Raw genomic sequence first — 56,666 nt, forward strand, 5'->3', positions numbered from 1 at the left:
CCCTCCGGGATGTCGATGATCATGCCGGTCTCCTTCCCAGCCTGCCGACGGCAGGCCGCAGCGGAACGTCCAGTGCGTCGTGCAGCGCCCGGGCCGGTGGAGGCGCGGGGGGCGGTGCGGGGACCCGGGCGCCGGCACCGGCCCCGGTGGAGACGGCCCGGCCCCGTCCCGACCGGTTTATGAGCAGGGGCGCCGATCCATGTACGCTGTTGCCTCATCCACGGGTGCGTAGCTCAGGGGTAGAGCGCTGCTCTTACAAAGCAGATGTCGGCGGTTCGAAACCGTCCGCGCCCACCAGCCCGAAGACCCCCAGCCGATCATGGCTGGGGGTCTTTGACATCCACTTCCACATCAACGGGCGCGGTCACCCACGGTCGGGCCGCTGCCGCTTCAACATGCGGTCGAGGTGACTCACGGCCTCGCGCTGCGTGTCCTGCACGACGTGGGCACGGATAGGCCCGTGGGGCATGAGTCGAGAACCAAGCCCGCGGCTTCAAGACGATGCCTCCGGCGGGGGCGCTCGGACTCCGGGATGGGGGCCGGAATGGGAGCCGGGATGAGCGGAGGGCTGAGGCGGGAGTCGACCAGTACGCTACGCTCTGGCGCAAATTTTTAGGCAGAGATACAGAAGCACCGTTCGGGCGAATGCCTTGACAGAGAACAGGTAAGGGTGAGAGTCATGCTGACAAGGACGCTTCCCCCTGAGCAGTGGTGGATAGGCGCCATCATCTCAGGCGTTGTCTTAGTGATAGCCATACACCCCATAGCGACCACCGCGAAGAAAAAGCTGCTCCTGCCCTTGATACCCCTTGCCGGCGCTGCCTTCATCTACCTTGATGCGAACGGAGACGAAGGCGCCTACCCAGTGATCTGGTTCACGGTCATCATGCTCACCTTTGCGGCGATGAGGATGATTTTCGCTTCGCATCTCCGCCGTCAGTTCTCCTTGGTGCAGTCCGGACAGCAGATGCAACCACTGACGGGCCGACAGAACGCAGTCTTCTGGTGCACCTTCGTGGTTGTCATGGTTTCCCTGTTTATCGTCATCTGAGTTCCCACGACTATAGAGAGCGACGACCGCCTCTTGCGGTACGGGGAGCGCGGCGTAGTCCGTCCGCTGCCCGAGTGTGACAGGCAAGGAGCGGTTTGTTGTCTTCGCAGCCTTCGGTGTTGGCGTCATCATGGCTCTCGTCGATGCATCAACGACGGCGTACGACAGCAGAATCGGACGGCCATCAGCAGCGCCGAGGGTGGCCGTGCGAGTAGGGGCGGCAGTCGTCCGGCCGAACTTACAAGGCAGATGTCGGCGGTTCGAAACCGTCCGCGCCCATTCGTACGAAGGCCCCCGACCGGTCATGGTCGGGGGCCTTCGGCGTCTCCCTCACGTCCACGATCAACGCGCGCGGTCGCTCACCGCCTCCGCGATCGACAGGCTGTTCTCGTAGAGGTGGTGCCGGGTGACCCGGCCGTTCTCCACGGTGAGGCGCAGCGCGAACGGCCCCTCGAAGGGTCTGCCCGTCGCCCGCACCGTCCCCGACAGGTGCCCCGTCAGGACGGCGTCGGGGCCGTCCACGAGGAAGGCGTCGACGGAGGCGCGTGCGTCCTCGGGCACGGTGTGTTCCATCAACTCCGTGAACCGGGCCGCGCATTCGGCGGCCGTGGACCGGGGGCGGGGCCTGTCAGGGCTTCCCGTCGATGGGCCGGTCCGATCCTGCCGGGGCGGGCGTACGTGGTCGATTACGCAGGAGGTAATGCCGGAAGCGATGAGAGGGCGGGAGCGTCGGGGCTCCTCCCTGGGCACGTGTACGGGGGCATCCGGATGTCTGCCGCGCGACGGACCGGCCTACCCTGGGCCGGTGCGCCGCGAGAGCAGCGGATGAACGTCTCGTCGTCCATCGGCCCCCGTGCGGTGACGCAGGATGCGGCGAGACGACGGTTCGGCCGAACGACGAGGTGCGAGGGGGCAGTTCATGGGGCAGACGCTGGCCGAGATCCTGGGCGGGGCGGCGCACGGGCGGTTTCCGGAGACCGACGGGAGGACGACCGTGGTCGCCGCGCCGAGTGGCCGCGACACGGGGGTGATCGCCTTCACCGCGCACTCCGTCGTGTTCACCGATGAGGACCCCGAGTGGGTCCATGCGACGCTGGCCGCCCTGGAATGCGATGCGCTGGCCGCCACGATGCACCCCCGCTTCCTGACGGCCTTCCTGGAGCGCACCGGGCGGGTCACCGACACGATCGACCTCCTGACCGTGGCGGCCCCGCTGCCCGGTGAACCCGCGCTGGAGCTGCGGGAGGTCACCGATCCCGTACACCCGCGGGTGATGAGTGCCCGTCGACGCCGGGACGGGGTGCGGATGTGGGAGGCCGACGGGGGAGTGCTGGTGCTCGGGCGCGGGGTGGCGGGGCGGTGGGAGGTCGCCGTCGAACTGGACGAGGACGCCCGGCACCGGGGCCTCGGCCGCGCCCTCGCCACCGCCGCACGGCACCTCGTACCCACGGGCGAACCGCTCTGGTCGCAGCAGGCCGCGGGCAACGCGCGCAGCATCCGGGCGTTCCAGGCCGCCGGATTCCGCCCGGTCGGCTCGGAGGCGTTGCTGTTCGGCCGCGGTCAGCGGCAGGACGCCGGGGGAGTGTGAGGGCTGTGCCGCGTTCCCCGTACGGCGGCTGTGGCCTCCCGCTACTCTGCTCGCCATGATCGACTCACCCGCGAGCCCGACGGACACCGAGGTGGCGGCAGTCGCGGCCCCAGGCCCTGTCGTCGAACTCCCGTCTGCCCCGCGGCGCCATGCACGCACTCTCGCCGCACCGGGCCCACGCCCGAGTACGTCCAGTACGAGGACGTGAGCCCGGCACGCCGAGAGCACGCACCTGACCCCGCAGGGCCGCCCTCCGGGCGACGACGGGAGTTCGACGACAGGGCCTGGCCGGGGCGGAGGTCGTGCGCGCCAGGTACGGGCGCCGGCACTCCCGTATCGACAAGGGCGCCGGGGACTTCGCCACCGACGCGGATGTGGCCGCCGAGGAGGCGATCCTCGCCATCATCCGTGCCGCCCGGCCCGGGGACGCCGTGCACGGCGAGGAGGGCGGCCGGCGAGGCGCGGTCGACGCGGTGCGCGAGTGGTTGGTGGACCCGTTGTGCGGGACGCTCAACTACGCCACCGGCTCCCAACTGGTCGCCGTCAACGTAGCGCTGCGCGACGGCCCCGCCGCGGTGGCCGATCCGTTCAGCGGCGAGGTCTTCCTGACCGACGGCGAGACCGCGTGGGTCCGTTACGGTGCCTACAGTGCCTACGGGGACGCGAACAGCGGCGGTGCGGACGGGGACGGCAACGCGTACGGGTACGGGGACGGGCAGGCAGCCACCCCGACCCGGCGTGCCGCCGGCGGCTGGGCCTCCGGCTCCGTCGCGGGCCGCCGGCCGGTCGGCGAGGAGCAGTTGGCGCCGACGGCGGACACCCGGCTGGTGGACGTGAACCTCGATCCGCCCTTCCCCGGCGCGCCCACCTTCCGGGTCGTCGACCTGCTCGCCCACCCCGGGTTCGTCGAACGCTTCCGTCCCCGTGTCGTCTCCACGACGCTCGCCCTGGCCTGGGTCGCGGCCGGTCGGAGGGCCGCCTATGTCACCGACGGCGGCGACCTGAGCGGGAGCGTGCACTTCGCCGCCGGGATCGCCCTGTGCCGGGCCGCCGGCTGCGTCGTCACCGGGGTCGACGGTGCTCCCGTCGGGCCGGAGGGCCGTGGCCTCGTCGTGGCCGCGGACGCCGGAACGCACGAGCTGCTGATGTCGTTGATCCGCGGTCGCGGGCGGAGTGCCTGAGCCACCGCACCGCCTGCGCCGACCGGGGCGCCTCGGACGCATCGCGTCCCCCTCAGACGTGCAGCTCGGGAGGGAAGTCGGTCCAGCGGAGTTCGGCGGGCAGGTGGCCGGTGTCGTTGAACAGGAGGAGGGCCGGGGGGCGGCCGGGCGCGTAACGGATGACGGTCAGCGCGGCGTTGGCGTGGTTGATGCCCAGCCAGCGCCACTCCGGGGCGTCCAGGGCGGCCCGGACGAGCCAGCCGACCAGGAAGTTGTGGGTCACGAGGAGTTCGTGGCAGGGTTCGTCGCCCTCGACCGTTCCCGTGAACCGCGCGAGAGCCTGCCGGGCCAGCCCGGGCCCCTGCTCGCGCTCGGCCGCCGGGAACCCGGCCAGCCGGGCGAGCGTCTCGTCGGCCGACTCCGCCGGCAGCTCCTCCCGTCGCGGCAGGTACGGGATGTAGTCGCCGGCCGGTTCGGACCGCAGCAGAGGAACTCCCGCCAGCCGCTCGCCGACCAGCCGCGCCGTCTGCTCGGCGCGCGGGAGCGGACCGTGGTGGATCGCCGTGATGGGGGTCCCGCGGAGCCGCTCCCCGAGCAGCGCGGCCTGACGGCGGCCGGCGTCCGTCAGCGTGCTCTCGTCGGCGGAGGCCTGACCGTGCCGGGTGAGGTAAAGGTAGCGGGCGGCCGTTGCCGTCATGGGCGGTTCCTCCGTCGCGGTTCATGATCGTACGAACGTCTGCGGGGACGCCGGGCCATGATCGGGCGGTTCCGCCGAGGTGGGCGGGACAGGGGCCACGCCTCCCGGGATGCGCGGGGGCAGTGCTCGGGGCACCGTGGAGGCATGGCCGAGCACCCGCCCGTGATCGTCTATCCGCCCTCCGCGACCGGGGGGCGGCGGGTCACCGTGCACGGGCAGATCGTGGGCCTGGCGCACGGGCGGGGCGAGGTGGCCGCGCTGCTGCGGTCCGCCGGGTTCGCCCCGGGGCCCGACAAGGTCGTCGAACTGGACCGGCCGGGGCTGATCGAGTGGCGCGGCGGCGACCTCGACACGTGGGAGTGACCCCGTGCCACGCCACGTGGGAAATGACCCCGTGCCTCGACACCTGGGAGTGACCCCGTGCCACGACACCTGGGAGTGGTCCCGTGAAGCGTCGTCGAACGGTACGGGACAGCGTCTCGATCGAACCGCCGCCCGGCTATTACGTGGCTGGGGGCCGGCCCCCGGGCCCGGCGCAGCGCGCACTGATCCTGGACTGGATCGTGAGCCGGCGCATCGCGAGCGGCTGGCGCGTCGAGGCGCGTTCGGAGAGCCAGGTGGTGCTGGTGCGCGGGCAGCCGGTGAACCATGTGCTGCACGCCTTCCTCACCGTCTTCTCGTGCCTGGCGTGGGGGATCGTGTGGGCGGGCGTCGCCCTGGTCAACCGCGTCGAGCGGGTGGCGCTCACCGTCGACGCCCAGGGGCGCGTGGTCTCGGTCGGCGCGCCGTGACACCTCACCCGAACGGGCGCGTCCGGGTGGCCCCGCACCAGGGCCGGGAGGAGCGTCGGAGCTGACCTGCACGCATTACCAGGCAGGTCAGGACAGCGGGCGCCCGCCGGCGCCTGTTCCGGCTAAGGAGTCCTCATGTCGCAGCCCAGCACCCCCGCACCCGGCGCCTCGCGCCCCGCCGATCCTCGTCCGGGCGGCAACACCGGCAGTCCGTGGGCGGCCGGGGGAACCGTGTTCGCCGGTGTCCTGCTCTTTGTGGACGGCATCCTCGGCGTCCTGAAGGGCATCGCGGGGATCGCCTCGAACGATGTCTATACGAGCATCAACGACTACGTCTTCAAGTTCAGCGTGACCTCGTGGGGCTGGATCCACCTGATCCTCGGCGTGATCCTCATCCTCGTGGGCTGGGGCATCCTCAAAGGCGCGACCTGGGCCCGTGGCGCGGGTGTCGTTCTCGCCTCCCTGAACCTCATCGCCAACTTCATGTGGCTCCCTTACACCCCGGTCTGGGCCATCGTCACCATCGCGATCGACGTCTTCGTCATCTGGGCCCTGTGCACCGACCGGTCGAACCCGAGCGACCTGGTGCGGAGCAGCTGAGCGAGGAGCGGTCGGGCAGGCGAACCGGCCTGGCGGCCGCCAGGGGTGGGCGTTGTCAGTGGGGCGGTACACACTGGAGTCATGTGCCGCAGCATCAAGACGCTCCGCCCGCCCGCCCTCCCCGAAGAGGCCACCGAGGAGGACATGCGGGCCGCCGCCCTTCAGTACGTACGCAAGGTCTCCGGGTTCCGCGCGCCCGCCGCGCACAACCGGGAGGTCTTCGACCGGGCCGTCGACGAGATCACCGCAGCCACGATGAAGCTGCTCGACGGCCTGGAGATACGGGGCGCGGCCCGGGGCTGAGGCGCGCCGCCCGCAAACCGGCCGCTCCCCGGTGAGTCCCTCCGGTCAGGGGGCGGCCGGTGCGGGCGCCGAGACCGGTCCCGGCCCGCCGAGGGCGGCCGACCTGCCCGGGGGAGCGGCGCCGGGGGCGGGGGTGGGCGACGGCACGGACACGAGCGGGGACGTCCACGGCGTCACGGCCTCGGATCCGGATGCGGGGGTGGACGCGGACCCCGGGGGCCGTCCGGCTCCGGATGCCAGTGCCTCCGTAGTCGTCGGCACCATCTCCGATGCCGATGCCGATGCCGATGCCGAATCCGTGGTCGCCGCTGCCTCGGTCCTGGCTTCGGCCGCCGTCCGCGTCCCCGGGCGCTTCACCAGGAACGTGGCCAGCGCGCCCGCCACGAACAGGGCCAGTACGGAGACGGCCGTGCCGAACCACGTCGAGCCCAGCCACCGGCCGCCGAAGTAGCCGAGGCCCACGCTGTAACCCGCCCATGCCAGGCCCGCCAGCGCGGACCAGGGAAGGAAGTCCCGCTTCCTGCGGTGGGCGGCGCCCGCGCAGAGGGAGACCACGGAGCGGCCCGCGGGTGCGAACCGGGCGATGATCACCAGCGCGCCGCCGCCCCGGCTCAGCGCCGCGCCGAGAAGCTCCTGCGCGGAGGTGAGTCGCCGGGAGCGCGCGATGGCCCGGTCCAGCCGGTCGCCCCCGCGCCAGGCGAGCCGGTACGCGACGAGGTCGCCGAGCACCGAGGCGGTGGCCGCGCACAGGATCAGTACGACGAGCGAGGGGACCTGCCCGTCGGCGCCTTCACCGGCGCCGCTGACGCTCGTGGTGCCCGCTGCCGCCGCCGTGGCGGCCGTGATGACGAGAACGCCACTGGGCAGCAGGGGCAGAAAGACGTCCAGGAGAACGGAGAGGGCGACCACCGCGTAGATCCATGGGCTGCTGGTCAGCGCGGCCACACTCTCTGGCACCGTCTACTACTCCCCGCTCGTGTCAACGCCGCGACGTCGCAGGGGAGCGGCATGGGCGGCAGGTTCAGCTGTACAGCGTACGCGTGAGGATCATTCGGACGCTGCCCAGGGCGGGTGATGTTGTGCAGGTCACGTACACCTGGAGGCCTTGTGGCCGTTAGGCGGGGAGAACGACCGGCACGAGCGAGGAGCAGCGCATGACGGCATGGATGGTACGGACGGGACACGGTCCGGCGCACCCGATTTCGGGGCGGCGGGGGATGGCGGGAGGCGAGGGCGGGGCCAGGTCGCGGGGCCGGCGGGTCTCACGGGTCCCGGGCGTACTGGCAGGCACGGCGGCCCTGCTGGCGCTGGCCTGCGGTGTCGGCGTCGCCCACGGGACGGGCGGCGGCGGCGCGGCGGACGCCTCGGGCGGCCACGGCGCGCACGGGGCTCCCGCGGGCGGGGTCTCGGCGCGGGAGCCTGGCGGCGGCGGTGGAGAGCCGAGCCGCAAGGATGACGTCAGCGTCGCCGTGGGCGGCAGTTCGTGGATGCGGGCCGCGGGGGTGTTCTCCCCGCCCGGTTCCTTCGTCCCGTCCGACGCGCTGACGTACGACACCGGGCTGGTGCCGGCGGGCGCGCGGATCGAGGTCACGCAGTTCGCGGATCCGTCCGGCACCCGGGTCGGGGCCCGGCTGCGGGGGCTCGTGCCCGGCCGCGCGTACGGAATGCACGTGCACACCTCGCCCTGCGGCGCCGACCCCGCCGCTGCCGGGCCCCACTACCAGCACCGCCCGGCGGCGACGGCGGACCCGGTCAACGAGGTGTGGCTGGACTTCCGGACGGACGAGGAGGGCGACGGCCGCGCGGAGGCCCTGCACGGCTGGGGCTTCCGCGAGGGCGGGGCACGGTCGGTGATCATCCATGATCGACAGGGCGGTGCGGGGGAGCGGGCGGCCTGCTTCACAGTGCCGTTCGGGCCCCACGGGCGGGATTGACCGGCCTCCGCTCTTTCGGGCGGACGACGGCGTACGGCGGCGTCTCGCTCCTCCGCGTCACCGGAGGGTCGTGGCACCGCCGTACGCCCCGGCCGCTCCGCGCGAGGAGGCTCGGGGCAACGCCGAGACGGCAGGGTCGGCCGAGAAGGCAGGTCAGGTCGAGATGCCAGGTCCGGCCGAGATGCCAGGTCAGGCCGAGACGGCCGAGGTCTTGTCGCGCCTGGGCGTGTCCTGGGCGACGGCCGCCGTGTTCCGCGAACCGAAGAAGCGGTCCAGCGCGACGGTGCCCGGGCCGGTGAAGACCAGCAGCAGGAACGCCCAGCAGAACATCGCCGAGGCCTCGCCGCCGTTCTGGAGCGGCAGGAACGACTCGGGCTGGTGCACCTTGAAGTACGCGTAGGCCATCGACCCCGAGGCGAGGAAGGCGGCGGCGCGGGTGCCCAGTCCCAAGGCGACCAGGGACCCGCAGACCAGTTGGATCAGCGCGGCGTACCAGCCGGGCCAGGCGCCGCTCTCCGCCTGGTTGCCGCCGAGTACTCCGAAGAGCGTGGCGGCGCCGTGGAAGGCGAAGAGCAGGCCGACGACGAGGCGGAAGAGGCTGAGGACGTAGGGCTGGGCCTGGTTCAAGCGGATGAGCATGGGGGGCGGGCTCCTTCGGTCGTGGTGGGGACGTGAACCGATTGAGCGCCAAAGGTTAGGGAGACCTCAGCAATGCTTGCAACTTCAACATTCTGTCGAGTGGCTGAAAATCGCCTCCTACTCAGGGGTGAGTGAACGCTCAAGAACCGCTTCGAGCTGGGCTCCCTGCTTGCTCGCCTTGGCCTGGACCAATGTCAGCGCAGACTTCCGGCCATGCAACGTGAGCGTCATGAGCTGGTTGCCGAACCAGGGGCCGCCCGCCTTGTTCCAGTTCACCGGCGACGCGCCCGTACGGCCGTGGCGGGACAGCAGCTGGCCGATCCGCCGGCCCGCCCGGCTCCAGCCGAAACGGAAACCCGCTCGGATCGACCGGGGGATCGAGTTGTGCACGGGTGAGCAGGTCAGTTGAAGGACACGGGCGCTCGGTGCGTCCCCGGAGCCAGGCCCGGAATCGGTCCCCGGGCGGGAACCGGGTCCGGGGCCGGACTTCGGCCACCGTGGCTCGGCGACGTAGGCATGGTGCACATCGCCCGAGAGGACACATACCGTCGCCGGGGCGTCCGGGCCGCTCCCCGCCTCCCGCAGCAGCTCCGTGAACCGGTCGAAGGATTCCGGGAAGGCGGCCCAATGTTCCAGGTCGGAAGCGCGGCGGAGCTTCTCGCCGAAGCGCGCCCAGCGTGGCCCGCGTGCGCCCGCGCACAGGGCTGCGTTCCAGCGCTCCGCGTCATGGACGAGCGGGGGCAGCAGCCACGGCAGGGAGCTGCCGATGAGGAGATGATCGTATGAAGAGGGGTCGTCCAGGACCGCGTCCCGCAGCCAGTCGGCCTCCTCGGCGTCGAGCATCGCCCGCTCCTTCTCGGCCAGGACGCGGGCCGCGCGGGTGTCGACCATCACCAGCCGTACTCGGCCGAAAACACGCCGGTAGCTCCACCGGGTACGGGCGGGATCCGCGTCGGTCTCGGCGGCGAAGCGGCGCAGCGTCTCGGTACCGTCGGGCGATGCTCTGACCGCCGCGTACACGGGGTCGGCGGCCAGTTCGACGGGGGAGAGATTGCCCAGGTGCTGGTGGACCCAGTACGACATCAGCCCGCTGACGATCCGTTCGTGCCACCAGGGTGTGGCGCGCATGTCCCGCTGCCAGGCGGCGCTGGTGTTCCAGTCGTCGATGACGTCGTGATCGTCGAAGATCATGCAACTGGGGACCGTGGAGAGCAGCCAGCGGACCTCCGGATCGCGCCACGATTCGTCGTAGAGGTAGGTGTACTCCTCGTAGTCCGCGATCTCCGTGCCCGGCGCCTCGCCCAGGTCCCGGCGGGCGGCGAGTCTGCGGCGGGTCGCCCCGGAGGTCTCGTCCGCGTACACCTGGTCGCCGAGGAGCAGCAGGACGTCGGGCCGCTCGGCCGCCGGATCCGCGGCGAGGCGAGCGGCCAGGGTCACCAGGGCGTCCGGACCCACGGGGTCGTGCCCGCCGCCGGGAGCGGCCGCCCACCGGCACGACCCGAACGAGATCCGCATCCCGTCCGGCTCCGCCCCGGCGTCGCCCGCGGTCGCCGCGGACGGCGTGGTGATGGTGCTCGGCGGGAGGCGGGTGCCGCCGGGCGGCCAGACGCGCCGGGATCCGATCAGCACCTCGTAGGCCGTGGTGGAACCGGGGGTCAGCCCCTCTACGACGACCAGGGCGTAGTGGTGCCCGGCCACCGAGAAGGTGGGCGACGCCCCCGAGGCGCCGTCCGCGCACCGGACCTCCACGGTGCACGGACGGCTCGCCTCGACCCAGACGGTCGCGGTGGTCCCCGACTCCCAGTCGACGTACCGCAGCAGTGGTCCCAGGCGCAGCCCGGCCATGTGATATCTCCTCGCGACGCCGTCACGGATGGGGTCCGTAACGTACAGAACGCGGGAGGAGGGTGCACGGGTTCCGGTGGTCGGGCCGTGCGGGCGGGTCGGGCAGTCAGCGGCCGTGTGCGGTGGTCAGCGGGCCGTGCGCGGTGGTCAGCAGCCGTTCAGGGTGGACTGAAGGGCGCTCTTCTCGGCGGAGTCCACGGTCAGGTTGTAGTGCTTCTTGACGTGGACCCAGGCGCGGACGTAGGTGCACTTGTACGAGGAGCGCGGCGGCATCCATTCGGCCGGGTCCTTGTCGCCCTTGGACTGGTTCACGTTGTCGGTGACCGCGATGAGCTGGGGGCGCGTCAGGTCGTTGGCGAACGACTGGCGCTGGGCGGTGGTCCAGCCGCTCGCGCCGGAGCGCCAGGCCTCGGCGAGCGGGACCATGTGGTCGATGTCCACGTCGGACGCGGCGCTCCAGGTGGCGCCGTCGTAGGTCGAGTACCAACTGCCGCTGACCGCGGCGCAGGAGGAGTCCTGCTGGACGTTCGTGCCGTCACGCTTGAGGACGACCTCGCGGGTGTTGCAGGCTCCCGACTGGGTGAGCCAGTGCGGGAACTTGTCGCGGCTGTAGCCGCTGGACGAGCCCTCCGCGCCGACGGTGAGCTGGCCGAGGTAGGTGCGTGCGGTCGCCGCGCTGACCGGGGTGGGCATGGCGGCCTGCGCGCTCGGGGCGGTGAACAGGGCGGACGTGGCGGCGAGCGCGGCGGTTGCCGCGACGACGGAAAGGCGACGCGCGTAGACACCGGACATGCGAACTCCTTTGATGTGGGGGGTGCTTGGGCGGGCGTGCGGAGGCCCGGCCATCGTGGCGACGCCAGGTTTCCGTGGGGTGGGCGTCAGGTAACAGAGTGGCGACATGTGCACGTCACATCAAGGGGTGTGCAAGGGGAGTGCCGGATCGCGGGAGCGCGCGGAGCCGTCACGGGCGGTTCGTCCGGGTGGTGTTGGGTGTCCGTCGGGGGCTCGGGGGCGCTCGCCGTCCCGGGCGCGCCCCCCGGGGCGGTCTCGGGAGCGGCCCTATCGTTGCCGCGTGCTGCTTCCGGTCTCCCCCGCCCTCGGCGTCGTGCTCGCCGTCCTGCTGGTCCTCGCCGCCGCCGTCGCCGCGTGGGCCTCGCTGGGCCGGTCGCGCGAGATCCTCGTCGCCGGGGTGCGGGCGGCCGTCCAGCTCGCCGCCGTGTCCCTGCTCATCGGCTGGGTGGTCCGCTCCCTGGCGCCGCTTCTCGGTTTCGTGGCGCTGATGTTCGCCGTGGCCGTGTGGACCGCGGGTCGCCGGATCACCGGCAACCGCACCTGGCGGTGGGCGGCCGTGCCGATCGGGGCGGGCGTGCTGCCCGTGGTGGGGGTGCTGCTGCTGACGGGGCTCGTGCCGGTCCGGGGCCTGGCGCTCATCCCGGTGGCGGGCATCCTCATCGGCGGGGCGCTCACCGCGACGGTGCTCGGCGGGCGGCGCGCGCTGGACGAACTCGCCGGCCGGCGCGGGGAGGTGGAGGCGGGCATGGCCCTCGGGCTGCTCGACCGGGACGCCAGGCTGGAGATCGTGCGGCCCGCGGCGTCGGACGCGTTGCTGCCCGGGCTCGACCAGACCCGGACGGTCGGGCTCGTCACCTTGCCGGGGGCGTTCGTGGGCATGCTGCTGGGCGGCGCCTCACCCGTGGAGGCGGGCGCCGTGCAGCTGTTCGTCCTGGTAGCGCTGATGGCGGTGCAGGTGGTCGCCGTCGCGGCGGTCCTGGAACTGGTCGCGCGCGGGCTGTTGCATCGGGAGTGAGCCCCGCTCCGGAGTGAGCCCTGCTTCGTACTGGGCCCCGCCGGAGTGAGCCCCGCTCCGGAGTGAGCCCTGCTTCGTACTGGGCCCCGCCGGAGTGAGCCCCGCTCCGGAGTGAGCCCCGCTTCGAACTGGGCCCCGCTGCGAGATGGCCCCCCTTCGGTGTGAGGGGGCGGGCCAGGGAGGTGGCTCAGGCCTCGTCGATGTGCAGGCGGATCGAGCCGTCCTCGGCCGCCTCCACGCGCACCCGCGTCAGATCCTCGACATGGGCGTCCGGCGCGAGGGCCGCGGCGCGCGGGCCGACGCCCACGACGCGCATGCCCGCCGCCCGGCCGGCCGCGATGCCCGCCTCGGAGTCCTCGAACACGATGCACTCCGCCGCGTCGAAGCCCAGCTCCGCCGCGCCCTTGAGGAAGCCCTCGGGGTCGGGCTTGCTGGCCCCGACCTGCTCGGCGGTGACGCGGACGGCAGGCATCGGCAGCGCGGCGGCACCCATCCGGGCTGTCGCGAGCGCGGTGTCGGCGGAGGTCACCAGCGCGTGCGGCAGCCCGGCGATCGCGGCCATGAACGCGGGCGCCCCGCCGATCGGTACGACGCCCTCGACGTCGGCGGTCTCCTCGGCCAGCATCACCCGGTTGTCCGCGTAGTTCTCCTCCACCGGCCGGTCCGGGAGCAGGACGGCCATCGTGGCGTACCCCTGACGGCCGTGGACCACCTTCAGTGCGGCCTCGGGGTCCAGCCCGTGCTCGATCGCCCAGCGCCGCCAGCAGCGCTCCACCACCGCGTCGGAGTTCACGAGGGTGCCGTCCATGTCGAGCAGGAGGGCTTGTGCGGTGAGGACGGTGGGAGGCATCGGCTGCTCCAGAACGCGGGGAGGTGTGCGAACAGCCCGGGTGCGCGTGCCGCGGGGCGTAACGTACACGGGCTGCGAAGGGTGCGCGGTACGAGGTGTGCGGTACCACGTGCGGCAACCAGAGCAACCCCCGCCCGCCGGTCAGGGAGTGCGGGCGGGAGCTACTTTGTTCCATCACGATACAAAAACCGGGGCCGGAACGCCAATCCCCCGGCGCGGCGGGCGGTCCCGGTGCGCTCAGCGCCCTCAGCGAGCTCGGTGACGCCCGCCGCCGTTGGTCTCCGTCTCCAGCGCGCGCCGGGTGTTCGGCCCGTACACGCCCGCCGGATCGCCCTGGATCGCCTTGTACGACTGGTAGACCGCCACGGCGTTCCTCACCTGGTCGTTGTAGTTCCCGTCATGCTGCCCCGAGTAGAGCCACACCTCCGCGAGCCGGACCTGCAACTCGGCTACCTCCGGGCCCCGGTCGCCCGGGCGCAGCGAGGAGCCGGCCGGCCCCGGGGGCGGATCGGCGGGCGGTGCGGCCGGCGGAGCGCCGCCGTCCGGGGTGGTCGACGCGCTCGCCGTCGGTGACGCGGGCGCGGACGTGGTGGCGGTCGGCTCGGGCTCCCGGCTCTCCGTCGGCGAGGCGGACGCGGACGGTGGTGCGGACGGGACGGCCGAGGGGGACTGTGTACGGGGCGGCGTGGCCGACGCCGTGGGGGACGGGGCCACCGAAGCGGCCGGTTCGTCGTCCTCGGTGTCCGGGACGCTCGTGGTGGCCTCCGGCAGCGCCTCGTCCCCGCTGTCGTCGCCGCCGAACAGTCCGCCGGCGAAGGCCGCCGTGCCGACCACCGCGGCCACGGCCGCCCCCACGGCGAGCGCCCCGAAGGGGCGCCTGCGGCGCGGTCGCAGGGGGTCGGGGGCGAAGACGGGGGTCGCGCCCGCGGTCCGCCTCCGGCTTTCGTCCGGCACGGGGCCACTGCCGTCCGGGCCGTCCGGGCCGTCCGGCACGGAGCCCGTGCTCACGCCCAGGCGGCCGTCCGGGCCGTCGCCGCCCAGGAACAGCGGCATGGTGCGCGCCGCCGCCCCCGGATCGCTCACGGCCCCCGCGGTCCCCGTCGCGGGCCCCTCGGCGCCGGGCGCCGACGGGCCGGCCCCGGTAGCCGCGCCCTCCCGCGCGCGGGAAGCCGCGGCGTCCCGCATCCCGGAGTGCCGCGCGCCGTCCCACGTACCGGTGGCCATGCTCGCCCTCGTACCAGTGGCCGCGCCCTCCCGTGTACCGGCCCCGGAACGAGGCCCCCCGGCCTCGCCTCCGCTCGCCCCGGCGAGGTCCGTCAGCGTCACGTACGGCCGGATGCGCAGCGGGTCGAAGTCCTCGGCCGCGGCGATCTCCGCCGTACGGGCGGCGCGCTGTTCGTCCTCCGTGAGCTGCTGCGACGGCGCGCCGGCGCCGCACCGGCACGGCACCCGGTGCTGCATGCCGGGCTGCCCGGCCGTCTGTCTCCCGCACTCCGGGCATGCGTGTCCGGTCATGGTGGGTCCCCTCCCCTTGAGCTGCCTGCGATTATGCAGCCCGCTCCGGGGAAGCCCAACGGCCCGCTGGGGCTCGGCCCGCCCTCGGCAGGCCATAACGGGGCGAAACGTCCAGGATGGGGGTGTAGTGGATCAGCGCATCAGGCGATCAGCGGATTCGGCGGGTCAGTGAGTTCGGCGGGTCATCGGATTCACGGGTCAGTGAGTTCAGCCGGTCAGTGAGTTCAGCGGATCAATGAATTCAGCGGATCAATGATGCAGCGGATCAGTGGACGCAGCGGATCGAGGAGACGCCCATGGCCCAGCAGCTGAGCCCGTCACCCCCGGTGCCCGGTGAGGGACAGTCCCACCGGAGCGTCCTGGTGGCGATCGGTGCGCTGCTCCTCGGCATGCTGCTCGCGGCACTCGATCAGACCATCGTCTCCACGGCTCTCCCGACGATCGTCAGTGAGCTCGGCGGCCTCGACCATCTGTCCTGGGTGGTGACCGCCTACCTGCTGGCGGCCACCGCGGCGACCCCGCTGTGGGGCAAGCTCGGCGACCAGTACGGCCGCAAGAAGCTCTTCCAGACCGCGATCGTGATCTTCCTGATCGGCTCCGCCCTCTGCGGGGTCGCCCAGAACATGCCCCAGCTGATCGGCTTCCGGGCCCTCCAGGGACTCGGCGGCGGCGGACTCATGGTGCTGTCGATGGCCATCGTCGGCGACCTCGTCACACCGCGCGAACGCGGCAAGTACCAAGGGCTCTTCGGCGCGGTCTTCGGCGTGACGAGCGTCCTCGGGCCACTCCTCGGCGGCTTCTTCACCGAACACCTCAGCTGGCGCTGGGTCTTCTACATCAACCTGCCGATCGGCGTCGTCGCGCTGGTCGTCATCGCGGCCGTCCTGCACATCCCGGTCCGCCGCGAGAAGCACACCATCGACTACCTCGGCACCTTCCTCATCGCGGCCGTCGCCACCGCCCTGGTGCTCGTCGCCTCCCTCGGCGGCACGACCTGGGCCTGGAGCTCTCCGCGGATCATCGGGCTCGCGGTGCTCGCCGTCGTGCTGCTCGTGGCCTTCATCGCCGTCGAGCGGCGCGCGGCCGAACCCGTACTGCCCCTGAAACTCTTCCGGATCAGGACCTTCGCCCTCGTCGCCGTGATCAGCTTCGTCATCGGCTTCGCGATGTTCGGCGCGATGACCTACCTGCCGACCTTCCTCCAGGTGGTCCACGACATCACCCCGACGATGTCCGGTGTGCACATGCTGCCGATGGTGTTCGGCCTGCTGATCACCTCGACCGGCTCCGGCCAGATCGTCAGCCGCACCGGCCGCTGGAAGGTCTTCCCGGTCCTGGGCACCGCCATCACCGCCGTCGGGCTGCTGCTGCTCCACCAGCTCGACGAGAACAGCTCCACCTGGCTGATGAGCGCCTTCTTCTTCGTCTTCGGAGCCGGTCTCGGCCTGGTGATGCAGGTCCTCGTCCTGGTAGCCCAGAACTCCGTCTCCTACCAGGACCTCGGTGTCGCCACCTCCGGCGTGACGTTCTTCCGGTCCATCGGCTCCGCGTTCGGCGTGGCCATCTTCGGGACCATCTTCGCCAACCGGCTGACCGGGCAGCTCACGGACGCGCTCGCGGGCCAGTCGCTGCCGCCGGGTGTCGACGCGGGGCGGCTGGCCGCCGACCCCCGGGCCATCGGGCAGCTCCCGGCCGATCTGCGGCCCTCCGTCCTCGGCGCGTACTCCACCTCCATCACGGACGTCTTCCTGTACGCGGTCCCGGTGGTCCTCCTGGCCTTCGTCCTCGCCTGGTTCCTCCGTGAGGACAAGCTCCGGGGCTCGGTGACCGCCCCCGACACCAGCCAGACGCTCGCCTCCAACCCCGTCGAGCGCTCCTCGTACGACGAGTGCGCCCGCGCCCTGTCGGTGCTCGCGACCCGGGAGGGCCGCCGTGAGATCTACGAGAGGATCACCGCGCGGGCGGGGTACGACCTGCTGCCCGCCGCCAGCTGGCTGCTCCTGCGGATCAAGCGGCACGGCACCGTCGAACCCGCCCGGCTCGCCGAGACGGCACCCGTACCCCTGCACGTGATCACCGATGCGGCCCGGCAGGTCGAGGAACGCGGACTGGCCCGCCGGGAGGGCCTGCAGATGATCCTCACCGACACCGGGGCCGAGGCCGTCGTCCGGCTCTCACAGGCCCGCGAGGACTCCCTCGCCGAACTCCTCGGCGACTGGTGGGGCCCCGAGCGCCCCACCGACCTGGTCAGACTCGTCGGCGAACTGACCGCCGAGGTCAGCGGCTCGACCAGGGAGCGCCCCCACACCCCGCAGCCGCCCCGCGACCACGAGGCCCACCTGCGCCAGGACGAGCGCGAGGCCCACGAACGGCGCTTCGACGAGCGCGAGGGCCACGACCGGCGCCCCGACGACGACCATGAGGGCCGGTACCGGCGGCCCGACGACCGTGACGACCTCGGCCACCGCCCCCCGCCCGCCTGAGCAATTGACGCGTCCGCGCGCGTCCGCGCCTGCGCTCGGGCCCGGACACAGCCGCCGCCGTCACAGCTCCTTGGCGAACCAGTGCTCCGCGTACTGATTGCGTCGGTGGAACGCCGGCACTTCCCGGTATCCGTGCTTCGTGTACAGCCCGCGTGCCTCGACCAGGTCGTTGCGGGTGTCCAGCCGCAGCAGCCGTACGCCGTACGCCCTCGCCGCCTCCTCCACCGCGGCCAGCAGCAGCCCACCGCCGCCCGTGCCCCGGAACGCCGGGCGCACGTACACCCGCGTCAGCTCCGCCGTGCCCGGACCGGCGGACTCCGTCAGCACCAGCCCGGCGCAGCTCGCCGCCTTGCTCCCGTACCGGCCGACGACGAACTGCCCGGTCGGCGGTACGAGCAGGTCGGCTCCGTCGCCGTCGAGCCCGTCGTCGATCTCCTCGGCGGTGGCGGGCCGCCGCCAGTAGCGGCTGGCGACCTCGTCGTAGTAGTCACGGCGCAGGGCGCTCGCGTCGGGGGAGTCGAATCGTTCGGCGGCCACGGTCCAGGTCATGTGGGGCATTCTTGCTGCCGCACGGCCGAACGGCGACGCAATTTACCTGTAGGGGGCAGTAGTGACCGATGTGTCCGCGACCACGACCGGAGCCGCGACCGGAGCCGCGACCGACGCCACGACCGACGCAGCGACAGATGCCACGACCGACGCCGCGACCACGACCGGAGCCGTCCAGCGCCTCGCCGAGCGCTGGATACGGGACGGCATGGCAGCGGGGGAGGGTCCCGGCGGTACGGGGACGGGCACCGGCTTCGTGTGCTCGCCCGCCGGGCTCTGGCTCGCCCTGGCCGCCGTGGCCGCCGGTGCGCGCGGGGCGACCGCGGCCGAGCTGCGGGCGCTCCTCGGCACCGCGGACCGGGAGGCCGCGCCGGCCGTCACGGAGCTGGCCCGCGCGCTGGCCCGGACCGGGGCGCTGGGCGTGGCCACCCGGGTCTGGAGCCGGGTGGCCGTCCTCCCCGCGTTCCAGGAGGCGCTGCCGGACGTCCGCTTCGACCCGATGGACGCGGCGGCCGCCGACGCCTGGGTCCGCGATGCCACCGGAGGGCTGATCGAGCGGCTGCCGCTGGAGATCACCGACGAGACCCTGCTCGCGCTGGTCAACGTCCTGGCGCTGAAGGCCCGCTGGGAGAAGCCCTTCGAGGCCCGGCGGACCCAGGACCTGCCGTTCACCGACGCGGCGGGGACGGTCGGTCCGGTGCCGACCATGGTCAAGGACGTGCCGCCGGCCGACGCCTGGACGGCCGGCGGGGCGTACGTCGTCGAGCTGCGCTGCGCGACGGAACCGGGCGGCGGCCCCGGGGCCCGGGTCCGCCTCGTCCTGGGGGAGCCGGGGGCCGGGGCCGGCCGGGTGCTGCCCGTGGGCTGGGCGCCACGCGCCGTGGGCGTCCCGCTGGACACCGACCGGGTGACCATCGGGCTGCCCCGGCTCACCCTGCGGACGCGGGTGCCCGTCACCGGGCAGCTGGCCTCCCTCGGCGTCCGGCTGGCCCTGACGGACGCCGCGGACTTCTCCGGTCTCTCACGCGAACCCCTCGCCATCTCCGACGTGGTCCAGGAGGCCGTGCTGAAGATCGCCGAGGAGGGCGTAAAGGCCGCGGCCGTGACGGTGGTCGCGATGCGGGCGGCGGGCGCCGCCCCCCGGCCGCGGCGGGTGCGCCACATCGCCTTCGACCGCCCCTTCGGCATCGTCGTGCTGGCCGGGACCGAGGACACCCCGCTGTTCACCGCCTGGCAGGCCCAGGCCCCCGCCGACCCGGACGCCTGAGACCTGTCAGCGGTCTCCCGTCATCCCCACGGACGACATCTTCCGGACCGAAGCAGGATGACAGTCAGGCAAAGAGGGGGTTGATTGTGTCTACCTCGTAGGGCAATGCGAGGCTTCATCCGGCATGCCCCCACTCGAAGGGGAGATGCATGGAACGGTGGGAGGGTCGGCGCAGCGTGGTGAATGCGGATCACAGTGTGCGCGGTGACGCGGCGACGGACACGGGAGGGAGAGCCGGGCTGGTCCGGGCCCTGCTCTGGCTGGTCGTGGCCGTGCTGGCGGTACGGCAGGTGGCGGTGGTGCTCCGGCAGCCACCGGGGGAACGGCTCCTCGATCTGGAGACCTGGATCGGGGAGAACGGTGTCCTGCACGTGACGGGCTCGCTGTACGACAGCGGCCGGTTCACCGGCACGCCCTTCGCCGGGCTGGTCCTGAAACCTCTCACCGCGTCGGCCCAGGAGGCCCTGGGCGTGGCGTGGACGTTCGGGTCCCTGCTGCTCGTCGTCGCCCTCGGCATCGTCGCGGCCCGGGCCCTGCCCTCGCCGGTGGGCCGCCGGACGGCCCTGCTCGCGGCCCCCGTCGCGATCAGCCTGCTCATGCTGTCGCTGCCGGTCCGCAACACCCTGCACCTGGGCCAGACCAGCATCCTCCCCGTCCTCCTGGTGCTCCTGGCCTGCTTCGTCGTCCGGGAGCACCGGGCGGCGGGCGTCCTCGTCGGTCTCGCCGCCGCCTTCCAGCCGGTGCTGCTGCTCTTCGCCGCCCTGCTCTGGCTGACCGGCAGACGGCAGGCGTCGCTGAGCGCGGGCGTGACCTTCGCCCTCGCCACGGCCGCCGCCTGGGCGGCGGCGCCGAAGGACTCGTGGACGTACTGGGTGCACCATCTCGCGGGCGCCGGACTGGCGGAACGGCCGGACAGCCTCGCCAACCAGTCCCTGCACGGGGCGCTGCTCAGGCTCGGCCTCGAAGGCCCCGTGGAGATCGCCCTGTTCCTGGTGCTCTCCGCCGCCGTCGTGGTCGTCGGACTGCGCCGCGCGGTGCGGTACGCGCAGGACGGGCAGTTGCTCCTCGCGGTGGCCGTGACCGGCTGCGTCGTGGTCGCCGTCTCGCCGACCGCCTGGCAGCACCAGCTGCTCTGGGTGCTCCTCGCGGTCGTCGGCAAGGTCGGCAAACGGGCCTCCGACCGGCTGGTCTGGCCGTCCGTGGTGCTGCTGGTCGTCACCCTGCCGGGCACGATGCTGCTGCCGAACATCGAGGCGCTCTTCCCGGTCCGCGACAACGTGCTGCTCCTCGTGGCGCTCGGCGCGGCCTGCCTCGCCCCGTTCGTGCCCCGCACCTCGCCGTACTGGCAGCACCCGGTCCCCACCGACTACGCGAAACCGGTCGCGGCGCGCTGGAGACGCGTGCCGCTCCTGCCGTTCTGGCGCCGGGTCCTCACCCGCCCCAACCTGCTGCTGGAACTCCTGCTCATCCGGGTCGTCTACGACGCCTACGCCCAGGTCCGCCTCGCCGCCAGGGCGGGCCGCCCGCTCGCCGAGGAGCACGGCCGGCAGATCCACGCCATCGAGCAGTGGCTGCACATCGACATCGAGCACTGGGTCAACCACACGGTCGTGCAGATCGCCTGGCTGCGTGAGTTCTTCGACTACTACTACTCCACGTTCCACTTCATCGTCCCGCTGACGATCCTCGGTGTGCTGTACGCGCGCCGCCCCGCCGACTACCGCTGGGTCCGCTCGTCCATCGGCTTCGCCACGCTGCTCGCGCTCGTCGGCTTCTGGCTCTACCCCCTGGCCCCGCCCCGGCTCATGCCCGGCCTCGGCTTCATCGACACCGTCCACGGGGTGCAGGACTTCGCGAAGCCCGACTACGGGACCCTGACCACCGTCACCAACCAGTACGCGGCGATGCCATCGCTGCACTTCGGCTGGTCACTGTGGTGCGGGGTGGTCATCGTGATGCTGGCCCCGAAACTGTGGATGAAGGCGCTCGGCCTGCTGCACCCGCTCTTCACGATCGCCGCGATCGTGGCCACCGCCAACCACTGGGTGCTCGACGCGGCCGGCGGCGCACTCGTCGTGGCGATGGGCTTCGGGCTGACATATCTGCTGTCGGGGCCGCGGAAGCTTGTGACCGGGCAGGAGCAGGTGACCGGGACGGCGACGGAACCGGCGGAGCCACCAGCGGCCGAGGCCTCCGTGGCCTCCAAGACCTCCAAGGCCGCCGAGGCCACGGAATCCGCCGAAGCCGAAGCCGAAGCCGAAGCCGTGGAATCGCCCGGACCCGCCCTCGTACCGGAGCATGAACCCGCCGAAAGAGTCGGCGGCAAGTAGCAGCAGGCCGAAGGGGTGCCGGGACGGCTGAAATACGTCCCGGCACCCCTTCGGCATGATCGCCGCGTCCTCGCATGGTCCGCGCGCCGCGCGGCCGGTGTCAGGTGGCCGCGACCGTCGTCACCTGGAGCTGCTTGATCCCGTTGAGCCAGGCCGAACGCAGCCGCCGCGGGTCCTCCAGGAGCCGGAGGTCGGGCAGTACGTCGGCGATGGCGTTGAAGATCAGGTCGATCTCCATCACGGCCAGCGACTTGCCCAGACAGAAGTGCGGGCCGCCGCCCCCGAACCCGAGGTGCGGGTTGGGGTCGCGGGTGATGTCGAAGGCCTCCGGTCCGTCGAACACCTCGGGGTCGTTGTTGGCCGAGGAGTAGAACAGCCCCACCCGCTCGCCCTTCCTGATCCGCTGACCGCCCAGCTCCAGGTCCTCGGTGGCGGTCCGCTGGAAGGAGACGACCGGGGTCGCCCAGCGCACGATCTCCTCGGCCGTGGTCTTCGGGCGCTCCCGCTTGTAGAGCTCCCACTGTTCGGGGTGGGTGAGGAAGGCGTGCATGCCGTGACTGATCGCGTTGCGGGTCGTCTCGTTCCCGGCCACCGCGAGCAGGATCACGAAGAACCCGAACTCGTCCGAGGACAGGTTCCCCTGCCCCTCCGCCGCGACGAGCCGGCTCACGATGTCCTGGGCCGGGCACTCCTTGCGGGCAGCCGCCAGGTTCATCGAGTACGCCACGATCTCCATCGCCGCCTCGGCGCCGACCTCCTCGGTGATCGCGTACTCCGGATCGTCGTACGCGGCCATCTTGTTGGACCAGTCGAAGATCTTCGAACGGTCCTCCTGCGGTACGCCGATGAGCTCGGCGATGGCCTGGAGCGGGAGCTCCACCGCGATGTTGGTCACGAAGTCGAAGGAGCCGTCGGCGTCGGCGGAGGCCAGGGCGGTCTCGACGATGGAGCGGGCCCTGGAGCGCAGGGCGGTCTCCAGGGAGCGCACCGCGCGCGGGGTGAAGCCGCGCTGGACGATCTGGCGGACCCGGGTGTGCTCCGGCGGATCCATGTTCAGCATGATCAGCTTCTGGACGTCGATCTGGTCGCGGCTGATCGTCTCGTTGAAGCGGATGACGGCGGTGTTGGTGTTCGAGGAGAACAACTCGGGGTGCGTGGAGACGTACTTGACGTCCGCGTGACGGGTGACGGCCCAGTAGCCCTCGTCGCCGAACCCGGAGATGTTGCGGGGCTGGGTGCACCACCAGACCGGCGCGGTCTCCCGCATCATCGCGAACTCCGGGTGTGGCACGCGGGCTTGGAGGAGGTCGGGGTCGGTGAAGTCGAACCCGTCGGGCAGATGGGGGCAGCGCATGGGCACCTCTCCACTCCGGATCAGTCGGCGGACCGGCCGGCGGTCGCGACTGTCTGACGCTCCATCAGAAGTTGCCCGCAAGGTAGTAACGAGTTCTACAAGTGGCAAGAGTCGTGGCCGGATCTCTTGCCCCGGGTGTCGGTGCGGGGCGCCGCACTGCCGGAGGGGCGCGCGTGCGGTGCGTGCACGCCTCTTGCGCAGCCGGGTCGCCGTCACGAGACTGCTAGCAGAACTAGAACGCGTACTAGTTCCTTCCGTGGGCGCCGGGACGCCCCCTGCGGAAGCGCGAGGAGAGGACGAGCTCATGGCCGCGGAACCCGTCATCGTCGAAGCCGTACGCACTCCCATCGGCAGGCGCGGAGGCGCACTCGCCAATCTGCACCCCGCCTATCTGCTGGGCGAGACCTACCGTGAACTTCTGGGGCGCACCGGCATCCAGGCCGACTGCGTCGAACAGATCGTCGGCGGCACCGTCACCCACGCCGGTGAGCAGTCCATGAACCCGGCCCGCAACGCCTGGCTGACCGTGGGGCTCCCGTACGAGACCGCCGCCACCACCGTCGACTGCCAGTGCGGCTCCTCGCAGCAGGCCTCCCACATGGTCGCCAACATGGTGGCCGCCGGGGTCATCGACGTGGGCATCAGCTGCGGCGTCGAGGCGATGTCCCGGGTGCCGCTGGGCAGCGGTTCCAAGCACGGCCCGGGAAAGCCCTGGCCCGACGAGTGGAACGTCGACCTGCCCAACCAGTTCGAGGCGGCCGAACGCATCGCCCGCAAACGCGGCCTGACCCGGGAGCGGGTCGACGCGCTCGGGCTGCTCTCCCAGCAGCGGGCGGCCGCCGCCTGGGCGGAGGAGCGCTTCAAGCGCGAGACGTACGCCGTCCAGGTCCCGACCACCGAGGAGGAGCAGGCGGCCGGTCAGGGCATGTGGCGGCTCGTCGACCGGGACGAGGGTCTGCGCGACACCTCGATGGAGGCGCTCGCGGGGCTCAAGGCCGTCATGCCGAGCGCGATCCACACCGCCGGGAACTCCTCGCAGATATCGGACGGGGCCTGCGCGATCATGTGGTCCTCCAAGCGCATGGCCCGAGCCCTGAAGCTCAAGCCCCGGGCCCGGATCGTGGCCCAGGCCCTCGTCGGCTCCGACCCGCACTTCCATCTGGACGGCCCGATCGACGCGACCCGGGCGGTGCTCGGCAAGGCGGGCATGACGCTGCGGGACATCGACCTCGTCGAGATCAACGAGGCGTTCGCGTCGGTGGTGCTGAGCTGGGCGCAGGAGTTCGAGGCGGACCTCGACGGCCTGGAGAAGGTCAACGTCAACGGCGGCGCGATCGCGCTGGGTCACCCGGTCGGCGCGACGGGCGCCCGGCTGATCACCACGGCCCTGCACGAGCTGGAACGCCGCGACAAGGAGTTCGCGCTCATCACGATGTGCGCGGGAGGGGCCCTGGCGACGGGCACGATCATCCAGCGGCTGTGACCCCGTGACGGCACTTCACGGTGAGCCGGGGGCCGTCCCCTCGGGCTGCTTCCCGGACTGCTGCTTCCCAGGCTGCCTCTCGGGCTCCTCCGGCTCCCCGAACACGGCCCGCGCGTCGAACGCGGCGCGGCGGGTGGCCCGGCGCAGCGCCCTCAGCAGCGTCGGTCCGAGCGTGACCGTCAACACCACGGTCAGCACCGCCCGCCCCAGGTCCCAGCCCAGCGAGGTCGTGAGGTAGTACGCGAGGAAACGCACCAGGTTCTCGTGCAGCGGGTCGTCCCCGTCGAACGAGATCCCCGAACCGATCCCCGTGATGAGCGGCCAGCCCTGGAGGTTCATCACCACGCCGTACGCGAACGCCGCCACGCAGCCGTACACCGCGAGCATCGCCGGCTCGGCCCGCCCGCGCAGCCGGTCGGCCCCCGGCAGCAGGCCCGCGCCCATGGTGAACCAGCCCATCGACAGCATCTGGAACGGCATCCAGGGCCCGACCCCGCCCGTCAGCAGCGCCGAGGCGAACATAGTCACCGAACCGAGGACGAAACCGAACCCCGGGCCCAGCACCCGTCCGCTCAGCACCATCAGGAAGAACATCGGCTCCAGGCCCGCCGTCCCGGCGCCGAGCGGGCGCAGCGCCGCCCCGACCGCCGCCAGCACCCCGAGCATCGCGACGGCCTTCGCGTCCATGCCGGACTCGGAGATCGTCGCCACCACCACCGCGACGAGCAGCGGCAGCAGCGCCGCGAACAGCCAGGGCGCGTCCTGCGCGTGCGCCAGCCCGGACCCGGTGTCCGCCAGCAGCGGCCACCCGAAGGCGACGACGCCGACGGCGCTGGTGAGCAGCAGCACGGCGACCGACTTCGGCCCGAGCCGCACCGGCCGGGCCGCCTGTTCCCGGACGACGGCCTCCTTCTCGCTCATACGCCCGCCGCCAGCGCGCCGCGCACCTGGGACACGGTCAGCCACTCCTGCGGGGCCAGGATCTTCGCCGTCTGCGGGGCGAACGCGGGGGAGGAGACCACCACCTGTCCGGTCGGACCGTCCGCGACGACCTCCCCTTCGGCGAGGATCACCACCCGGTGCGCCAGCTCCGCCGCCAGTTCCACGTCGTGCGTCGCCAGGACGATCGCGTGCCCCTCGGCCGCCAGACCGCGCAGCACGCCGACGAGCCGGGCCTTCGCCGCGTAGTCCAGACCGCGGGTCGGCTCGTCCAGCAGCAACAGCGGCGGGCGGCCCGTCAGCACCAGCGCCAGGGCCAGGGCGAGCCGCTGGCCCTCGGAGAGGTCCCGGGGGTGGATGTCGTCCCCGACGCCCGGCAGCAGCTCCGACACCAGCGCCCGACAGGAACCCTCCGCCGCGCCCGCGTCCCGGTCGGCGGCGGCGCACTCGGCGGCCACCGTGTCCGCGTACAGCAGATCGCGCGGCTCCTGCGGTACGAGACCGACCCGGCGCACCATCGCCCGGGGGTCCGTCCGGGCCGGGGCCAGGCCGCCGACGCGCACGGTGCCCGCGGTGGGCTCGATCATGCCGACGAGCGCGCCGAGCAGCGTGGACTTGCCGGCCCCGTTGCGGCCCATCAGGGCCACCGTCTCGCCCGGGGCCACGGTGAGCGTCACCCGCCGCAGCGCCTCGACCCGGCCGCGCCGCACCCCGAGCCCGTCGACCCGGGTGACCGGATCGGCGACCGGGGCAGCCGGGGCGCCGGCCCCGCGCCCCAGGAGCCGGGCGAACCGGCCGGGCCGGGGGGCGTGCGCCACGGGCGGGGGCGCGACGGGCCGACCGGACGGCGCCTCCGGCATCCCCGGTACCTCCGGGGGTACGGGCGGCTCCTCGCCGGGGGGATCAGCCTCCGCCAGCCGCTCCCGCAGCCCGCCCGCCCCGCGCCGGGCGTCCCGTACCGACAGCGGCAGCGGGTCCCAGCCCGCGAGCAGTCCCAGCTCGGCCACCGGGGGCCGTACCGGCGACACCTTCATGATCTCGGCGGGCGGCCCCATCACGGGGGCGGCGCCCGGGGCGGGCAGCAGGACGACCTGGTCCGCGTACTGCACCACGCGCTCCAGCCGGTGCTCGGCCATCAGAACGGTCGTGCCCAGGTCGTGCACCAGCCGCTGGAGCACCGCGAGGACCTCCTCGGCCGCCGCCGGGTCCAGCGCGGAGGTCGGCTCGTCCAGCACCAGCACCCTCGGGTGCGGGGTGAGCACCGAACCGATCGCCACCCGCTGCTGCTGGCCGCCCGACAGGGTCGCGATCGGCCGGTCGCGCAGCTCGGCCAGGCCCAGCAGATCGAGCGTCTCCTCGACCCGGCGGCGCATCACGTCGGGGGCGAGACCCAGCGACTCCATGCCGTACGCCAGCTCGTCCTCGACGGTGTCCGTGACGAAGTGCGCGAGCGGGTCCTGGCCCACCGTGCCGACCAGATCGGCCAGTTCGCGGGGCTTGTGCGTACGGGTGTCGCGGCCGCCCACCGTGACCCGGCCCGAGAGCAGCCCGCCCGTGAAGTGCGGGACGAGCCCGGAGACCGTACCCAGCAGAGTCGACTTGCCGACACCGGAGGGGCCGACGAGCAGGACGAGTTCACCCTCGGGGACCGTGAGATCGACGTCGGACAGCGTGGGGCGCTCCGTGCCCTCGTACCGCACGGAGACCCGCTCGAACCTGATCACGCCTGCTCCTTGCTGGGACGAGCCTGTTTACCGGTCCCGTGCGTGGACGGCTTCCCGGCTCCGTGCGCGGACGGCTTCCCGGTCCCCTGCGCGGACGGTTTTCCGGGCCCGTGCGCGGACGGCGGCAGGGGGGCGACCAGGGCGGGCAGCAGCCCGATCAGCACCGCCGCGGCGGGCCACAGCGGCAGCACCGGCGCGACCAGCGGTACGACACCGGGGCGCATCGCGTCCGGATTCACCGCGCCCGCCCAGATCATCGCCGCCGCGACCACCGCACCCGAGCACGCCACCAGCCAGGCCCGAACGCCCCACCGGTCGGGCCGGTACCGGGTGCGCACCGAGCGCCGCCCGCCGAGCCGCAGCCCGGCCATCGCCGTGACCAGACCGGCCAGCAGCAACGGCAGCCCGTACACCGCCCCCTGCGCGGCCAGCAGCCCGTACGTGCCGGCGCACACACCGAGCAGCCCGCCCAGGGTGAGGACGTTGGTGGTGTGCCGGACGGCGGCCGGGACCTGCGCCGTACGCCCGTACCCGCGCGCGTCCATCGACGCGGCCACCGCCACCGACCGCTCCAGCGCCCCCTCCAGCACCGGCAGCCCGATCTGCGCCACGGCCCGCACACCGCCGGTCGGCCGGCCCCGCAGCCGGCGCGCGGTGCGCAGCCGGACCACGTCGGCCACCATGTTGGGCGCGAACGTCATCGCGACCACGACGGCGACCCCCGCCTCGTACAGCGCACCCGGCAGCGACTTCAGCAGCCGCGCCGGGTTGGCCAGCGCGTTCGCCGCGCCGACGCAGATCAGCAGCGCGGCCAGTTTCATCCCCTGGTACAGCGAGAAGACCAGCTGTTCGGCGGTGACCCGGCCACCGATCCGCACGCCCCGCGCCCAGTCGGGCAGCGGCAGTTCGGGGAGGACGAACATCGTGTGGGAGCCGGGGATCGACGATCCGAGGAGGACGGAGAACAGCAGCCGCACCGCTACGACGAACAGCCCGAGCTTGACGAACGCGCCGTACGAACGGGCCCACGGCGCATCCGTCCGCCGCGCCGCCACCACATAGCCCGCCACCCCGACCAGCAGCCCGAGGAGCAGCGGGTTCGTCGTCCGGGACGCGGCGGTGGCCAGACCCAGCGCCCACAGCCACCACGCCCCGGCGGGCAGCGCGTTGCCGCGGTCCGCCTCGGGGGCGTGCAGGGCGCGGCGCAGCAGCCGGGCCGGAGCCGGGGCGGGGGAGGCGGTCACCGGCGGCGGCGGGCCTGGACCACGGCGGCGACGCCCAGCAGCAGGACGGCGGCGATGCCGACGAGGAGCCCGACGGACGGACCGCCGGCGCCATCGGATGACCCGTCGTCCGAGTCGTCGGCGGGCTTCGACGTCTCGCCCGTCTCCGCGGGGGCGGACGGCTTCGCGCTGCCGTCCTCGCCGGACACCTGTTCGCCGCAGCCGGCCTTGGGGTAACCCGAGATCGCGCAGAGCATGGCGCTGCTGTCGTACCGCAGCGGCTTCGCCACCGCGGCGAGCGCCTCCGCGCTGCTGGCGTCGGGTGCGACCTGCGCGCACGCGGTGCGCGGGGCGGGCGGCTTCTCCCCGTCAGGGGCGTCCGCCGCCGTACCGGGGTCGATCACCAGCGCCACCCGCTTCTGCCCGTCCTTCGCCGGCGTGCCCGCGCAGATCGTCCCGAAGTCGGGGGCGCGGCGCGGCTGTGCGGCATCGCCCGAGTCCTCGCTCACGGCGAACCGGAAGCCCTGGACCGCGCCGTCGTCCGGGCGCAGCAGCGACGGCCCCTGGGTGGCGTACTCCCAGTTCTTGCCGTTGCCCTCCCAGAAGGACCAGTAGCGGTAACCGGAGGCCTCGGCGCTGCCCGCGCCGAGGAGGACGGCCGAGGCGGCGACCAGGGCGGCCAGCAGGGCGACGAGAGGATTCCGCAGCCGGGCGACGGCGGGATTCCTCAGCCGTACGGCGGCGGGGTTCCGAAGCCGTACGGCGGCGGGGTTCCGAAGCCGGGCGACGGCGGCGTTCCGCGGTCGCGCCGGGACCGTCGTACGGCTCACGGCTGCTGCTTCTTCCGACGCATGCTCAGCACGAAGCCGATGCCCGCCCCGGCGACGAGACCGAAGCCGATCAGCCACCCCAGACTCAGCCCGCTGTCGTCGCTGTCGGTGCCGCTGGAGGGCTGCGGGCCGGTCGGCGTGGGCGAGGGGAGGGCGGTGGCGGCCGGGGCGGGGCCCATCGTGTTGAGCTGCTTGACGAGGTTGACGCCGCCGAAGCTGCGGGCGTCCGCGCCGGTGGCGTGCGCCGCGAGGATCAGCTGTGCGGTGGCGGCCGGGCCGCTCTGCTTCGCCCAGTCGGTGGCGTTCTTCTGGAGCCAGGCGACGGAGGCCTCGGCCCTGTCCGTGTGCCCGGAGGCGGCGAGCGCGACGACCGCGTCCGCGGTGTTGCCGTAGTCGGGCTGCGGCTCGGTGTTCTCGGCGCCCGGCATCGGGGCCTGCTCCAGGTACGGCGACTTCTTCAAGGCGTCCGCGAGGAAGAAGGAGCCGTTCTGGGCGGTCTGCTCCGGGCTGAGGTCGTCGCCCTTCGTGCAGGAGGGGTCCTTGACCGCGTTGGACGTGCCGGAGGCGATGCCCTTGCCCATCAGGCCGAGCACCGAGGCCGCGGTGGCGTCCAGGTTGGCGGTCAGCTCGCCCTTCTTGCCCGGCTGGTACGCGAACGCGCCGCCGTCCTCGTCCCCGCAGGGGATGGCCAGCGACTGGAGCGCGGTGTACGGGGTGCTGCCGTCGGCGGTGGTGAGCTCGTTGACCGGGACACCGGTCCGGGCGAGCGCGCCGATCACGATGGACGTGGAGTTCGCGTCGCTCGGGCTGCCGGGGTTGTAGCCCCAGCCGCCGTCCTCGTTCTGTACGGACTTCAGCCAGTCGGCCCCGTTGTTGGCGTCGTCGCGGCGCTGGTTGATCTCGACGAGGGCCTGCACGGCGACGGCGGTGGCATTGGTGTCCATCACCGTGGAGGCGTCACAGGGCTTGGAGGCGTCGCGGTACGAGGTGAACGCGCCGCTGTCGCACTGCTGGCCCACCAGCCAGTCGACGGCGGCGGTGGACGGCGTGACGTACTCGATCTTCTGCGCGAGGAAGGCCAGCGACTGCCGCCACACCCCGTCGTACGTGGGGTCCGTGGTGCCGTAGAGCCCGGCCGGCAGCTCCGCGGACGGAGAAGGACTCGGCGCGGCGACCGCTACAGGTGCGGCCGCGCCCAGGAGCACGGCGGTGGTCGCGAGCGCGGCTGCGCTGCGGCGTACGGTCATGGCTGGCTGGGCCTCTCCTGCGAGGGCCGGACTCCCCGGGCTCACGAGATCCCCGGGCTCCGGCCCCGTATGCCTCGACGGTGCCGGCCACCGGGGTTCCGGTGGCCCGAGCCGGTCACGCTCCGCGGCGGGCGGTCCGGCTGCCGTCGGGCGGACGGGTCACGGCTGGGGCACTGCGCCGGATTCCCACCGGCTTCCCCCTGTACGGGCATGATGACGACCTGCCCACTCTACCGGTCCGCGGCCGGGGGACGGGGGCGTGGCCGGGGGCGCGCGCCACGACGGTGATCGGACGGCGGTGTACGTCACCAGGGGCGTGGGCGACGGCGGTGATCAGACGGCGACGTCAGACGGGGACGGCAGACGGCGATGTCAGACGGCGATGTACGTCACCGGGGGCCCGCCCGGCACGGCCTCCGCGCGGCCGAGCTTCACGAGCCGCCGCAGATGGGACTCGGCCTCGGAGACGGCGATGGACCGCGAGCCGTGCGGGATCTGCTCCCAGGGCCGGTTCCACTCCATCCGCTCCGCGAGCTGCCACGGAGTGAGGGGCGTGGCGAGCAGCGCGAGGAGCCCGGTCAGCCGCTCCTCGTGGTGGTCCAGCAGCTCCCGCACCCGCCCCTCCGCGTCGGTGAACGCGTACTGGTGCGCGGGCAGCACCTCGGCGACCCCGAGGCGGCCGATCCGCTCCAGCGAGGCGAGGTAGTCGCCGAGGGGATCGGTGACCGTCGTGTCGTCGGGGTCCTCGTACAGCCCGATGTGCGGACTGATCCCGGGCAGCAGATGGTCCCCGGAGAACAGCCGCCCGTGCCCCGCCAGGTCCGCCGGATGCCGCTCCTCCAGATGGAGGCAGACGTGCCCCGGGGTGTGTCCGGGGGTCCAGACGGCCCGCAGCCGCCGCCCGGCGAGGTCGAGCAGTTCGCCGGGCACGATCTCCCGGTCGGGCAGGGCGGCGCGCAGACCCGGCAGGGTCCCCAGCCGCCCTCCGCTACGGGCGGCGCGCAACGGGGCGAGGTGTTCGTCCGGCGCGCCGACTGCGGCGAGCTTGCGGGTGAGGTAGTCGAGCCAGGTGCCGGGCTCGGATTCCCGGGTGCGCCGGACGATCGCCGTGTCGGCCTCGTGCATCGCGATCCAGGCCCCGGACGCCTCGCGGACCCGGCCGGAGAGACCGTGGTGGTCGGGATGGTGGTGGGTGATGACGACGCCGTGGATGTCGGCGACGGCGGTGCCGAGGGCGGTCAGCCCGGAGACCAGGGTCTCCCAGGAGGCCGGATCGTCCCAGCCGGTGTCGATGAGGACCGGCCCCCGGTCGGTGTCGACGAGGTGGACCAGGGTGTGGCCCAGCGGGTTGTCGGGGATGGGGACCTTGATGCTGTGGACGCCCCCGCCGTGGTCGGTCACCTGCGTCGCCTGCGTCACCTGCGTCATGGGCTCCCCATCTCCGTACCGGCCTCCACTGTAACGAGAACTTGTTCCAGTGGTATCCCAGGTTTCCCAAATATTCGCCCCTGGATGCGGTCCGCGCCGTGGACTCCTCGAACGAGAACTGATATCAGTTCTGACGAACAGTCAGTCACGGTCACGGTTACGGGTGCACGGGTTCGCGGGAGGCAACAGCCATGACGGAACTTACGGAGCTTGTGGAACACGGACACCTGTTCATCGGCGGGGAGTTCACCGATCCGCTCGGCACCGAGGTCATCGAGGTGATCTCCCCGCACACCGAACAGGTCATCGGCCGCGTGCCGCACGCCTCCGAGGGCGATGTGGACCGGGCGGTCGCCGCCGCCCGCCGCGCCTTCGACGAGGGCCCCTGGCCGAGGATGGGCCTGGACGAGCGGATCGCGGTGATCACCCGGATCAAGGACGCCTTCGCCGTACGCCACGAGGAGTTCGCGCGCCTGATCAGCGCCCAGAACGGCACCCCGTACAGTTCGAGCGTCATGGTGCAGGCGCTGGCCGCGATGATGGTCTGGGACTCGGCGATCACGGTGGCGCGCGACTTCCCGTACGAGGAACGCCGCGACGGCGTCCTCGGCCCCCTCCTGGTCCGCCGCGAACCGGTCGGCGTGGTCGCCGCGGTCGTCCCGTGGAACGTCCCGCAGTTCACGGCCGCCGCCAAGCTGGCCCCGGCCTTGCTGGCGGGCTGCACGGCGGTCCTGAAGGTCTCACCGGAAACCCCCCTGGACGCCTACCTCCTGGCGGAGATAGCGGCGGAGGCGGGTCTGCCGCCCGGGGTCCTCTCCATCCTCCCGGCCGACCGTGAGGTCAGCGAATACCTGGTGGGCCACCGGGACGTGGACAAGGTCTCCTTCACCGGCTCGGTGGCGGCCGGCCGCCGCGTGATGGAGGTGGCCTCCCGCAACCTGACCCGCGTCACCCTGGAGCTCGGCGGCAAATCGGCGGCGATCGTCCTCCCCGACGCAGACCTGGAGGCGGCGGTGGCGGGCATCGTCCCCTTCGCCTGGATGATCAACGGCCAGGCGTGCGTGGCGCAGACGCGCATCCTGGTCCCGAACTCCCGCTACGACGAGATGGCGGAAGCCTTCGCGGCGGCGGCCGGAGCCCTGCGCGTGGGCGACCCCCTCGACCCCACGACCGAACTGGGCCCGCTGGTGGCCCGACGCCAGCAACAACGCTCCCTCGACTACATCCGGTTGGGCCAGGAGGAAGGCGCCAAGATCCTCACCGGCGGCAACCGCCCCCCTACCCAGGAGCGAGGCTGGTACGTCGAGCCCACCCTCTTCGGCTCGGTGGACAACTCCATGCGCATCGCCCGCGAGGAGATCTTCGGCCCGGTGATCTGCCTGATCCCGTACGAGGACGAGGCCGAGGCCGTCCGCATCGCCGACGACTCCCCGTACGGCCTCAGCGGCAGTGTCTGGACAGCCGACACGGAACGCGGCATCGACGTGGCCCGCCGGGTCCGCACGGGCACGTACAGCGTGAACACCTTCAGCCTCGACATGCTCGGCCCCTTCGGCGGCTACAAGAACTCCGGCCTGGGCCGCGAGTTCGGCCCCGAGGGCTACGGCGAGTTCTTCGAGCACAAGATGATCCACCTGCCCGCCGGCTACCGGGAGGCGTGATGGGCGACCGCTGGCACGTGGAGGTCGACCGGTCGGTCTGCATCGGCTCCGGCATGTGCGTCAACCACGCCCCGGACGCCTTCCACCTGGACTCGGCCCGCCAGTCCCACCCGACCGCCGAGGACCGGGACGCGGGCGAGGAGGTCCTCGCGGCGGCGGAGGGCTGCCCGGTGGAGGCGATCACGCTGACGCTGGCGGGGTCGGGGGAGGTGGTTTTTCCGCCGGAGGAGTGAGGGGCGGCCGGGCCGGCTCAGTCGAGCGAACGCACAATGATCCAGTACGTATCCTCTTCCTCCGTTACCGCACACAGGTGCGTCCCATCTGCGGACAACGCCACAAACTCGGGAGTTCCGGTCGCCGCAGCAATGCGCGACGGCAGGCCAGGGGGTGCGATGTCCTTGACCGATACCCATCCGACGGTAGACCCCCCACTCCCCGGCGGCACAATGAAGAACTCGCCGGAACCTGGTTCGGTGAGTGCTGACCGTGTCTTTTCGTGCCACTGCCGATCGAGCTCCTCCAGAGAATCTTGGCCTGCTGCATCGATGGATACGGTTGGCTCAATACCTATGCCCGCGACCATTTGAATAGCCTTCGTCACAGACGGTGCCGCAGTCGGGGCCTCAGTGTCCGTGATTTCCAATCCGCAGCCCTGCAGCGTTCTTTTAATTTTCTGTTCTTCGATATCGGGCACTTTGATTACTCCGTCCTATGATAGGTCGTACTGTTTAGCCTTCTTCGTAGAAGAAGTGATGATCTCCGCCAGGCTTATTTATTTTCCCATACCGCTCCATGTTCTCAGGGTAGCCGAAAGATCCGTCCCCGCGTTGAACCCTCGCGTTGTCCCAGCCGAAGTTGACCAGGCTTCGGCTGTCGTCGATTTTTGGCTTTCCTGCATGGAAATGAGGGCCGGCTGGATCGGAAACATGTTCCACTACCACGCGGGATCCTTGAGGTGTCTCGAATTGTCGAAAACTACCCCAGTGTGACATATCCTTTGAATATACATAGCCGGGGGAGTATTTCAGATTCTTGTCACCCGTGACCGTCCACTCGGCTATAGGGGTTTCTCCGTAGGGTACGCCAGCCGCTTTGAAGGCAGCCTCCTCTGCCTCGCCTCTCGTTGTGAACGGGTTAATCCTTTCCCCTTTTGGGGGGCAGGGGCCCAATCCGAGGGGATCTGTCCAGGTGTTCGGATTGGAGACGTAGGCGACCGGATTAGGGGAAGGCTCCAGACCCAGCGGATCACTCGTGAGATAGCGGGCGGTTTCCGGATCGTAGTGGCGGAAATAGTTGTAATGTAGAGCGGTTTCTGGGTCAAAGTACTGGCCCGGAAAGCGGAAGGGGACGTAGGTCGTGCCGTCCACGGCCCAGGCCGTGGCTCCCCAGAGGGTTCTGCGTGCACGCCAGGAAATATCGCCCGTCTCGTCAATTGCCTCTGTAGGGGCCCCGACGAGGTCCGTTACGATCGCGAAGAATCGTTCGTCAATGACCTCCTGCGGTTTATTCGCCGAGAATACTCGCTCCACCTGGGTGAGTGGGTGAAACCCTTCGTGATCCCAGGTAAGGGAAACCGGGTTGGGCAAGTCTTCTGCATGAGTAATCTGTTCGCACAGATTGCTTCCATCCCAGGTGAAGGAAATGTTTTCGGTGACCGTCTTGCCGTCTGCTGCCAACCGGTGCTTAGAAATTCGACGACCGATGGGATCGTAGAGGTAGCGCCAGCGAGTGCCGTCCGGGGTGGTCACGGCGGTGAGTCGATCTTCCGAGTCCCATGTGTAGCGCCATACCTCCGGCGGGCGGGACAGTCGGGTCTTCCGGCGCAGCGTGATGCGGTTCTGGGCATCGTATTCGTAACGGACGCGGCCTGCTTTTTCTATGCGCGTTCCCCTGTAAGTGCGTTCTCCCGCGGCGTCCTGACCGCCGGGGTGGCGGTGTGGCCACGATGCATACGTCTGATTGCCGGCCTCGTCGTAGGCATAGCTCTCGGACCAGCTCTCACCACTGACCCCGGTGACGCGGCCATGTACGTCGAGTTCGAACTGCTGATCACCGTCGGTGCAATCATGGATTGCGTTGAGATTTCCGTCCGCACTGTAAGCGTAGGAGCGACTGTAAAGATTCTTCTCCGACGTCACCACATGTTGGCGTACGACATGACCTAGCGCGTTGAATTCCTGGTCGATTGTTACTGTCTCGCCGAACTGCTGCCGCGTCCGTTGTCCGGCGACGTCACGTGTGAGCTCCACTTTGCGACCTGAGCTGATAATCTTGCTTCGGCGCCCGATTGCGTCATATTCCCAAGAGCTCACCAATCCTGATGGAGTTGTGCGTGTGCTACGGCGCCCCAGTTTGTCGTGCTCGAAATTGAGAGTTCGACCGTTCACTGTCTCCGACCTGAGTCGGCCGAACCGGTCGCGCAACCGGGTCAGTGTGGCGTCGGGTCCGACGGCGTGGGCAAGTTCATCGAAGATGTCGTACTCAAATGTCGTGACAGCGCCATCTGCATTCTTGCGGACAACCTGCCCCATGACATTATGTTCGTAGTGGATTCCCTGCCCGAGTCCGTTTCTGCGGAAGACTAGCCTTCCCGCAGCATCGTGGTCATAGGTGAGAGATCTGCCGTCGAAGTCGACTTCTCTGATCAGGCGTCCGGCGGCGTCATATTCGTAACTCCATTTCAGACCTTGAGGGTTGGTCACATCTGTCAATTGAAGGTTGCTGTCGTGCGTGTACTGATTACGTACGCCATCAGGGTCGATGCTGGCTGTGAGCAGATCGAAGGCGCCGTACTCGTAGCGGCTGGTCCTGCCCATCGCGTCGGTGTATGACAGGCAATTCCCTTCGCCGTCGTGGGTCCAGGACTCCTCGGCTTCATCAGGCCCGATCCGAAGGGCGAGTTGCCCTTCGATCGTCCACTGTCGATGACTCGTTCTTCCGAGTGGGTCAGTGACCACTACGGGGCGGCCGAATGGGTCGCGCTTGCACCGTGTCGTGGCACCGAGAGGGTTGGTGATCTCCAGTGGCAGACCGGCCGCATTATTGCGAACGACGGTGGTTCGGCCGAGGGCATCGGTCGCCGAGACTAGCCGGCCTGCCCCGTCATAAGTGAAGCGTGTGGTGGAGTACGGTCCTTCGGTGACGGATGTGAGATTCCCTCGCCGGTCATAACTCTGACGGAGGATGGTTCCGTCGGCGCCGGTCACCTTTACCGGCAAGCCGAGTTCGTTGTATTCGGTGGTGGAACGCCTGCTGTCTGGGCGGACAACGGCTATAGGTCGACCAAACCGGTCGTACTCGAAGCGGTGGACGTGGCCCAACGGATCGGTACGTGCAATGAGCCGGTGGTAGCGGTCGTACGCGAATCGGTTGACCGCCCCGAGGGCGTCGATCTCGGTGACGACCTGGGAGCGATCGTTGACCACGTAGTGCTTGGTGTGACCGAGACTGTCGGTCATGGACGTCATGCGCAGACCCGTTTCGGGGTCTGTGTCGTCCCAGGTGAAGCCGGCTTTGAGGTGGCCGTTCGTGCCCGACTGGTAGACGCAGCGGTCGAGATCGTCGTAGACGTACTCGTAGCGGCTGCCGTTGGTGTCGGTCCACGCGGTGATGCGGCCCAGGTCGTCGCAGTCGAAACGTATAGGCAGGCCGGAGGAGTTGGTGACCGCCGTGAGGTGGCCGTCCGTGTAGCCGTACCGCAGTATTTCCTGGTCGGCTCCATCCGGTGCGGCGCCCGCCAAATGCAGGGCGGTGACTCGTCCTTCGGCCGTCGTGAGTTTCAGGTGGTAGCCGCCGTGGTGGACGATGGACGTGGGGGCGCCCTCCTCGTCGTATTCGAAGGCGATCCAGCGGCCGTTGCGGTCGTCGATCTGGGCCAGGAGAGCCAGATCGGGGTTCTGGTCGGCGAAGTGCAGAACGTGGCCGGATTGCGGGTTCGTGATGGTGTAGCCGTCGGCCACCCGGTCAAGAGGCCATCGCCGTCCGTGTGTGGGCATGACGGGAACACCGGGCGCAGGGTGCGGATACGCCAGCAGGCTGCCTTGATCACAGCTGAACACCACACCCTGCGCGTCTATCTCAAGGCGTTGGTCGACTGTGCTCGACCAGCCGGTGCCGAACCAGCGACCACTCCGGCACGAGGAGTCGAATACCCGGGAGAAGACGAGAGGGAGAGACCCGGGGAGGGCAATGTCCGTCTGCGGCATGAGCATGCGCCCGGTCGCCACATCGATCGGATCGCCCGCGCACTTGACTTCGCCGCACTGCTTGCCGTTGGAGTCGGGCGACTTCTCGTGCCCTTCCCGCGCCGGCCCCGGCGGTTTCGGCGGCTCTTCGGGCCCGCCCCCCTTACGCAGCCCCGCCCGCAGGCCGCCCTTCAGCGCTCCGGCCCCCTTCGTTCCGACTGCCTCCGGGAGCAGGCGGCCGAAGAATTCGGTCGGGTCGCCCTTGAGCGCATCCCAGGCGCCCTCCAGGGCCCGGTCAGGGTTGGCGGCTGTCCTGGTCAGGCCGGAGAGCGTCATGTTGACGCCCTTGTACATCTCTGCGGGGTGAGTCAGGTTGTAGGGGTCGATCGGGTTCGTCTGGCGGAGGAAGCCCACCAGACCGCCGACACCCTTGAGCACGCCCCCGCCGAAGTGCGCCAACTCAACGCCCTGCGAGAGCCCGTAGTCGTACAGCTCGTTTTTGAGCCGGTCCGCTCCCTTCGGTTCCTTCGGCGCGTGCGCCATCGCCGCGGTGACCGTGCTCTCGGCCCGCCCGCCCGCTTCGTTGCGTATGCGGCGGGCGTCCTCCAGGTCCTCCTGAGCCTGCTTCCGTTTGGGCACGCCCGGGTCGGAGAAGGTGCCCGGGTGGGGGAGGGGATCGTCGCCGGTGCGGGCCGCGTTGTAGGCGTCGACCTTCTCGTTGAACGCTGAGACCGCCTCTTCGGAGGCCTGCGTGCCCTCCTTGTAGAGCGCGATCGCCGCCCGTGCCTTGCTCTGGGCGCTCGTGACAGCCGACGCGTACGTCTCCAGCGCCTTCGCAGCGTCCTCGAACGCGTCCGCCGCGCGCAGCCAGTCGGTGGGAAGCGTAGAGAACTTCGCCCGGAAGGCGTCCGCCGCCTCCCCACGCCACTGACCGGCATCGAGCTTCTTCATCCCGCCGCCGACGAGATCGAAAGCCTTCTGGAAGTCACGGAGGTTCTTCACCGTCGCGGTGATCTTCTCCGGCCTTCCATGAACCAGCTCGTTGGCTTCCTCGCTCTGCCCCAGCTGCTTCTCCCCGACCTCCGCGCCCAGCGAGGACGCGGTCTCGTCGCCCCAGTCCTCGACCTTGTCGGCCCAGTCGTTCGCGCCGACCTTGTCCAGCCCCGCGCCGACCTTGTCCGTCGCCGCGTCGACGCCCTTGCCCAGGAGTTCCTTGCCCTTGTCGAGACCCCGGAGGGTCCCGTCGACGACGCCGTCGAACCCTCCTCGCCAGTCCACCATCAGCGGTCCTGCCCCCAGCGCGGTTCCTCGGCCTGAGCCACGGTCTCCTGTGACGGATCGAGGTGCTCCTCAGCCCATGCGTCGATTCCTTCACGCTGCGCCGCGTCGGCCCCCGAAGCGTCCAGCAGCGCGTCCCCGACGTCGTATCCGGTGTCCTTCCACTGCTGCTTCACCTCGCCGTGGGCCTCGGTGAACGAGTCCACGCTCCAGTCCGGGTCGTCCCAGGCGTGCTGGTTGCTGATCGAGTCCCAGCTCATGCCCTTGACCTCGTCCTCGGACAGGTAGGGGTTCCCGTTGGTGGAGTTCACCACGATCTTGAGCGAGTCCTTGACGTACTGCTCCTGCTCCGCGAACGAGCCCACCGACAGGCCCAAGCCGGCAGCGAGGCCGTTGCCCCGCTGGGACAGCGCCCGCACTCCCCACTCCCAACGGTTGCAGAACGTCTCGAACTTCGACGTCAGCCCGCCGTGCCCCAACTCAAGCCCGGAGAGTGCGAGATCCGAGAAGCCGCGGCCCGCCGTCGCCTGCCCGGTCATGCCGAGTTCCTTCAATTCGGTGTGCGCCAGGTCGATGCCCTTCGCGATCTGCGCCAACGTCGCCGGCGGCACGTTCAGATCCGCGTTCTCCCCACTCATCCCGTCTCCCCCAGATCGACCGCGACATGGTCGGGCACGATGCCCGCGACCGGCGGAAACAACACGCCGTCCATGCTTCCGGCATCCAGCGCGACCCCCGCCGGACCCGGGAGCATCGGCACCATCACATCCAGCAGGCGCGCACCGAGAATCGTGCGGTACGTCCACTCCCGCTCGCCGTCGCCCTGTGCTTGGGCGAATCGTGCGAGGGCCTCCTCGTCCGAGAACGCACAGATCCAGCGGACGCCGTTCTGATCCGCCGTCCACAGACTCCCGTACGCGTCGAACGGAACGAGGACCGCCGCACGCCGGAACTCGCCGAGCAGAATCGCGAACTCGCGCCGGGCGGAAGACAGAGCTTCCTCGGGTTCTGGCTCCGGGCGTGCGGCTTTCGCCGGGGCCTCGGATACGGTCCAGTCGGCCAGATCGGCGAGCCTGGACCGGCGGCCGGGCTCAGGTATGTCATCCCCGTGGTCAGTCACCCACGGATGCTGTCACGGTGCTCTCACCTGGAGCAACGTCGCAAAGCAGTCAGGCGGGGAGGGCGAACGTACCGGTCATGCAGGTCTGACCGGTACGTCCCACCCGTCCCGCGAAGTCCGGCCGGTACGTCGTTCCATCGTTGGCGCGGGTCAGACCGCCGGTTCGGCCTCCGGTTTGCTCAACAGCCCCTCCGGCGCCCGCCGCAGCGCGCGGATCGCCGGGACGCTCAGCATCACCGCCAGCAGGGCGAACGACATGACCGACGAGAAGATCAGCACCTCGTTCGCGCCGAACGTGTCGGCCGCCGGGCCCGCCAGCGCGCGGCCGAGCGGGATGACCATGATGGAGCCCGCGACGTCGTACGCGGAGACGCGGCTCAGGACCGTCAGCGGGATGTGCGACTGGACGCTGGTCGCCCACATCACGCCCCAGAACGCGAAGCCGTAACCCGCGATCACGTGGGCGATCGCCGTGGCCGCGAAGGACCATTCGAGCGCCGGGGCCAGGGGGTTGAGCGCGAAGCAGAGCATGGCCAGCGCGCCGGCCACCAGCGGGCGTCTCGGGCGGACCCGCATGCCGATCAGGCCGCCGATGATCGTCCCGGCGCCGTCCGCCGAGGCGATCCAGCCGTAGCCGCTCGCCCCGTGCTGCTCGATCATCAGCGCGGCGCCGAGCGGCAGCGCGGGGCCGAACACGAACAGGCCGTAGACGGACCAGACCGCGATGACGCCCCACAGCCACTGCCGGGACCGGAACTCCTGCCAACCCGTCGCGAGCCTGCGCCACATCGGGGCGTCGCCCTCGTCGCGGACCGTGTGCAGCTTCCGCAGGGGCAGCAGGACCGCCGCGCTGAGCGTGTACGCCGCCGCGATGACCAGGTACGAGCCCGACACCTGCCAGTACGCGACGAGGATGCCCGCCAGACCGGGGCCGAGCAGCGTGCTCAGGGCCTCGGATATGCGCAGCAGCGCGTTGGCCTTCTGGATGTCCTCCGCGACCCGGGGGACCATGCTCGCCATACCGGGCTGGAACATCGCGGTCGCGGCGCCGCTGAGCGCCATCAGCGCCATGATCTGCCACAGCGGGACGCGGGCGGAGGAGAAGAGCAGCGCCGCCAGCGTGATCATGGCCAGCATCCGCACCAGGTCGGCGCAGATCATCATCAGCTGCGGGGTGAACCGGTCGGCCAGCACCCCGCCGAACAGCACCAGCAGGACGATCGGGGTCATCCAGGCGGCCAGGGCGTAGCCGACGCCGGTCGCCCCGTGGCCCGCTCCCAGCACGGCCGTGGTGAGGGAGACCATCAGCATGCCGTCGGCCAGCAGCGACGCGCTGCGGGCCGTGAAGAACAGCCGGAACCGGCCCGACCGCCAGGGGCTGGGCAGTGATTCCCGCTGCTGCGGAAGGGGTGTGCCGTCAACGCTCATGTCGTACCTGCCGGCCTCTGCCGGTCCCTTCCTCGATGATCTCCAGTCGACGCCAGGCGTCGCTCCGGTCCTGCTCGGCGGGTGGGTTCTCGACGAGTACGTAGCGGTGGGGTGCCAGGACGCCCGAACCGGCGGCCGGGATGAGGGCGGTCAGCGCCCGGTGGGCCTCCTCGGGCGTCAACGAGGTGGCGCCGCGGGCGATGTACGCCGTGAGGTGCGGTTCCGCGCCGGGCACCCCCTCCGCGGTGCCGTTCCCCGTTCCGTCCGGTCCGAGCTCCTCGGCCACCCGCACCGGCAGTCCGCCCGCCGCCCGGGCGAGGGTCTCGCGCACCGCGGCGGGCGAGACCCAGCAGCCGTCCACGCGGAGCCACGTGGGCCCGCGTTCGGCGGGACGGACTCCCGTCACCTCGGACAGCGCCTCCATCGGCACGTCCCCGGCGGCGGCCGCCTCCAGGAGCAGGACCAGCCCGGAGAGGAACCCCTCCGCCTCCTCGGGGGTGAAGAGCGTGGGGGCCGCCCACAGAGAGATGTGCAGCTGGGGCGCTGTCCGGTACGTGAAGGCGAGCAGCCGGGTCGGCAGCGTCTGGGGCGGACCCCAGGTCAGCTCCTGCTCGGCGTCGTCGCGGTCCTGCGTGTCGGTGCCCAGGAGCGGGGCGGGCAGGGCGCTCACATCGTTGAACACCACGTCCCGGCCGAAGTGGCTGCCGCGCTCCGCGGTGACCCGGTCGATCATCTCCCACAGCCGTACGGAGTCGAACTGGCTGTGCCGGTAGGCGTCGAGCACCGCCCCCCAGGTCCGGGCGACCAGGGCGTCGAAGCCGGGCACCCGGAGATCCAGGTGGAGCAGAGCGTCCTGGGATGCGGTGGTCACCGAACGGGCGACCCGGGGGTGGAACCGGTTGGCGCTCGGGACGGCGGTGACACAGCTGTCCTGGCCCGCCCGGTGGGCCACCAGGGCGCACCAGGCGGCCATCAGGACGGTGGCCTCGGGGTGCCCGGTGCGGCGGGCCGCCCCGGCGAGCGCCCGGCCGCCCCGGCGGGAGCGGAGCGTCAGCCGCCGGGCCTCCTCGTCGGTCCCCGGCCTCCTGCCGCGCGGCTCCGCGAACATCTCCTGCGGCCCGTTGCGGATGATCCGCTCCCAGTACCGCAGGGAAGCCTCCGACTTCCGCAGCCCGGCCGGGGACGCTTCCACGGCGGCCAGGTCGACCGGGGGCAGGGACGTGAGCCCCGGCAGCTCCTTGCCCGCCAGCAGCTCGGCGAACTCCTCGCGCAGGATGGCCATCGCGCTGGCGTCCGCCACCGCGTGGCTCAACGCCAGCGCGACGTGGACCGGGGTTCCGGCCACGGTGAGCAGGGAGATCCGCAGAGGGAACTCCCGCTCCAGGGCGAAGCGCCCGGCCCGGGCCGCCCGGGCCACCGACTCGGCATACCGCGCGGGCTCCTCGGGGAACGCCGCGTGGTCCAGGACCGTCACCGTGAACGTGCCCTCGGCCGACACGACCTGCTCGACCGGTGCGGACCCGGGGGCATGCGGGAACGTGGTGCGCAGCCCTTCGTGGCGCCCGGCCAAGGCGCGCAAGGCGTCGGTGACGGCCTCCACGGTGGTGCCCTCGGGGACGGGCCACACATCGTGGATGTTGATGTGGGTGGGGTCGTCCCGCAGGATGCAGCGGATCATGTTGGCCTGGCCCATGGTGAGGGGGCCCCGGCGCTCCTCACCGCCCGCGTAGGCGACGGTGACCGTGGTCGTGGTGGTGTGCGGGGGGTTCGGGTGCATGGTGTCCTTGCCGGCTGCGGAGTTCATCGGTTCACGGCCCGGGCACCCCTCGGGCCCACGTCCGCGCTCGCACGGGCCAACGCCTCCCAGCGGTCCATCAGGAGCGCGAAGTCGGCCATGTCGTCACGGGCCTCGTCCAGGAGCCGGGAGCGGCGTTCGACGAGGACGTCGGCGACCGTCTTGTAGCGGTCGCCGACCCGCCGGTAGGCGTCGTCGATGACGTCGAGCCGGTGGGCTCCCGACGCCCGGTCCAGGCCGGTGCTGTCCCGGACGAAGCGGGCGACCTCACGGGCCCGGATGTGGCCCTCGGCGTCGAGCAGCGCGTTCCCCGCCGCCGCCGTCCTCGCGTACACGGCGTTGAGATACGCCTTGGACAGCAGGAACTTCACGAAGCGCACCTGGTACGCGAGGAAACCGTCGTCCGTACGCCGTTCCGGCGTATGGAAGTTGACGATGTGCCGGTTGTGCTGGACGCCGGGCATGCGGGCGTCGTGGAGGAGGTGGATCAGGAAGTAGTCGCTGCCGATGGTGTCGGTGGCGGGCGGCAGCGGGACACGGCGGTAGACCTCGTGGTCGAGTGCGATGTTGCACATGTCCACGCGCATCGGGCTGACGGGGGCGAGCGTGGTGCGATCGCCGTCGAACGCAGTGTCCCCGGCGCCCCGGAAGGACTCGTCGATCAGATGTCCGCGCCAGATCTCCGGGTACCCCTCGGGGATCGACAGGCCGATCAGTTCGCGGTACGTGGCCGGGTCGCGTTCGCGGATCTCCGCGACGTCCACCGACATCTCCCCCACGAAGGAGCCGCCGGCCATCGTCACCCGCCGGCTCCCGGTCCCCGGCGGCAGCTTGCTCCGGGTCGCCGACGCGCGTACGTCGTCGGCGCGTTGGCCCAGATAGGTGAGCTCCTCGTGGAGCGGGAAGACCGGTTCGCCGTCGAACCGCTGGTAGCGGCTGTCGGAGTCCCGGCGGTGGACGGACGTGCAGCCGAGGGCCTGGGCGATGAGGAACGCCCGGTTGGTGCAGGCGCCGTAGGAGACGCGGGACGGCAGCATCAGTTCCAGCAGCCGGTCCGGCCGGTCTCCGCCGGACCGCCCGATCACCGCGCGCAGGAAGTCCCGTTGCTCGTCCTCGTCGAGGTGGTGGACGGTGACACCGGGGGACGGCGGCAGCGCGGCGACCGCCCGCCGGTGCTCGGCGAGCACCGGCTCGGGGGAGGAGTCCAGGACCAGGAGATGCACCTCCACGCCGAACCGCCCTGCCCCGTACGCCGCTTCCTCGCCGACCGCGGCGATGGTGCCGGCGCAGGCCCGGTGCGTGGGCAGGGTCAGACAGACGCGGCGCACGAGGGCTCCCCGCTCCGCGCGGGGGGTGCCGTGTCCTCGGCGTCCTCGACCGGGTCCTGCCACGAGGCGAGCCCGAGCAGTCGGCTGCCCAGGGGGTTCAGCTCGGCCGTGGGGTAGCGCTTGGCCTCGGGCAGCACCGGGTCGCCGACCAGGGTCCGGTTCCAGCGCGGGGTGCGCAGGTGGCGCCAGGACTCCACGCGGGACTTGCGGAGCCGCTCGTGCTCCTCCAGCGCGGGCATCATCGACAGGTACTGCACGGCCCGCACCCCGCTCTCGGAGAGGTTGCGCGCCACACCGTGGGCCAGCAGGCCGTTCCAGATGAGCAGGTCGCCCGGGCGCAGATCCGGTCGTACGACGGGGAGTTCGTCCCGGTCGATGGTGGGGCGCAGGGGGTCCCGGCCGGCGGGCTGGGCGGTCTTCCAGGTGTCGAACTGCCGGAACAGCTCCGGGCAGCACTGGAAGCCGCCCGTCTCCGGCCGGGTGTCGTTGAGCGCGATGATGCCCTGCACCCGCTGCGGCGGGACGGCGAGCGTGGTGTCGATGTCCCAGTGGAGCTCGATGTCGAAGCCCCGGTCCGTCGGCTCGATCAGGGCGCGGTCACGGTTGCCCCGGTTGGGCGGGTTGAGGTTGAGCCGGTCCAGGGTGACCCACAGCTCCTCGCAGTCCCATACGTCGACGAAGGCGTCGTAGACCCGCTGTGACTGCCGGTTGTCCCAGAGGAGTTGGTGGTGGTAGGCCTCCACGAAGCCGTAGATGCGCAGTTGCTGGTCCAGCTCGGAGCGCAGCGGCCGGTCCTCGTACCAGCTCTCCGGCCGCTCCGGGTCCAGGCCCTGGAACTCCCAGGTGAAGTCCAGCATTTGACGCGCCACCGGGGCCGGGATCGCTTCCCGGACGATGACGTAGCCGTACGTCTGCCAGTGGGCGAAGTCCTCCTCGGAGAGCACTCGCAGCGGGCGTGACTTGTCGAGCTCCCGCAGTGCGGTCTGTGCGAGGTAGGCCTCGCCGTCCGCGCTGAAGTACGGGATGTCGGACGCCGCGCGGTGCAGGCGGGGCCGGCGGCGAGGGGCAGGGGTCGTCATGAGGTTGATGGCAGGTCCTTCTCCTCGGCCGGCCGTGCGGCGACCCCGGGGGAGCGGGGTCGCCGCGGACGGCGGGACGGATGGCAGTGCCGTGGCGGGAGGAGCCATGACCACGTCGATCAGCAGGATTGGTCCAGACCGCCCGGACTGTCAAGTGCCATCCACATATGGGGATATGAGATGCCGTCCTGTACCTGGCGGCCACGAAATCGATACCTGTCGTTCGGTTTCTTTGGTCTAGACAACAGGTGAGCGACAGGCCTAATGTCCAAGGGCGCGGTCGGGTTCGTGACGGGTTGTCATCTGTACTTCTGTCCGTACTCCGGACAGTCACGGACCTGTTCGGGACCTGCCGCCGTCACGGCGATGTGGTCCGTACGCCCGAGGGGTGTCCCCGATTGCCGGCCCACGCCGAGAAAGACGCGGTTCCATGAACACATCCAGCATCACGGCCCTGCCGGGTATCACGCTGAAGAGTCCCGGTGCGGGGCTGATCACGCTGGACCCGGTCCGCACCGCACTGCTGCGGGGCCTGGACGATCTGCTGACCGGCCTCGCCGCGCGGCTCGCCGCCCCCGAGGTGGTGGGGCCGCCCCTGCTCTCCGTCGAGGGGCTGGCGCGGCTCGACTTCTTCCGCAACTTTCCCCATCTCGGCGTCTCCGCGGGGCGGTTCGGCCCGGAGGCGCTCGACGGTCTGGCCTCCGGCGGGTCGCCCCAGGACCTGCCGTTGCACCCGACCGGCCATGTGCTGCCGTCCGCGACCTGCTACGGGCTGCTGCTCTCCCTGGAGGGCGAGGACGTCGGAGAGGACGGGCTGAGGCTCTCGGCGGTCGGCCGCTGCTTCCGCAACGAGACCCACTACGACGGCCTGCGCCGCCTGTGGGGGTTCCACATGCGCGAGGTGATCTACCTCGGCACCAAGGACGGTGCCACCGAACACCAGGAACGCGGCGGGGAGTTCGTCCAGGAGGTGGCCGGACGTCTCGGCCTGACCCTGACCCGGGCGGCGGCCGACGACCCGTTCTACGACAACGGGGGGTCGCGGGCCCGCCTGATGGCACTGGACCCGGTGAAGTACGAGTACAGCGCCCCTGACGGCACGGCCATCGCCTCCGTCAACCGGCACCGCAACTTCTTCGGCGAGCGGCTGGGCATCCGGGCCGGCTCGCACGGTCCCGCGTACAGCTCCTGCGTCGCCTTCGGCATGGAGCGCTGGGTGCACGCGATGATCCTCGCGCACGGCACCGCCGAGCAGGCCCTGGAGCGGCTCCGCGCCGCCGGTTCCTGAACCGATCCTCAGCCCTGGCCGACCGGCCGTCACCCGAACAGAGGCGCCGTCAACAGAAGCGCCGTCAACAGAAGTAAGCCGTCAACAGAAGCAAAGAGGAGCGGTTTCTCCCATGGAACGTGTCGTAGCGTGGCTCAACGAGAAGAACCCCGGACTCGACGGCTCGATCGGCGTCGAGGAGGACCTCATCGAGGCCCGCCTCATCGACTCGATGGACTTCCTGGAGTTCATCGACCTCCTGGAGGAGATCTCGGGCAGCGGCATCGATCTGCAGGAGGTCACCATCGACGACTTCCGCACCCTGGCCCGCGTCAAGGAGCGCTTCCTCGCCGCCGGCGACCTGGCGGAGGCGCCGGCCGGCTGAGTCCGGGCCGGTGGCCCCTTTCCCGCCGCCCCGCGAACAGGGCACGGCCCCCGCGCCGTCGGCGGCCGCGGGCGCCTTCGTGCTGGTGGCCACCACCGCGGAGGTGCTGGCGCACCCGGAGCTCGACGAGCGCCTGCTCGCCCCGTGGGAGCGGCGGCGGCTCGCGGGGATCCGGGTGCCGGCCCGCCGCGACGACGTGGTGGCGGCCCGCCTGCTGCTGCGGCTGTGCGCCTCCCGGGCCACCGGGCTGCCGCCGGACGCGGTGGAACCGGCCCAGCGCTGCCCCGGTTGTGGGCGGGACGGGCACGGCCGGCCGTATCTCCCGGACCACTCCGGCCTGGGGGCGAGCTTCAGCCACGCCGACGGCCTCGCCGCGGCGGCGGTCGGGCCCGGCCCGGTCGGTATCGACGTGGAACCCCTGACGCGCCGGCCGGGGCCCCTGTCCGTACTGCGGCGGCTGCTGCCCGGGGACGCGGTGGACGCCGCCTGCGCCGAGCCGGACCCCGGCCCGGCGCTGCTGCGGTTGTGGGTCCGGCGGGAGGCGCTGTTCAAGGCCGGACTCGAGGCCGGATTCGAGGGTGGGGTCGAATCCGGGTTCGAATCCGGATTCGAGGCCGGGCGGGATGACGCGCGGCTGACCGAGTGGACGGACCGCCGCCGTGCGGCCGTGGTGGCGCTCGCGGGCGTCGAGGGCGTGTTTCGAAAGTAGCGCCGTCCGCCCGGAGGCCGCCGAGCAGGCGGGACTTGCGGAACACGCCCCGGGCGCCGGCGGCCCGCCCCGCCGACGGGCCGCTCCTCAGCGCCGGCCCGGCTCCGCCGTCAGGTCGATGAGACGGCAGACCGTCTCGATGTCGATCTTCACCTGGGCGATCGAGGCCCGGCCCGACAGCCAGGTGATCAGCGCCGAGTGCCAGGTGTGCTCGATGACCCGGACCGCGGAGAGCTGCTCCGGGGTCGGGTGCTCCAGGCCCATCGCGTCCAGGATGATCGCCGTGGTCAGCCGGGAGACGGTGTCCACCTCGGGGCTCACGCTGCGGTCCGCGAAGGTGAGCGCGCGGACCATGGCGTCCGCGAGGTGCGGTTCGCGCTGCAGGGCGCGGAAGGCGCGCATCAGCGTCTCGGCCACCCGCTGGGCGGCGTCGTCGCCGGCCGGCGGACGTTTGCGGAGCGTGGCGTGCAGGTGCTGGAGCTGGTCCTGCATGGTCGCGACCAGCAGATGGATCTTGGACGGGAAGTAGCGGTAGAGGGTGCCCAGCGCGACTCCGGCGGCCTCGGCCACCTCCCGCATCTGCACTGCCTCGAACCCGCCCCGGCCGGCCAGCTGGGCGCTGGCGTGCAGGATGCGACGGCGACGGGCCTCCTGGCGCTCGGTCAGCGGAGGCGCTGCCGGTCTGGCGTCCGCGGTCATGCTGTCCCCGATCCACGATCCGTGATCCATGGCTTGATCCCGCGCCCGGACGGACGAAGCGGACCGGACGGGCGCGCACAGCATGCCAGGGCGTCCGTCGTGGCGCGAATCACCTGATCCGGCTCTCGCGCCGACGCTACCTGCCGGTAGATTCGATGCACGTCGAACGATCAAGTATGCGACTTGTTCTATCAAGTCTGAAACTTGTTCTAGATTAGCGCGACCGGTTACGCTCCGGCGAATACGCAGTCAGAAGGGGGCCGAGTGTGACCGCTGAGGCCATAGAGACAGGCCCCCGCACGGGCGACGGCAGCTCCACCGGGACCGGCGACCGGCCGTTGCGCATCGCACTCCTCACCTACAAGGGCAATCCGTTCTGCGGCGGCCAGGGCGTGTACGTCCGCCACCTCGGCCGGGAACTCGCCCGCCTCGGCCACAGCGTCGAGGTGATCGGGGCGCAGCCCTACCCGGTGCTCGACGAGGGCGTTGCGCTCACCGAACTGCCCAGCCTCGACCTCTACCGCCAGCCCGACCCCTTCCGCACCCCGAAGCCCGGCGAGTACCGCGACTGGATCGACCTGGCCGAGGTCGCCACCATGTGGACCGGCGGCTTCCCCGAGCCGCTCACCTTCAGCCTGCGCGCCCGCCGCCATCTGCTGGCCCGGCGTGGTGAGTTCGATGTCGTCCACGACAACCAGACCCTCGGCTACGGGCTCCTCGGCGACCTCGGGGCCCCGCTCGTGACGACGATCCACCACCCCATCACCGTGGACCGCAGGCTCGACCTGGCGGCCGCGCCGAGCCGCCGCCGACGCGCCTCCGTACGCCGCTGGTACGCCTTCACCCGGATGCAGAAGCGGGTCGCCCGCAAGCTGGACACCGTCCTCACCGTCTCCGGCTCCTCCCGCGACGAGATCGTCGAGGACCTCGGCGTGCGCGCCGACCGGATCAGCGTCGTCCACATCGGGGCCGACACCGACCTGTGGTCCCCCGATCCCTCGGTTCCCGAGGTGCCCGGCCGCATCGTCACCACCTCCAGCGCCGACGTTCCGCTCAAGGGCCTCGTCCACCTCGTCGACGCGCTCGCCAAGCTCCGCACCGAGAACCCCGCCGCCCACCTCGTCGTCGTCGGCAAGCGCGCCGAGAACGGCCCGGTCGCCCGCGCGATCGAGCGGCACGGGCTCGCGGACGCCGTCCAGTTCGTCAAGGGCATCAGTGACGCCGAGCTGGTCGACCTCGTGCGCGGCGCCCAGGTCTCCTGCGTGCCCTCGCTCTACGAGGGGTTCTCGCTGCCAGCCGCCGAGGCCATGGCCACCGGCACCCCGCTGGTCGCGACCACCGGCGGCGCGATCCCCGAGGTCTCCGGCCGCGACGGGGAGACCTGCCTGGCCGTGCCCCCCGGCGACGCGGACGCGCTGGCCGGAGCACTGGCCCGGCTGCTGGACAGCCCGGAGCTGCGCGCCCGGCTCGGCGCGGCCGGCCGCGAGCGGGTGCTGGCCAACTTCACCTGGGCCCGGGCGGCGGCCGGAACGGCCGAGCTGTACCGTCAGGCGATCGTCGCCCGCGGAATCCGCAGGTGACCGCGCGCCCCCGGGCGACCGCGGACCCGATCGTCGCAACCCGTACCTCCGACCTCGAAGGCAGGCCCCCGTGCTGACCGTCGACTTCACCCGCTTCCCGCTCGCCGCCGGCGACCGAGTGCTCGACCTGGGCTGCGGTGCCGGCCGGCACGCCTTCGAGTGCTACCGGCGCGGCGCGCAGGTCGTCGCGCTCGACCGGAACGGCGAGGAGATCCGCGAGGTCGCCACGTGGTTCGCCGCGATGAAGGAGGCCGGAGAGGCCCCCGAGGGCGCCACCGCCACCGCGATGGAGGGAGACGCCCTCAACCTGCCCTTCCCCGACGACTCCTTCGACGTCGTGATCATCTCCGAGGTCATGGAGCACATCCCGGACGACAAGGGCGTCCTCGCCGAGATGGTCCGGGTGCTCAGGCCGGGCGGCCGGATAGCGATCACCGTCCCGCGCTACGGCCCCGAGAAGGTCTGCTGGACCCTCTCCGACGCCTACCACGAGGTCGAGGGCGGCCACATCCGCATCTACAAGGCCGACCAGCTCCTCGCCCGGATCCGCGAGGCGGGGCTCAAGCCGTACGGCACCCACCACGCCCACGCCCTGCACTCGCCGTACTGGTGGCTCAAGTGCGCCTTCGGCGTGGACAACGACAAGGCGCTCCCGGTGCGGGCGTACCACAAGCTGCTGGTCTGGGACATCATGAAGAAGCCGCTCGCCACCCGGGTCGCCGAGCAGCTCCTCAACCCGGTCGTCGGCAAGAGCTTCGTCGCCTACGCCACCAAGCCGCACCTTCCGAAGGCCGAGGCGTGAGCACTCCCGAACAGACCGAACACCTCGTCCTGCCGGGCGTCCTGACGGCGGATCAGGCGATCGAGACGGTCGCCGCGCTCGCCGCCGTACAGCGGGAGGACGGGGCGCTGCCCTGGTTCCGGGGCCACCACCTCGACCCGTGGGACCACACCGAGGCCGCGATGGCCCTGGACGCGGCCGGCGAGCACGGGGCGGCGGCCCGCGCCTACGACTGGCTCGCGCGCAACCAGAACGCCGACGGCTCCTGGTACGCCGCCTACCACGACGGCGATCCGCGGCAGCCGACCGACCGGGGGCGGGAGAGCAACTTCTGCGCGTACGTGGCCGTCGGCGTCTGGCACCACTACCTCGCCACCGGCGACGACGCGTTCGTCGACCGCATGTGGCCCACGGTCTTCGCGGCCGTCGAGTTCGTCCTCGGACTCCGGCAGCCCGGCGGGCAGATCGGCTGGAAGCGGGAGCCCGACGGAACGCCCGTGAACGACGCGCTGCTGACCGGCTCGTCCTCGATCCACCAGGCGCTGCGCTGCGCGCTGGCCATCGCCGAACGCCGCGAGGAGCCGCAGCCCGACTGGGAGTTGGCGACCGGCGCGCTGGCCCACGCGATCCGCAGCCACCCCGAGCGCTTCCTCGACAAGGGGCGCTACTCGATGGACTGGTACTACCCGGTCCTCGGCGGCGCGGTCACCGGGGCCGAGGCCACCGCCCGCATCCAGGAGGGCTGGGACCGCTTCGTCGTCCCCGGCCTCGGGGTGCGCTGCGTGCTGCCCAACCCCTGGGTGACCGGCGGTGAGAGCTGCGAACTCGCCCTGGCCCTCTGGATGACGGGGGAGTCGGACCGGGCGCTGGAGATCCTCCAGTCCGTCCAGCACCTGCGCGCCGAGGGCGGGTTGTACTGGACGGGTTACGTCTTCGAGGGTGACCGGGCCTTCTGGCCCGAGGAGCTGACCACCTGGACGGCGGGCTCCCTGCTGCTCGCGGTGGCCGCGCTCGGGGGGGACGAGGCGACCACCGCGGTCTTCGGGGGCGAGCGGCTGCCGGTCGGTCTGGAGCCGGACTGCTGCGGCTGAAAGCGCCGGCCTGCCGCTGAACGCGCCCTGGGGTTGGCCCTGTTCAGCCGCGGCGGAGCCGGCCCGCCACCGCGTGTCCGATGAAGAGATAGACCACGGCCGCCAGGCCGTATCCGGTGACGACGTTCGCCCACGCCCTGTCGAACGTGAACAGGTCGTACGACCAGCCCGCCAGCCAGCGGGCCGCGTCGTGCACCCACTGCACGAAGTCGTTGCCGCGGTTGGCGTCCAGCAGGTACATCAAAATCCAGAGGATGATGACGAAGGCCAGAATGTCGGCCACGACGGCGATGACACGAGCCGCTGAACTGCTTCCTGAACGGGTTCTGGGAGACATGGAACTCTGGTTGCCGCTTTACGCAGGGTGAAACCCGCACGGCCCGTACCGGGTGGCGGCCGGTGGGGGCCGTGCGGGGTTGAGAGGGAGTGCCGACCTTCGTCACCCACTGTGACACGCTCGGACGGTTCGGCCCGGTTCAGCGGGCCCGGCCGGTCAGGCCCGCCCGGTCAGGAGACCCGCCGTGCGGGCCCCGCCGGGGTCAGAGCAGATCGTCACCCGTGCCGTCGTAGTCCATCTCCTCGCCCTCGGGAAGCAGGGGGTCCGCGCCGGTCAGGGCGAGGATCAGATAGGCGCCGTAGGACGAGCCGTCGTGCTCGTCCCGCACCTTCAACGTTCCGCCGACGCCGTCCTCGTCGGTCTCGAACCCCGCCGGGTCCAGGCCGAGGCGTCGGGCGAGCTCGTCGACCGCGGCGAGCAGCCGGTCGCGCGCGGTTCCGCCCTCCCGGGCCTGGTGGTCCTCCGGAGGCCGGAGGACCACGAGGAGATCGGCGAGGAAGCCCCGGCGCAGTCCGTCGGGACCGGCCGCCTCGAACGCCATCGACACCGGTCGGAGCTCGGAGACCAGCGGCAGCCAGGCGCGCAGCGCTTCTTCGGCGGTGCGCACCCGCCGCAGGTTCAGGGAGACGCGGCAGACCACGTCGTCGCGGGAGAACCTCATCAGTGGGTCACGTATCCATTCTTCGCGATGGTTTCGACACGTTGGCGTGGGGGGTGTGGGGGGTGTGGGGGGTGTGGGGGGTGTGGGGGGCGTGGGGACGCGGGCGTGGGGGGCGTGGGAGCAGCCCTTGCCTTCATTCTCCCTCCGTCGACGGGCGGCCCGCCGGCACCCGGTCGACCTGCGGAATCCGGGTGATCGACCCGGGCCCCGCCGGTTAGGGTGCGCCGCATGACCTCTCTCTCCCACGACCGTTACTGCGACGAGATCCTGGCCCAGAACGACGCCCTGCGCGCGGTGCTGACCGGCGCCGACCTCACCGCGACCGTCCCCACCTGTCCCGACTGGACCCTGCGGGAGCTGGCCGTGCACGTCGGCGGCGCGCACCGCTGGGTCGGCGAGATCGTCCGCACCCGGGCCGCCGAGGACATCCCCGAGGACAAGGTGCCCGGCATGGACGGCCCGGACGGCGACGACCCGGCCGCGCTGGACGCCTGGCTCGCCGAGGGAGCCGCGGCCACGGTCGCCGCGCTGCGGGAGGCGGGGCCCGACACCGAGGTGTGGACCTGGGCGTGGGAGCGGCGTGCCGCCTTCTGGGCGCGGCGCATGACGCACGAGACCGTTGTGCACCGGGCGGACGCGGCGCTCGCCGCCCGCGTCCCGTACACGGTGGACGCCGACGTGGCCGCCGACACCATCGAGGAATGGCTGCGCATCGTCTCCTTCTCGCAGGAGGGCGGCGACCCGGAGGCGGCCGAACTGGTCGGAGGCGGGCGCTCGTTGCATCTGCACGCCACGGACGTGCCCGGGGCCGAGTGGCTGATCGAGTTCGGCGACGACCGTTTCACCTGGCGGCACGCGCACGACAGGGCCACGGTCGCGCTGCGCGGACCGCTCACCGACCTGATGCTGGTCTTCAACCGCCGACTGGAGCCGACGAGCCCGCGGGTCGAGGTGCTCGGCGACGCCGCGCTGCTGGACTTCTGGCTGGACCGGTCGTCGTTCGGCTGAGCGGCGAAAGCCCGGACACGCCCCTGAGGTCTGTCGCTCAGGAGTTCAGCTCCGCCAGGACCCGCAGCGTGTGCGGGTCCGGGGCGGTGACCAGCAGATCCGTCACCGGGCCCGTACGCCACAGCTCCAGCCGCTCCGCGATGCGGGCGCGCGGCCCGATCAGGGAGATCTCGTCGGCGAACGCGTCCGGCACCGCCCGCACCGCCTCCTCCTTGCGGCCCCGGAGGAACAGCTCCTGGATCCGCCGGGCCTCCTCCTCGAACCCCATGCGGGCCATCAGGTCGGCGTGGAAGTTGCGGGCCGCGTGCCCCATCCCGCCGATGTAGAAGCCGAGCATCGCCTTCACCGGCCACAGCCCCTCGGCCACGTCGTCGCAGACGTGCGCGCGGGCCATCGGCGCGATCATGAAGCCGTCCCGGAGTCCGGCGAGCGAGGCCCCGTAGACGTCCCCGCGCAGCGGCGACCAGTACAGCGGCAGCCAGCCGTCCGCGATCTCCACCGTCTGCGCGATGTTCTTCGGGCCCTCCGCGCCCAGCAGGACGGGGAGCGAGGCCCGCAGCGGATGCGTGATCGGCTTCAGCGGCTTGCCGAGCCCGGTGGCGTCCGGGCCGGTGTACGGATGGGAGTGGAAGCGGCCCGCCAGCTCCACCGGAGCCCGCCGTGCCAGCACCTGCCGGATCACCTCGACGTACTCGCGGGTCGCGGTCAGCGGGCTGCTGGGGAACGGCCGCCCGTACCACCCCTCCACCACCTGCGGCCCGGACAGGCCGAGGCCGAGCAGCATCCGGCCGCCGGAGAGGTGGTCCAGGGTCAGTGCGTGCATGGCCGTCGCGGTGGGGGTGCGGGCCGCCATCTGGACGATGCCGGTGCCCAGCCGGATCCGGGAGGTGTGAGCGGCGATCCAGGTCAGCGGCGTGAAGGCGTCCGACCCCCAGGCCTCCGCCGTCCATACCGAGTCGTAGCCGATCCGCTCTGCCTCCTGGACCAGGGCGAGTTGGCCGGGGTCCGGGCCGCGGCCCCAGTATCCGAGCGCGAGTCCGAGCCGCATTCCGTTCCCTCCAGCCATAACTGACGGGGTGTCAAGTAAGGGTGACCGGGTTGGACTGTACGACAACGGCCCCCCGCCCGGAAGGGCGAGGGGCCGTTGTCGTGTGCTGTGGCGTACGGATCAGCCGCGCTGGATGCCCGTGGTGTCCTGGAGAACACCACGACGGCCGTCCTGCGTCTGGGCGATGAGGCTCTGGCCGCGCTGCTCCACCGCGAGGTACCAGGTGCCCGGCGCCAGCTCGGCGATCGGGTTCGGCGAACCGTCCTCGCCGTACAGCGGGCGGGCCACCGGAACGGCGAACCAGAACGGGGTGAAGTCGCCCGCCGGGGCCGCGCCGCCCTGCGAGGGCTGCTGGGCCTGCGCCTGCTGCGCCTGCGCCGGGTCGGCCTGGGCGGGCTGGCCCTGCTGCGGAGCGCCGGGGTAGCCGTAACCCTGGCTCGGCTGGGCACCGTACGGCTGCTGCTGGCCGGCCGGGAAGCCGTAGCCCTGGCCGGGGCCCGCGCCGTACGGGGCCTGTCCGGCCCCTACGCCCGGCGCGGGGGAGGCCGGGCTGACGAGCGGGGCCTTGAGCGCGGGGATCATCGGACCGGCGACGGCACCCGCGACGAGCACGATGGCGGCCAGCAGGCCGAGGATCAGGCCCGCGCCGGCGCTGTTGACGTCGAGGATCGTCCAGAAGGCGGTCCACAGCGCGAAGACGGTGAGCGCCGCACCGAACTGGCCGAGGTCGAGGCCGACGACCTTGCGGCCCGGCATCGCACGGCTGAGGATCAGCAGCGCCGCGCCGATGACTCCGGCGAGGAAGACGCTCATCAGGAGTCCGAGCGAGTCCCAGGCGTTCGGGCTGTCGAACCGGGAGCAGTCGACGCCCTGCGGGCAGTCGTAGCTGGAGAAGTCGAGGAAAGAGGCGATGAACAGCACGACCGCTGCTCCGATCACCACGCCGTCGCCTCGAGTGAGGGATCGGATATTCACGTGAAGGTCCTTAGTCGGTCGTCTCGTCGGGGCGGTCGTCGCTGCCGCCGGTGCGGCTCGAAGCTCGGGAGCGGCTCCCCATCGTACGGATGAATCTATCGTCTGCCCGGGCGGGTTGTGCCCGTGCCCGGATCATGAGCGGATATCCCCCCAATATCACCGCAGAACTACCCCTTCAGGTAGCTGCTAATGCCGTCGGCCATGCCCTGGGCCGCCTTCTGCCGCCAACTTCCGCTGGTGAGCAGGGCCGCGTCCTTCGGGTCACGCATATTGCCGCATTCCACGAACACCTTGGGCACGGTCGACAGATTCAGTCCGCCGAGATCATTACGCGTGTCCAGACCGGTCTTTCCACCGATGTAATTGGAGGGCTCGCTTCCGGTCGTACGGACGAAGTGTCCGGCGATCCTCGCGCCGAGATCGGCCGAACTCTTCACGATCTTCGAGGTGTCGGCCCCGCCGCCCTTCACCCCCGCGGGCAGGATCACGTGGAAGCCCCGGTTTCCCACGGCCGACCCGTCGGCGTGCACCGAGACCACCGCGTCGGCCTTCTCCTCGTTCCCGATCCGGGCCCGCTCGTCGATGCACGGCCCGAACGGCCGGTCGCCGTCGTGG

51 protein-coding genes, 1 tRNA gene and 1 pseudogene (1 of these 53 running past the window's edge) are annotated in these 56,666 nt (G+C 71.5%); 23 read left to right on the forward strand and 30 right to left on the reverse strand.

Annotated elements, in window-relative coordinates; genetic code table 11:
- Positions 1–222: 222 nt before the first annotated feature.
- A tRNA-Val gene (locus AB0F29_RS03015) sits at positions 223–297 on the forward strand.
- 382 nt (positions 298–679) lie between these two features.
- Positions 680–1,051 (forward strand): hypothetical protein, encoded by a 372-nt coding sequence (locus AB0F29_RS03020; protein ID WP_361867033.1) that lies wholly within the window; start codon positions 680–682, stop codon positions 1,049–1,051.
- 342 nt (positions 1,052–1,393) lie between these two features.
- Here the strand turns inward: AB0F29_RS03020 and AB0F29_RS03025 are convergent.
- Positions 1,394–1,672, reverse strand: a pseudogene (locus AB0F29_RS03025) (nuclear transport factor 2 family protein); the annotation flags it as partial.
- Between the two features lie 298 nt (positions 1,673–1,970).
- Here AB0F29_RS03025 and AB0F29_RS03030 point away from each other — a divergent pair.
- Positions 1,971–2,639, forward strand: a complete 669-nt coding sequence (locus AB0F29_RS03030) for a GNAT family N-acetyltransferase (protein ID WP_361867034.1) — start codon at positions 1,971–1,973, stop codon at positions 2,637–2,639.
- Positions 2,640–2,923: 284 nt separating this feature from the next.
- Positions 2,924–3,820, forward strand: a complete 897-nt coding sequence (locus tag AB0F29_RS03035) for an inositol monophosphatase family protein (protein WP_361867749.1) — start codon at positions 2,924–2,926, stop codon at positions 3,818–3,820.
- Positions 3,821–3,872: 52 nt separating this feature from the next.
- On the opposite strand, the gene AB0F29_RS03040 is transcribed toward AB0F29_RS03035, so the two are convergent.
- The gene (locus AB0F29_RS03040) at positions 3,873–4,496 is read right to left on the reverse strand and encodes a histidine phosphatase family protein (RefSeq protein WP_361867035.1); all 624 of its coding nucleotides are present in this window, start codon (positions 4,494–4,496) and stop codon (positions 3,873–3,875) included.
- Positions 4,497–4,640: 144 nt separating this feature from the next.
- On the opposite strand from AB0F29_RS03040, the gene AB0F29_RS03045 reads away from it, so the two are divergent.
- From AB0F29_RS03045 to AB0F29_RS03060, 4 genes are all read left to right on the forward strand, one after another.
- Positions 4,641–4,859: a hypothetical protein gene (locus AB0F29_RS03045; protein WP_003969420.1), complete on the forward strand. Its 219-nt coding sequence runs from the start codon at positions 4,641–4,643 to the stop codon at positions 4,857–4,859.
- Between the two features lie 83 nt (positions 4,860–4,942).
- Complete coding sequence (locus tag AB0F29_RS03050; RefSeq protein WP_361867037.1) at positions 4,943–5,287, forward strand: hypothetical protein; 345 nt, start codon at positions 4,943–4,945, stop codon at positions 5,285–5,287.
- A gap of 135 nt (positions 5,288–5,422) precedes the next feature.
- Entirely contained in the window at positions 5,423–5,887 is a 465-nt protein-coding gene (locus AB0F29_RS03055; RefSeq protein WP_361867038.1) for a hypothetical protein, read from the forward strand.
- Positions 5,888–5,968: 81 nt separating this feature from the next.
- Entirely contained in the window at positions 5,969–6,190 is a 222-nt protein-coding gene (locus AB0F29_RS03060) for a DUF2277 domain-containing protein (protein WP_007459290.1), read from the forward strand.
- Positions 6,191–6,235: 45 nt separating this feature from the next.
- On the opposite strand, the gene AB0F29_RS03065 is transcribed toward AB0F29_RS03060, so the two are convergent.
- Entirely contained in the window at positions 6,236–7,147 is a 912-nt protein-coding gene (locus AB0F29_RS03065) for a VTT domain-containing protein (protein ID WP_361867040.1), read from the reverse strand.
- Between the two features lie 197 nt (positions 7,148–7,344).
- On the opposite strand from AB0F29_RS03065, the gene AB0F29_RS03070 reads away from it, so the two are divergent.
- On the forward strand, positions 7,345–8,124 hold the full coding sequence (locus AB0F29_RS03070) for a superoxide dismutase family protein (protein ID WP_361867041.1): 780 nt from the start codon (positions 7,345–7,347) through the stop codon (positions 8,122–8,124).
- 189 nt (positions 8,125–8,313) lie between these two features.
- On the opposite strand, the gene AB0F29_RS03075 is transcribed toward AB0F29_RS03070, so the two are convergent.
- The 3 genes from AB0F29_RS03075 to AB0F29_RS03085 form a co-directional block, all read right to left on the reverse strand.
- Entirely contained in the window at positions 8,314–8,763 is a 450-nt protein-coding gene (locus AB0F29_RS03075; protein ID WP_361867043.1) for a DoxX family protein, read from the reverse strand.
- A gap of 117 nt (positions 8,764–8,880) precedes the next feature.
- Positions 8,881–10,608, reverse strand: coding sequence for an alkaline phosphatase D family protein (locus AB0F29_RS03080; RefSeq protein WP_361867045.1), 1,728 nt, complete (start codon positions 10,606–10,608; stop codon positions 8,881–8,883).
- Positions 10,609–10,755: 147 nt separating this feature from the next.
- Positions 10,756–11,400, reverse strand: coding sequence for an HNH endonuclease family protein (locus AB0F29_RS03085; protein WP_361867047.1), 645 nt, complete (start codon positions 11,398–11,400; stop codon positions 10,756–10,758).
- A 280-nt stretch (positions 11,401–11,680) separates the two neighbouring features.
- On the opposite strand from AB0F29_RS03085, the gene AB0F29_RS03090 reads away from it, so the two are divergent.
- Positions 11,681–12,415 (forward strand): ABC transporter permease, encoded by a 735-nt coding sequence (locus tag AB0F29_RS03090; RefSeq protein WP_018958269.1) that lies wholly within the window; start codon positions 11,681–11,683, stop codon positions 12,413–12,415.
- 187 nt (positions 12,416–12,602) lie between these two features.
- Here the strand turns inward: AB0F29_RS03090 and AB0F29_RS03095 are convergent, their stop codons facing one another.
- Together AB0F29_RS03095 and AB0F29_RS03100 are read right to left on the reverse strand one after the other, a co-directional pair.
- On the reverse strand, positions 12,603–13,265 hold the full coding sequence (locus AB0F29_RS03095) for an HAD-IA family hydrolase (RefSeq protein WP_361867049.1): 663 nt from the start codon (positions 13,263–13,265) through the stop codon (positions 12,603–12,605).
- A gap of 246 nt (positions 13,266–13,511) precedes the next feature.
- Positions 13,512–14,714 (reverse strand): peptidoglycan-binding protein, encoded by a 1,203-nt coding sequence (locus AB0F29_RS03100; RefSeq protein ID WP_361867750.1) that lies wholly within the window; start codon positions 14,712–14,714, stop codon positions 13,512–13,514.
- Positions 14,715–15,076: 362 nt separating this feature from the next.
- On the opposite strand from AB0F29_RS03100, the gene AB0F29_RS03105 reads away from it, so the two are divergent.
- Positions 15,077–17,263 (forward strand): MDR family MFS transporter, encoded by a 2,187-nt coding sequence (locus tag AB0F29_RS03105; RefSeq protein ID WP_361867051.1) that lies wholly within the window; start codon positions 15,077–15,079, stop codon positions 17,261–17,263.
- Between the two features lie 60 nt (positions 17,264–17,323).
- On the opposite strand, the gene AB0F29_RS03110 is transcribed toward AB0F29_RS03105, so the two are convergent.
- Entirely contained in the window at positions 17,324–17,812 is a 489-nt protein-coding gene (locus AB0F29_RS03110; RefSeq protein ID WP_361867052.1) for a GNAT family N-acetyltransferase, read from the reverse strand.
- Positions 17,813–18,020: 208 nt separating this feature from the next.
- Between AB0F29_RS03110 and AB0F29_RS03115 the strand changes: the two genes are divergently transcribed.
- On the forward strand, positions 18,021–19,079 hold the full coding sequence (locus AB0F29_RS03115; protein ID WP_361867752.1) for a serpin family protein: 1,059 nt from the start codon (positions 18,021–18,023) through the stop codon (positions 19,077–19,079).
- 149 nt (positions 19,080–19,228) lie between these two features.
- On the forward strand, positions 19,229–21,409 hold the full coding sequence (locus AB0F29_RS03120; protein ID WP_361867053.1) for a bifunctional glycosyltransferase 87/phosphatase PAP2 family protein: 2,181 nt from the start codon (positions 19,229–19,231) through the stop codon (positions 21,407–21,409).
- Positions 21,410–21,509: 100 nt separating this feature from the next.
- Here AB0F29_RS03120 and AB0F29_RS03125 read toward each other — a convergent pair whose 3' ends face one another.
- Entirely contained in the window at positions 21,510–22,763 is a 1,254-nt protein-coding gene (locus tag AB0F29_RS03125) for a cytochrome P450 (protein WP_361867055.1), read from the reverse strand.
- 304 nt (positions 22,764–23,067) lie between these two features.
- Here AB0F29_RS03125 and AB0F29_RS03130 point away from each other — a divergent pair, with 304 nt between their 5' ends.
- Positions 23,068–24,246: a steroid 3-ketoacyl-CoA thiolase gene (locus tag AB0F29_RS03130; protein ID WP_007459261.1), complete on the forward strand. Its 1,179-nt coding sequence runs from the start codon at positions 23,068–23,070 to the stop codon at positions 24,244–24,246.
- A gap of 15 nt (positions 24,247–24,261) precedes the next feature.
- Here AB0F29_RS03130 and AB0F29_RS03135 read toward each other — a convergent pair whose 3' ends face one another.
- From AB0F29_RS03135 to AB0F29_RS03160, 6 genes are all read right to left on the reverse strand, one after another.
- Positions 24,262–25,167 carry an ECF transporter S component gene (locus AB0F29_RS03135; protein WP_361867056.1) on the reverse strand — a complete coding sequence of 302 codons (906 nt, stop codon included), beginning with the start codon at positions 25,165–25,167 and terminating at the stop codon, positions 24,262–24,264.
- A complete protein-coding gene (locus tag AB0F29_RS03140; RefSeq protein WP_361867058.1) occupies positions 25,164–26,909 on the reverse strand; it encodes an ATP-binding cassette domain-containing protein in 1,746 nt (581 codons plus the stop codon). Before AB0F29_RS03140 ends, AB0F29_RS03135 begins: the two co-directional genes overlap by 4 nt.
- Entirely contained in the window at positions 26,906–28,153 is a 1,248-nt protein-coding gene (locus AB0F29_RS03145; protein ID WP_361867059.1) for an energy-coupling factor transporter transmembrane component T, read from the reverse strand. Before AB0F29_RS03145 ends, AB0F29_RS03140 begins: the two co-directional genes overlap by 4 nt.
- Entirely contained in the window at positions 28,150–28,863 is a 714-nt protein-coding gene (locus AB0F29_RS03150) for an SCO2322 family protein (RefSeq protein ID WP_361867754.1), read from the reverse strand. The genes AB0F29_RS03145 and AB0F29_RS03150 overlap by 4 nt, the downstream gene beginning before the upstream one ends.
- Before the next feature lie 95 nt (positions 28,864–28,958).
- Positions 28,959–30,209, reverse strand: a complete 1,251-nt coding sequence (locus tag AB0F29_RS03155) for a prenyltransferase/squalene oxidase repeat-containing protein (RefSeq protein ID WP_361867061.1) — start codon at positions 30,207–30,209, stop codon at positions 28,959–28,961.
- A 372-nt stretch (positions 30,210–30,581) separates the two neighbouring features.
- A complete protein-coding gene (locus AB0F29_RS03160) occupies positions 30,582–31,637 on the reverse strand; it encodes an MBL fold metallo-hydrolase (protein WP_361867062.1) in 1,056 nt (351 codons plus the stop codon).
- Between the two features lie 191 nt (positions 31,638–31,828).
- On the opposite strand from AB0F29_RS03160, the gene AB0F29_RS03165 reads away from it, so the two are divergent.
- Both AB0F29_RS03165 and AB0F29_RS03170 read left to right on the forward strand, forming a co-directional pair.
- Positions 31,829–33,298 (forward strand): aldehyde dehydrogenase, encoded by a 1,470-nt coding sequence (locus AB0F29_RS03165; protein WP_361867064.1) that lies wholly within the window; start codon positions 31,829–31,831, stop codon positions 33,296–33,298.
- Positions 33,298–33,531, forward strand: coding sequence for a ferredoxin (locus AB0F29_RS03170; protein WP_361867066.1), 234 nt, complete (start codon positions 33,298–33,300; stop codon positions 33,529–33,531). The genes AB0F29_RS03165 and AB0F29_RS03170 overlap by 1 nt, the downstream gene beginning before the upstream one ends.
- A gap of 17 nt (positions 33,532–33,548) precedes the next feature.
- On the opposite strand, the gene AB0F29_RS03175 is transcribed toward AB0F29_RS03170, so the two are convergent.
- From AB0F29_RS03175 to AB0F29_RS03210, 8 genes are all read right to left on the reverse strand, one after another.
- Complete coding sequence (locus AB0F29_RS03175; protein WP_361867068.1) at positions 33,549–33,992, reverse strand: hypothetical protein; 444 nt, start codon at positions 33,990–33,992, stop codon at positions 33,549–33,551.
- A 34-nt stretch (positions 33,993–34,026) separates the two neighbouring features.
- Complete coding sequence (locus tag AB0F29_RS03180) at positions 34,027–38,763, reverse strand: putative T7SS-secreted protein (protein WP_361867069.1); 4,737 nt, start codon at positions 38,761–38,763, stop codon at positions 34,027–34,029.
- The gene (locus AB0F29_RS03185) at positions 38,763–39,398 is read right to left on the reverse strand and encodes a hypothetical protein (RefSeq protein ID WP_361867071.1); all 636 of its coding nucleotides are present in this window, start codon (positions 39,396–39,398) and stop codon (positions 38,763–38,765) included. Before AB0F29_RS03185 ends, AB0F29_RS03180 begins: the two co-directional genes overlap by 1 nt.
- Positions 39,395–39,880: an SseB family protein gene (locus tag AB0F29_RS03190; RefSeq protein ID WP_361867073.1), complete on the reverse strand. Its 486-nt coding sequence runs from the start codon at positions 39,878–39,880 to the stop codon at positions 39,395–39,397. Before AB0F29_RS03190 ends, AB0F29_RS03185 begins: the two co-directional genes overlap by 4 nt.
- Positions 39,881–40,030: 150 nt before the next feature.
- Complete coding sequence (locus tag AB0F29_RS03195; RefSeq protein WP_361867074.1) at positions 40,031–41,308, reverse strand: MFS transporter; 1,278 nt, start codon at positions 41,306–41,308, stop codon at positions 40,031–40,033.
- Entirely contained in the window at positions 41,298–43,112 is a 1,815-nt protein-coding gene (locus tag AB0F29_RS03200; RefSeq protein ID WP_361867076.1) for a condensation domain-containing protein, read from the reverse strand. The genes AB0F29_RS03195 and AB0F29_RS03200 overlap by 11 nt, the downstream gene beginning before the upstream one ends.
- Positions 43,109–44,431, reverse strand: coding sequence for a DUF6271 family protein (locus tag AB0F29_RS03205; RefSeq protein ID WP_361867078.1), 1,323 nt, complete (start codon positions 44,429–44,431; stop codon positions 43,109–43,111). Before AB0F29_RS03205 ends, AB0F29_RS03200 begins: the two co-directional genes overlap by 4 nt.
- A complete protein-coding gene (locus AB0F29_RS03210) occupies positions 44,413–45,510 on the reverse strand; it encodes a phytanoyl-CoA dioxygenase family protein (protein WP_361867080.1) in 1,098 nt (365 codons plus the stop codon). Before AB0F29_RS03210 ends, AB0F29_RS03205 begins: the two co-directional genes overlap by 19 nt.
- A 430-nt stretch (positions 45,511–45,940) precedes the next feature.
- On the opposite strand from AB0F29_RS03210, the gene AB0F29_RS03215 reads away from it, so the two are divergent.
- From AB0F29_RS03215 to AB0F29_RS03225, 3 genes are all read left to right on the forward strand, one after another.
- On the forward strand, positions 45,941–46,798 hold the full coding sequence (locus AB0F29_RS03215; RefSeq protein ID WP_018958245.1) for a hypothetical protein: 858 nt from the start codon (positions 45,941–45,943) through the stop codon (positions 46,796–46,798).
- Positions 46,799–46,910: 112 nt separating this feature from the next.
- Positions 46,911–47,162, forward strand: a complete 252-nt coding sequence (locus tag AB0F29_RS03220) for an acyl carrier protein (RefSeq protein ID WP_361867081.1) — start codon at positions 46,911–46,913, stop codon at positions 47,160–47,162.
- Positions 47,163–47,241: 79 nt separating this feature from the next.
- Positions 47,242–47,871, forward strand: a complete 630-nt coding sequence (locus AB0F29_RS03225; protein ID WP_361867755.1) for a 4'-phosphopantetheinyl transferase superfamily protein — start codon at positions 47,242–47,244, stop codon at positions 47,869–47,871.
- A gap of 87 nt (positions 47,872–47,958) precedes the next feature.
- Here AB0F29_RS03225 and AB0F29_RS03230 read toward each other — a convergent pair whose 3' ends face one another.
- Entirely contained in the window at positions 47,959–48,570 is a 612-nt protein-coding gene (locus AB0F29_RS03230; protein ID WP_026290562.1) for a TetR family transcriptional regulator, read from the reverse strand.
- A 266-nt stretch (positions 48,571–48,836) separates the two neighbouring features.
- Here AB0F29_RS03230 and AB0F29_RS03235 point away from each other — a divergent pair, with 266 nt between their 5' ends.
- The 3 genes from AB0F29_RS03235 (at position 48,837) to AB0F29_RS03245 (ending at position 52,022) form a co-directional block, all read left to right on the forward strand.
- Positions 48,837–50,150 (forward strand): glycosyltransferase family 4 protein, encoded by a 1,314-nt coding sequence (locus tag AB0F29_RS03235; RefSeq protein WP_361867082.1) that lies wholly within the window; start codon positions 48,837–48,839, stop codon positions 50,148–50,150.
- A gap of 70 nt (positions 50,151–50,220) precedes the next feature.
- Positions 50,221–50,952, forward strand: a complete 732-nt coding sequence (locus AB0F29_RS03240; protein ID WP_018958240.1) for a class I SAM-dependent methyltransferase — start codon at positions 50,221–50,223, stop codon at positions 50,950–50,952.
- On the forward strand, positions 50,949–52,022 hold the full coding sequence (locus AB0F29_RS03245; RefSeq protein WP_361867084.1) for a prenyltransferase: 1,074 nt from the start codon (positions 50,949–50,951) through the stop codon (positions 52,020–52,022). Before AB0F29_RS03240 ends, AB0F29_RS03245 begins: the two co-directional genes overlap by 4 nt.
- Before the next feature lie 43 nt (positions 52,023–52,065).
- On the opposite strand, the gene AB0F29_RS03250 is transcribed toward AB0F29_RS03245, so the two are convergent.
- On the reverse strand, positions 52,066–52,359 hold the full coding sequence (locus AB0F29_RS03250; protein ID WP_361867085.1) for a hypothetical protein: 294 nt from the start codon (positions 52,357–52,359) through the stop codon (positions 52,066–52,068).
- Positions 52,360–52,561: 202 nt separating this feature from the next.
- A complete protein-coding gene (locus AB0F29_RS03255) occupies positions 52,562–53,020 on the reverse strand; it encodes a hypothetical protein (RefSeq protein WP_361867087.1) in 459 nt (152 codons plus the stop codon).
- Between the two features lie 228 nt (positions 53,021–53,248).
- Here AB0F29_RS03255 and AB0F29_RS03260 point away from each other — a divergent pair, with 228 nt between their 5' ends.
- Positions 53,249–54,028 carry a maleylpyruvate isomerase family mycothiol-dependent enzyme gene (locus tag AB0F29_RS03260; protein WP_361867088.1) on the forward strand — a complete coding sequence of 260 codons (780 nt, stop codon included), beginning with the start codon at positions 53,249–53,251 and terminating at the stop codon, positions 54,026–54,028.
- Positions 54,029–54,065: 37 nt separating this feature from the next.
- On the opposite strand, the gene AB0F29_RS03265 is transcribed toward AB0F29_RS03260, so the two are convergent.
- From AB0F29_RS03265 to AB0F29_RS03275, 3 genes are all read right to left on the reverse strand, one after another.
- Positions 54,066–55,076, reverse strand: coding sequence for an LLM class F420-dependent oxidoreductase (locus AB0F29_RS03265; protein ID WP_361867090.1), 1,011 nt, complete (start codon positions 55,074–55,076; stop codon positions 54,066–54,068).
- Positions 55,077–55,196: 120 nt separating this feature from the next.
- Positions 55,197–56,051: a hypothetical protein gene (locus AB0F29_RS03270; RefSeq protein ID WP_361867092.1), complete on the reverse strand. Its 855-nt coding sequence runs from the start codon at positions 56,049–56,051 to the stop codon at positions 55,197–55,199.
- Positions 56,052–56,218: 167 nt separating this feature from the next.
- A protein-coding gene (locus AB0F29_RS03275; protein WP_361867093.1) for an N-acetylmuramoyl-L-alanine amidase crosses the window boundary here: on the reverse strand, positions 56,219–56,666 show its final stretch. It continues 452 nt past the right edge of the window; only the last 448 of its 900 coding nucleotides appear in the window; its start codon lies beyond the right edge, outside the window; it ends in the stop codon at positions 56,219–56,221.

This window comes from Streptomyces sp. NPDC026589 (genome assembly GCF_040638385.1).
Taxonomy (GTDB): Bacteria; Actinomycetota; Actinomycetes; order Streptomycetales; family Streptomycetaceae; genus Streptomyces.

Bases quoted from the DNA above. Each gene is read 5' to 3' on its own strand.
- AB0F29_RS03020 (WP_361867033.1), top strand. From the start codon at position 680: ATGCTGACAAGGACGCTTCCCCCTGAGCAGTGGTGGATAGGCGCCATC.
- AB0F29_RS03030 (WP_361867034.1), top strand. From the start codon at position 1,971: ATGGGGCAGACGCTGGCCGAGATCCTGGGCGGGGCGGCGCACGGGCGG.
- AB0F29_RS03040 (WP_361867035.1), bottom strand. From the start codon at position 4,496: ATGACGGCAACGGCCGCCCGCTACCTTTACCTCACCCGGCACGGTCAG.
- AB0F29_RS03045 (WP_003969420.1), top strand. From the start codon at position 4,641: ATGGCCGAGCACCCGCCCGTGATCGTCTATCCGCCCTCCGCGACCGGG.
- AB0F29_RS03055 (WP_361867038.1), top strand. From the start codon at position 5,423: ATGTCGCAGCCCAGCACCCCCGCACCCGGCGCCTCGCGCCCCGCCGAT.
- AB0F29_RS03060 (WP_007459290.1), top strand. From the start codon at position 5,969: ATGTGCCGCAGCATCAAGACGCTCCGCCCGCCCGCCCTCCCCGAAGAG.
- AB0F29_RS03070 (WP_361867041.1), top strand. From the start codon at position 7,345: ATGACGGCATGGATGGTACGGACGGGACACGGTCCGGCGCACCCGATT.
- AB0F29_RS03075 (WP_361867043.1), bottom strand. From the start codon at position 8,763: ATGCTCATCCGCTTGAACCAGGCCCAGCCCTACGTCCTCAGCCTCTTC.
- AB0F29_RS03080 (WP_361867045.1), bottom strand. From the start codon at position 10,608: ATGGCCGGGCTGCGCCTGGGACCACTGCTGCGGTACGTCGACTGGGAG.
- AB0F29_RS03085 (WP_361867047.1), bottom strand. From the start codon at position 11,400: ATGTCCGGTGTCTACGCGCGTCGCCTTTCCGTCGTCGCGGCAACCGCC.
- AB0F29_RS03095 (WP_361867049.1), bottom strand. From the start codon at position 13,265: ATGCCTCCCACCGTCCTCACCGCACAAGCCCTCCTGCTCGACATGGAC.
- AB0F29_RS03105 (WP_361867051.1), top strand. From the start codon at position 15,077: ATGGCCCAGCAGCTGAGCCCGTCACCCCCGGTGCCCGGTGAGGGACAG.
- AB0F29_RS03110 (WP_361867052.1), bottom strand. From the start codon at position 17,812: ATGACCTGGACCGTGGCCGCCGAACGATTCGACTCCCCCGACGCGAGC.
- AB0F29_RS03115 (WP_361867752.1), top strand. From the start codon at position 18,021: ATGGCAGCGGGGGAGGGTCCCGGCGGTACGGGGACGGGCACCGGCTTC.
- AB0F29_RS03120 (WP_361867053.1), top strand. From the start codon at position 19,229: ATGGAACGGTGGGAGGGTCGGCGCAGCGTGGTGAATGCGGATCACAGT.
- AB0F29_RS03125 (WP_361867055.1), bottom strand. From the start codon at position 22,763: ATGCGCTGCCCCCATCTGCCCGACGGGTTCGACTTCACCGACCCCGAC.
- AB0F29_RS03130 (WP_007459261.1), top strand. From the start codon at position 23,068: ATGGCCGCGGAACCCGTCATCGTCGAAGCCGTACGCACTCCCATCGGC.
- AB0F29_RS03135 (WP_361867056.1), bottom strand. From the start codon at position 25,167: ATGAGCGAGAAGGAGGCCGTCGTCCGGGAACAGGCGGCCCGGCCGGTG.
- AB0F29_RS03155 (WP_361867061.1), bottom strand. From the start codon at position 30,209: ATGACCGTACGCCGCAGCGCAGCCGCGCTCGCGACCACCGCCGTGCTC.
- AB0F29_RS03160 (WP_361867062.1), bottom strand. From the start codon at position 31,637: ATGACGCAGGTGACGCAGGCGACGCAGGTGACCGACCACGGCGGGGGC.
- AB0F29_RS03165 (WP_361867064.1), top strand. From the start codon at position 31,829: ATGACGGAACTTACGGAGCTTGTGGAACACGGACACCTGTTCATCGGC.
- AB0F29_RS03170 (WP_361867066.1), top strand. From the start codon at position 33,298: ATGGGCGACCGCTGGCACGTGGAGGTCGACCGGTCGGTCTGCATCGGC.
- AB0F29_RS03180 (WP_361867069.1), bottom strand. From the start codon at position 38,763: ATGGTGGACTGGCGAGGAGGGTTCGACGGCGTCGTCGACGGGACCCTC.
- AB0F29_RS03185 (WP_361867071.1), bottom strand. From the start codon at position 39,398: ATGAGTGGGGAGAACGCGGATCTGAACGTGCCGCCGGCGACGTTGGCG.
- AB0F29_RS03195 (WP_361867074.1), bottom strand. From the start codon at position 41,308: ATGAGCGTTGACGGCACACCCCTTCCGCAGCAGCGGGAATCACTGCCC.
- AB0F29_RS03200 (WP_361867076.1), bottom strand. From the start codon at position 43,112: ATGAACTCCGCAGCCGGCAAGGACACCATGCACCCGAACCCCCCGCAC.
- AB0F29_RS03210 (WP_361867080.1), bottom strand. From the start codon at position 45,510: ATGACGACCCCTGCCCCTCGCCGCCGGCCCCGCCTGCACCGCGCGGCG.
- AB0F29_RS03215 (WP_018958245.1), top strand. From the start codon at position 45,941: ATGAACACATCCAGCATCACGGCCCTGCCGGGTATCACGCTGAAGAGT.
- AB0F29_RS03220 (WP_361867081.1), top strand. From the start codon at position 46,911: ATGGAACGTGTCGTAGCGTGGCTCAACGAGAAGAACCCCGGACTCGAC.
- AB0F29_RS03230 (WP_026290562.1), bottom strand. From the start codon at position 48,570: ATGACCGCGGACGCCAGACCGGCAGCGCCTCCGCTGACCGAGCGCCAG.
- AB0F29_RS03250 (WP_361867085.1), bottom strand. From the start codon at position 52,359: ATGTCTCCCAGAACCCGTTCAGGAAGCAGTTCAGCGGCTCGTGTCATC.
- AB0F29_RS03255 (WP_361867087.1), bottom strand. From the start codon at position 53,020: ATGAGGTTCTCCCGCGACGACGTGGTCTGCCGCGTCTCCCTGAACCTG.
- AB0F29_RS03260 (WP_361867088.1), top strand. From the start codon at position 53,249: ATGACCTCTCTCTCCCACGACCGTTACTGCGACGAGATCCTGGCCCAG.
- AB0F29_RS03265 (WP_361867090.1), bottom strand. From the start codon at position 55,076: ATGCGGCTCGGACTCGCGCTCGGATACTGGGGCCGCGGCCCGGACCCC.